The following is a 55,288-nucleotide window of genomic DNA, read 5'->3' as shown; positions in this document are numbered from 1 at the left end:
ACACAGGCGGGCGATCTGCTGGCGGTAACCGGGCAGCGGCTGGCCGGGATCGTCACCGCAAACGGCGGCGATGTCATGACCGGCCATCGCGCGCTGTCAGCCCGTCGCACCGCCGAAGGGCTGTGGGCAACCACCGTGCAGCCCGCCACCGCTGCCACGCACGAAGTGCTGTCGCGCCATATCGTCATCGCCACCGGCGGGCACATGCGCGCCGATCTGGTGCGCGCCGCGCCGATCGCGGGATCGACGCTGGGCGATCTGGCGGGTGATCGGCTGGTCATCGCCGATGCGGTGATGCGCGTCGGCGGGCTGGAAGCGATGGTCGAGCGGTTGCAGGGTGTGCGTGCGCCGCATATCGTCATTGTCGGCGGGTCGACCACTGCGCTGGCCACCGCGGTGCGCTTGCTCAAGGCGGACCCGGCGCTGCCGCTGGGGGCCGGGGCGATCACGGTGATGCACCGGCGGCCGCTGCGTCCGTTCTATTTTTCGCGCGAGGCTGCGCACGAAGACGGTTTTACCGATTTCACCGAGGCCGACATCTGCCCGGTCAGCGGGTTTGTCTATCGGTTGGCCGGGTTCCGGCTCGAATCGCGCGAACTGGTGCTGCGCGCGCTGGCGATCGGCGGGCGGGCGCCCGATCCGCGGTTGGCGCTGTTCCGCCTCGATCAGCACGATGACGGGGCCGCGCGCGCGCAGCTTGCCGGGGCCGATCTGGTGATCGGGGCAACCGGCTATCGCCCGCGTGCGCTGCCGCTGTTTGATGTCGATGGCACGCCGATCGCGCTGTCGTGCGAGGGAACCGGGCCGATGGTTGATCGCCATTGTCGCGTGCTCGCTGCCGACGGATCGGTGGTGCCGGGCGCGTTCGGCATTGGCCTGGCCGCCGGGTTCGTGCCGTGGGGCGCACTGGGCGGCGAGCCCAGCTTTCGCGGCAATGCCAACGGGTTGTGGCTGTGGCAGAACGATGTCGGCCAGATGATCGTCGACCAGGTGCTGGCCGACGAGGCCGGCGAACGGACCCGACAGGCCGCTGCATGACGACCGGGCCGGTGCCCCTGATCAGCGTCGTGATGGCGGCGTACAATGGCGCCGGCCTGATTGAGGACACGATTGCCAGCGTGCTGGCGCAGGATTGCGATGATTTCGAACTGATCGTGGTCGACGATGCCTCGACCGATGGCACGCTGGCGCGGCTGCGTGCGGTCACCGATCCGCGCGTCAGGGTGCTGGCCGCGCAGACCAATGGCGGGCCGGTGGTGGCGCGCAACATGGCCCATGCGGTTGCGCGCGGGCGCTATATCGTCGGGCTGGATCAGGATGATCTGTGCCATCCCGACCGTTTTTCGACCCAAGTCGCCTGGCTGGAAGCCCATCCGCAGGCGGTGCTGGTGGCCAGCGCTGTGGGGCTGCTGGAAAAGGGCCGCATCCGGCCCGCGCGCGCGCCGTTCGAAACCAGCCCGGTTCTGATCGACTGGCGGCTGCAATTCGGCAACCCGCTGGTGTGGTCATCGGTGATGATCCGTGCCGAGGCAGTGCGGCAACTGGCGGTGTTCGAACGGGTCGACCGGCTCTATGCCGAAGACTTCGATCTCTATCAGCGGCTGTCGGCGCTTGGCCCGCTGGGGCGCATCGACCGCCCGCTGGTGACTTATCGCATCCATCCCGGCGGCGCCTCGCGTCGTTATACGCAGACGATGGATCACAATGCGACCGGCGTGCTGGCCGAACGCTATGCGGATCTGTTTGGTGACGCGGCACACGAGGTGGCGCACCTGGCGCTGGTCCATTTCACCGGCGGTGTGGCGGTGCCCGATGCGGCCACGTTCGAACGGCTGGGGAAGGTGGTTCATGCCGTACACGACCGGTTCTGCGCGACGCGGCAACCGTCATTGGCCGATCAGGCGCTGATCCTGGGCGAATATTCCCGGCTGTGGTGGCGCGTGGCGGATGCCAGCGTGCGTGCGGGCGCGGTCTCGCCTGGCGCGATCAGGGCGGTCTGCCCCCCCGGATTGCAGCCACGCCACCCATCGCCGCGACGCGCGATCGGCTCGGGGCTGGTCGGCTCTGCGCGCGCGCTGTTGTCGCGTTGGCAGGCTTTGGCACGGTAGACGCGTGCGATGACCAACCCCGAACCTTCCCCCGAACCGGCCGCGATGGGGGTGCGCGGTGCGGCGGTCTGGGCCATGGCCGGACAATATTGCGGCTTTGCCGTGCAATTTGCCAGTTCGGTGATCATTTCCCGCTGGTTTCTCGGCCCGGCGCAGCTCGGGCTCTATTCGATCGCGATTGCCCTGGCGCTGGTCATGGCGGTGATCCAGGATTTCGGCATGGCACGCCACGTGGCGGCGCTGCCCCGGTTGACGCGCGAGGATCTGGCGCGGTGTGCGACGGTGTCGCTGCTGATGGCGGCGGGCATCGCCACGCTGATTGCCGCGATGGCCTGGCCCGCCGGACAGATCTATCACCAGCCGGGGCTTGTCCCGATCCTGCTGATCATCGCGGCGAGTTATCTGTTCAGCCCGCTGGCGGTGATGCCTTTGGCGGTGATGAGCCGGACCATGGGCTTTCACGGCCATTTCGCGGTCAATCTGGGTGGGGCGCTGGTGCAGGGCGCGGTCGCGGTGGCGCTGGCGGCGCTGGGTTGCGGGGCGGTGTCACTGGCCTGGGCAACGCTCGCCGGTGCCGCATCGCGCGGGCTGATCGCGCAGATCATGCGGCCGACTTTGCCCTGGCCGCTGCGGCTCGACGGGATCGCGCCGATCCTCGGTTCGGGATCACGGCTCAGCCTGATCACCGTGGTCGGCGCGCTGGGCAGCCGCATGCCCGACATGGTGGTGGGGCGGTTTCTGCCCTTGCACGCGGTTGGCCTGTTCAGTCGCGCGGTGGGTCTGTCGGACCAGTTTCGCATGCTGATCGCGGGCGCGGTGGGCCAGGTGTTCTTTCCCGCCTTTGCCCGCATCCGCGACCGGGGCGAACCGCTGGGCCCGGCTTATCTGCGCGTGGTGGCGGGCTATACCGCTGTGCTGTGGCCGGGCATGGCCGGGCTGGCCCTGGCGGCGCGCCCGATCGTGCGGTTGTTGTATGGCCCGGCCTGGGCCGGGGTGGCACCGGTGCTGGGCATGGTCGCGCTGCTTGAAGTGGTGCTGTGCGCTTTGCCGCTGCATCTCGACCTGCCGGTGCTGATGGGGCGTACCGGGCGGCTGGTGGTGCGCAATGTGATCGACACGGCGGCCTCGGTCATCCTGCTGGCGGCGGGGTGCCGCTGGGGGCTGAACGGGGCGGCCGCCTCGCGGCTGGTCTATGCGGTGGTGTGGGTGCTGCTCTATGCCCGGCTGATGGATGACGTGGTGCGGTTCGACCGGCGCGCGCTGATGCTGGTCTATGTCAAGAGCGCCGTGGCCAGCGCGGCGGCGCTGATGCCGCTGGCGCTGGTCTATGGCCTGTGGCTGGGGCCCGATGCAGTGGGTGTGGCGGCGCTGGGCGGGGCGACCATGCTGGGCGCCGCGCTGTGGCTGGGCTGCCTGTGGGCGACGCGCCATCCCGCGTTTGGCGATATCGTCGGATTGGTGCACCATGGGCTGACATTGCTGCGAAGACGGCCGTTGGGGCACTTGTCTGCCTGATCCATTGTGCTTAATCGTGCAAGGCGCACAATCGGTTGAGGAATCTGGACGGACATGGCGGCAGCGCCCGAAGCAGACCGTGAAATCAGCCTGGATCGTGCGCTCGAAGCCGTCGCCGGGGGCGACCGCACAGCCTTCGAACTGGTCTATCAGCGCACCAGTGTGAAGCTGTTTGGTGTTGCCTTGCGTATCTTGCCCGAACGGCAGGAGGCCGAAGAGGTGTTGCAAGAGGTCTATCTGACGGTGTGGCGGCGTGCCGGGGCGTTTGATCCGGCGCGCGGAACCGCGATGACCTGGCTGATCACGCTGGCGCGCAATCGTGCGCTCGACCGGCTGCGCCAGAGCCGTCGTCGGCCGTCCGATCCGATCGAACTGGCGGGCGAAGTGGCCGATCCCGAACCCGACGCCGAACAGCAGGCGATGGCCTCGGACGAAGCGGGGCGGATCGCCTGGTGTCTCGACCGGCTGGATGGCGATGATGCGCGGATGATCCGCACCGCGTTTTTCGAAGGCGCCAGCTATGCCGATCTGGCCACCCGCGCGGCGCGTCCGCTCGGTACGATCAAGAGCCGCATCCGCCGTGCCCTGATCCGGTTGAAGGAGTGCCTGGCATGAGCGCGTCGGACGAAGACGATCTGCTCGCCGCCGAACTGGCGCTGGGGCTGCTCGACGAAGCCGAGGCTGCCGCAGCGCACGACCGTTTGCGCCACGATGCCGCGTTTGCGCATGCCCATGCGCGCTGGCAGGCCTATGCGGCGGGGCTGGCGGCCGATCTGGGCGAGACCCCGCCGGCCCGCGTGTGGTCGGCGATCCTGGCGCAGTTGCCTGCCAACGACAATCTTGTCACCAGTATGCGGCTATGGCGCGCCGGTGCCATCGCGGCCAGCCTGCTGGTGCTGGCGCTGGGCATCAACGATTGGCAGCGCGCGCATTTCGCGCCGCCGCCGCCCGCACCGCTCCACGCCGCGCAACCGGCGCCGTTGGTGGCGGTGCTGTCGGGCAAGGCAGGGGTGGTCTCGGTCAATTTCGATCCGGCCAGTGGGCGCCTGGCTTCGGTCGTGTCGGGGGTCGATGCCGGGCCGCGCGCGGTCGAACTGTGGGTGATCCCTGCCGATGGCCGTCCGCGTTCGCTCGGGCTGTTGTCGCAGGCCCATCCCGGCTGGCGCCGCGCCCCGGGCAGGGCCTCGGCCGCGTTGCAGGCAGGGGTGACACTGGCGGTTTCGCTTGAACCGGCGGGCGGTTCGCCCACCGGGCTGCCGACCGGGCCGGTGATCCTGACGGGCAAGCTTGCTTCGGCCGGCTGACACTCCGGGGCAGCTTGCATCCGCAGGCCGGACCTGCGCGTATATGCAGGGGTAGAGGAGATCATCCATGTCGCTGACGTTCCGCCATTTCGCATCGCTTGCCGCGCTCGCTTCGCTGTCGGTTGCGGCAACCCCTGTCTTTGCCGCGCTGCCGCTCGGGGCCAGCGCGCCGCCGGTTTCGACGCCTGCGGTGATCGCGGGCAAGCCGTTTGAATTCCATCTGGCCGAGGCGCTGCGGCACGGGCCGGTGGTGCTCTATTTCTTCCCCGCCGCGTTCACCAGCGGCTGCACGATAGAGGCGCACGAGTTTTCGGACGCAACCGCCGCGTTCGCCGCACAGGGCGCGACGGTGATCGGGCTGGCGCATGATCCGATCGACAAGCTGAGCAAGTTTTCGGTCACCGAATGCCGCAACAAGTTTGCCGTGGGCGTGGCCAGCAGCGCCATCATCGACGCCTACAAAGTGAAGATGCCGATCCTGTCGATGTCAGACCGCACCAGTTTCGTGATCGCGCCCGACGGGCGGATCATCTTCGCCTACAGCGCGCTCAGCCCCAATGGCCATGTCGAAAAGACGCTGGCCGCGGTCCGCGCCTGGCGCGCCGCGCATCCGGTGCGGTAACTCAACCGCGCCGGGCGTAGCGCACTTCGGCGCCGCCCTTGATGAAGCTCAGGCCTGCCCAGGCCTGGGCCTCGTCGTACCACAGGTTCAATTGCACCGGGCCGGACAGCGCATAGCGACGCACGCGCAAAGGTTTGGAAGCGGCGGTTTCGACCATGCACATGCCCGCCGGCGTGACATGCGGGCGCAGCAGTTCGCCGTTCTGGGTGTTGATCCACGGCCCGTCGAGTTCGCGGTGGTTCCAGTGCGTGGCGGGCAGCGCATCGGCGGGCGCGACATAGGCGGGTTGGCCGCCGGGCTCGATCACCAGCCCGCGGCTGTCGCGGTGGCCTTCGATGCGATAGCGGGTGCCATTGTCGTTGGTCTGCGTGCTGATTTCCACCACATCACCCCCGGCCCAGCGTTCGTGGGCGTGATGGGTATAGTGATAGAGCGTGATCGGGCCGATCCTGAACGCGATATCGACGCTGACATCGACCACCAGCCCATCGGCAGAGGGGTGAAACACCAGATCGTGCGTGCCCAGTTGCCGCGATCCGCGCCACACGTCAAAGCCCAGTCGTCCTGACGGCGGCACCGGCAATGCCGCGCCCAGCGCCGGGACAGGCAGGGCCAGCGCCAGCGCGCCGCCCAGCACATCGCGCCGCGCGATCATTGCGGCTTTTCCAGCACATAGAGCCCGACGTCGATCTGCCCGGTGGCAAACCCCGCCTCGCAGTAGGACAAGTAATACGTCCACATGCGGCAGAACCGTTCGTCGAACCCGCCCGCCAGCATCGCCTCGCGCGCGGCGGTAAAGCGGTGGCGCCATTCGGCCAGCGTGGCGGCATAGGCGGGCGCAAACTGTTCCTGGTGCGTCATCTGCAAACCGGCGTCGGCCGATTGCTGCGCCAGGATTGTCCGGGTCGGCAGCATGCCGCCGGGAAAGACATAGTGCTGGATGAAATCGGGCGCCTGCCGGTAATGGTCATAGCGATCTTCGGCAATCGTGATCACTTGCAGCACGGCGCGGCCACCGGGTGCCAGCCGGTCGTGGATCTGGCGGAAATAAGTCGGCCACCAGGCTTCGCCCACGGCTTCGAGCATTTCGATCGAGACGATGCGGTCGAATGTGCCGGTCACTTCGCGATAGTCGCACAAGGCGAGGCCGACCCGGTCGGTCAGTCCGGCATGCGCCACGCGGTCGCGCGCGAAGGCCAGTTGTTCGCGCGACAGCGTGATCCCGGTTACCTCTGCCCCGGCCTGGGCCAGATGCATCGCCAGCGCGCCCCATCCGCAGCCGATCTCCAGCACCGAAGTGTCGGGCGCCAGGTGCAGCAAGTGCGCAATCCGGTCCAGCTTGTGCGCTTGCGCGGTTTCGAGCGACTGACCTTGGGCAAAGGCGATCGCCGACGAATAGGTCATGCTCTGGTCGAGCCAGGGGCGATAGAAATCGTTGCCCAGATCATAGTGGAATGCGATGTTGCGGCGGCTGCCGCGCAGCGAATTGCCGCGCAGCACGTGCACCATCCGTCGCAGCACGCGCACCGGCAGGCTGCCGTCCATTTCCGCATCGAGCTGCGCCAGATTGGCCGCACCCACCGCGATCAGCCGCACCAGATCGGTGCTCGACCAGTCCCCGGCGATATAGCCTTCGGCAAAGCCCAGATCGCCGCGCCACAGCAACCGGCGCAGCGCGCGCCAGCTATGCAGAGTGATCTGGCCTTGCGGTCCCGGTTCGCTGCCGGTGTGATGGATCACCTGACCGTCGGGCAGCACGAGGCTGAGGCTGCCCTTGTGCAGATGCGCCAGCCAGCGGCGCATCGTGCGCATGACCGGCCCCACCGTGCGACGCGGGGACAGTGGGACTGAGGATAGCGATGCAGACGAGTTCACGGACGAGTTGCCTCCGGACCAACAGGGGAAAAGGTGACCGGCGTTGCCGGGGCAACGCCGGGGTGGGCGTGCACCGGCACGCGTTTGAGCCACAGGCGCAGCGCTTCCCAGCCGATGCCGACGACCACCTTGATCGTCAGCAGCGGGTGGGTGACCAGCGCGCGGATCAGCGCGGCATCGGTCAGATCGCGCCGCTGTGCGCGATGCACCGCAAACAGCACCGGGCCGTCGGCGTCTTCGGCCGCGATCGCGATGGCCAGCGCGGCGCCGGGCGGCTGCACGCGAAAGCGATAGGTCATCGCCATCGGCAGGAACGGCGAGACATGGAATCGCTTGGTGGCAGCCTGCCGCACATCCCCGGCCGCATCGGGCGCGACCGGCAGCAGATAGCTGTGCCGTTCGCCAAAGGTGTTGTTCACTTCATAGATCAGCGCGCTGAGCGTGCCGGTGCGATCGTGGCAGAACCACACCGTCAGCGGATTGAAGGCAAAACCGGCGATGCGCGGCATCGTCAGGATGCGGATCGGTCCGCCATGGGGCAAACCGGCCTGCGCCAGCAAGGCCTCGGCCTGCGCGCGCAAGGGGCGGTGCGATCCATCGCCATGGTCGCGATCGTGAAACGCCACCAGATTGAAAGCCCCGCGCGAAAACAGCCGCAGCCGCGCGCTCAGGCCATCGATTTCGTCGAGATCGAGCAGCAGCGTGAACAGCCGATAGCGCAGCCGGTGCACACGCGGGCGCATGCGATGGTGCATGACATGCCCGACATAGAGCGCCGATCCCGCCATCACGCCGCCTGTGCGTGCGCCGCAGGCGTGGTCACATGGATGCGCCCGGATTCATCCGCCACGCGCCATGGGCGCCGCCCGCCGCCCAACGCCTCGGCCACCGCAAGCCCGGCTTGCAAACCGTCTTCGTGAAAGCCCGCACCGAAGTGCGCGCCGCAAAACCACGTCTGGCGGCGCCCCTGCAGGCTCCAGATGGCGCGTTGCGCGCGCTCTGCGGCCAGATCGAGCACCGGATGATCATAGACAAAGCGCCCGTGCACCAGCGCCGGATCGGGTTCATACAGCGGGTTGAGGGTGACGAACAACGGCAGATCGTCGGGCAGCCAGCCCTGCAACTTGTTCATCCAATATGTCACCGACAGCGATGTCTGATCGCCGCTGCCCTGCGCGGCATAGTTCCACGCCGACCACACCCGTTCGCGTTCGGGCATCTGCATCAGGTCGGAATGCAGCACCGCCAGATTGGACCGATAGGAAAAGCCGCCCAGCACGCGCCGTTCGTCGGCGTCGGCATCGCCCAGCATGGCCAGCGCGCGATGCGCGGGCGTGGCCACCACCACCGCGTCGAACCGCGACGGGCCGTGATCGGTGACCACTTCCACCCCGTGGGCCAGGCGGCGGATCTGGCGCACCGGAGTGCGGGTGTGGATGCGGTCGGCAAACGGGGCCGACAGCGCCTGGACATAGGCGCGGCTGCCACCTTCGACGGTGCGCCACGGCGGGCGCGCGCCCAGATTGAGCAAGCCGTGATTTTCACAAAAGCGCACGAAGGTGGCGGCAGGCTGGTCGGCAATCATCGCCACGGGGGTCGACCAGATCGCCGCCGCCATCGGATAGAGGTGATCGTCACGAAACGCGGCCCCCAGCCCGAGCCGGTCGAGATAGCCGCCTAGCGTCAGACCGGCCAAGCCCGGCAGATCGCGCGGCGCCTGGCGATAAAACCGCACCAGATCGGCCAGCATGCGCCAGAAACGCGGGCGCACCAGATTGCGCCGTTGCGCAAACAGCCCGCCCAGATCACCGCCCGCATATTCCAGCCGCCCGTCGTCGAGCGACACCGCAAAGCCCATGTCGGTTTGCCGTGTCGCCACGCCCAGATGGCCGAACAGTGCGGTCAGGTTGGGATAGGTCGCCTCGTTATAGACGATGAACCCGGTGTCGACCGGGTGCCCTGCCACGTCGCGCGTGTGGCTGTGCCCGCCGATGCGATTGTCGGCCTCGAACACCTGCACATCGTGGGTCGCGTTCAACAGCCAGGCCGCCGACAGCCCGGAAATGCCGCTGCCGATGATGGCCACGGTGCGGACAGGGGGGAATGCAGGTGTTGAACTGAAGGTCATCTGGTCGGGGTCCGCATGGTTGGGCATATGCCGGTTTCAATCAGGTACGATCCGATGCGCGTTGCGGATGCATGGCTGACCGGGTGCATCCGTTGTTTTCCCTCGAACGTAAGTGTGGCCATGACATCGCTGATGCTGATCGTGTACCTGTCCTTTGGGCTCTTTGCGGCGATGACGCTGGGCTGGTGGCTGGCGCGTCGACCCGGTCGATCGGGCATGATGGACGTGGTGTGGTCCTATGCCACGGCGGCCGCCGCCGCAGCGGGCGCGCTGGTGCCGTCAGCCGGTGCGGTGCCCCTGCGCCAGGCGCTGGTGGCGGGCCTGGCGCTGGCCTGGGGGTTGCGGCTGGGCACGCATATCTGGTGGCGCGGGCGCGGCGGGCACGATGATCCGCGCTATGCTGCGCTGCGCCGCGCATGGGGGCGGCACTGGGACTTGCGGCTGTTTCAGTTTGCCCAGATCCAGGCGGCCTGCGCGCTGGTGCTGGCGCTGGCGGTGGTGCTGGCCGCGCGCAATCGGGCGCCGCTGGGCCAATGGAGCGACTGGGCCGGGCTGGCACTGCTGGTGATCGCCGTGGTCGGCGAGGGCGTGGCCGATGCGCAACTGGCGGCGTTTCGCGCCGATCCGCGCAATCGCGGGGGTATCTGCCAGGCGGGGCTGTGGGGGCTGTCGCGCCATCCCAACTATTTCTTCGAATGGCTGGCCTGGCTGGCCTGGCCGGTGGTGGCGATCGGCCCGGCTGGCACACCCGGCTGGTCATGGCTGGCGCTGGCGGCGCCTGCGCTGATGTACCTGCTGCTGGTGCATGTGTCGGGCATTCCCCCGCTCGAAGCGCATATGTTGCGCAGCAGAGGCGCCGCCTTTGCCGATACCCAGCGGCGCATCCGCGCCTTCTGGCCTGTTCCCAAACCGCAGGACGCCCCCCATCGATGACCCTGGTTGACACCCTGATCCCCGCCGCCATCCGCGCGGTCGAAGCCACCCCACTGCCCGATCCGCTGACCCGCGCCGGCATCCGCTATCTGGTCGGCACGCGCTTGCGCAGTCTGGATGGTCTGCCCGATGCCTCGGCGCAGTTTGCGCGCGCGATGCACGCCTTTCCGATCGCCGAACACACCGATGCCGCCAATGCCCAGCATTACGAACTGCCGCCGCGTTTTTTCGAACTGACGCTGGGGGCGCGGCGCAAATATTCGTGCTGTCTCTATCCCACCGGCACCGAAACACTGGACCAGGCAGAGGATCTGGCGCTGGCCGAAACCGTCGCCCACGCCGGTCTGGCCGATGGGCAGACCATTCTCGAACTGGGCTGCGGCTGGGGTTCGCTCAGCCTCTATATGGCCGAGCGTCTGCCCGGCGCGACGATCACCGCGGTGTCCAATTCCGCCCCGCAGCGCCGCCATATCGAGGCAACGGCGCGTCGGCGCCGCCTGACCAACCTGACCGTGATCACCGCCGACATGAACGATTTCGTGCCGACCGGGCGGTTCGACCGCGTGGTTTCGGTCGAGATGTTCGAACATATGGCCAATTGGCAGGCCTTGCTGGCGCGGGTGCGCGACTGGCTGGCGCCCGACGGGCGGTTGTTCCTGCATGTGTTCACCCATCGCAGCCAACCTTATCGTTTTGACACCGCCGATCGCACCGACTGGATTGCGCAGCATTTCTTCACTGGCGGGATCATGCCCAGCCACGGGCTGATTGCGCAATTTCCCGACTTGTTCAGCGTGGAGGCAGACTGGCGCTGGTCGGGCACGCATTATGCCCGCACCGCGCGCCACTGGCTGGAACGGTTCGATGCCAATCGCGATGCGATCGATGCCGTGCTGGCCGATGTCTATGGCCGCGATGCCGCGCTGTGGCGCCGCCGCTGGCGCCTGTTCTATCTCGCCACCGAGGGCCTGTTCGGTCATGCCGGGGGCGCCGAGTGGGGGGTCAGTCACTATCGTCTGGCGCCCACCGGAGTGCGTTGACGGCGGGGCACCAAACTGCTCTGTTTTTCCGGGTGTTGCGCGGCTTGTCTGTGGGGGTCCGCCTCGATCCGGAGTGTGTGAATGGTGGCGCCTTTGCTGGTTCTGGCGGTTGTGGCGGCGCCCGTCGCGACCAGCCTTGCGCTGCCGACACCAACGCCGATCGCCCAGTCGGGATGGGTCACGCCGGGCGATTTTCCACAAGGGCTACCGGTCGCCAGCCGTGGCAGGCCACTGCGCTATATGCTCGATGTCGATGCAACCGGCGCGGTCATCGCGTGCCAGATCGTCGGATCGAGCGGGGTGGTGGCGATCGATCGCGCAACGTGCGCGCTGTTGCAGCAGCGCGCGCATTTCGTGCCCGCGCACGACAGTGGGGGCAAGGCCGTGCAGTCTTCGTTCCTTGGCACGATTGCGCCGCCGGTCATGGCCATCGCGCCTGCGCCAGGCGGGATCGGCGGACGATCGGCGCAAGGTCTGTTCGGCCATGCCAGTCCGGTCCGGACGACGGGACGCCTGTTGCCACTCGATCTGGGGCCGCCGCCCGGATCGCCGGGCCTGGCCCTGATCCTGCCGCCGCCACCGGTCGATGTGGCCGAAGACGCCGCCCCGCCAGCCGATCCCGCGGTGCGTTACGGCCAACTGCCCAACGGATTGCACTATGCAATCATGCGGCGGCAATCGGCGGTGACCGGGGTCGCCATCCGCATGCAGGTCGCGGCCGGCTCGCTCGATGAAACCGATCGCCAGCGCGGCTATGCCCACCTGATCGAGCATATGATTTTCCGGGGCACCGCGAACGTGCCCGATGGCCAGTTGACGCGGCGGCTGGAACAGATGGGAATGACCCTGGGGCGCGATACGGCGGCGTTCACGATGCCTGAAAGCACGCTGTTCGTGCTCGATTTTCCCAATTCGGCGGCGGCGCCGACGCACACCGGGCTGACGCTGCTGCGCGAAGCGGTCGATCGCGCGACGATTGCGCCCGATGCACTGGCGTCGGAACGCGGCGTCGTGCTGTCGGAACGGCGGGTGCGCGATGATCCCGAACAACGCTCGCAAACCGCGCGGCTGGCGTTTCTGCTGCCCGGACAGCCAGTGCCCGATCGCTGGGCAGTCGGCACGCTTGAAGGTATCAACGGCGCCACGGCGGCGTCCTTGCGCGCCTTTTACGAAGCGCATTATCGGCCCGAGAACGTCACTTTGGTGGTGGCGGGCAATATCGAATATGGCCAGGTCGAAGACGAGATCAGGGCGGCGTTCGGCGATTGGGTGGGCAAGGGGCCTGCCCCTGCCAAAGCCGATCAGGGTCATGTCCGTCCGCGTGGCGAGGATTTTTGCATCCACGTCGGCCCCGGCGCGCCCGATCAGGCAGAGGCCGACTGGGTGGCCGATTACGACCGCAGCCCCGACACGATGGCGCGCACGCGGCGGGTGATCGCCACGCTGGTGGCGGGCAGTGTGCTCAACACGCGGCTGACACGGCTGGGCGAGGACATGGCGGCTCCGTTCGTGAGCGCCAGTGTGCAGACGCATCCGCTGTTCCATTCGGCGCAAGTGACTTCGCTGCAGGCCGAGCCCAAGCCCGGCCAGACCAATGCCGCGATCGCTGCCGTGCTGGTCGAAGCGCGGCGGCTGGTGCGGTTCGACATCGGCAAACAGGAATTCGATACCGCCGTGGCCGGGCTGCGCCCGCGTCTGACCCGCATGGTCGACAGTGCCAACATCCGCGACACCGGCGATATCGCCAACCGGATCCTGGCCGATATCAATAGCGACACTGTGTTCACCAGCCCGGCGCAAGCCGCGGCGGATGCGCAGAAGATCCTCGACACGCTGACCCCGGCGACGGTCGAGGTCGCTGCCCGGCGCATGTTCGCAGGCGCCGGGCCGCTGGTCTATGTCAGCGCCGACACCGCGCCCGAAGGCGGCGAAGCGGCGTTGCGCGCGGCGGTCGATGCTGCCGATCGTCAGCCGTTGTCTGCCCCGCCTGCGCTGGTCACCACGGCGTGGCCTTATACCAGCTTCGGCGCGCCGGGGCAGGTGGTCGATCGCCAGACCATTGCCGATCTGGGCGTCACGGTAATCCGCTTTGCCAACGGCACGTCGATGACAGTCAAGCCGATCCCGGCGATGAAGGACCAGATCCTGGTCAACCTGAATTTCGGCAGGGGCCTGGCCGGACTGCCGGCCGCGCTCGAACGGTCATACTGGCAAGTGGTCAGCCCGGCCATGCCGCTGATCGCCGGGGGGCTGGGCAAAGTCGGGATGGCGGACATTGCCACGCTGTTTGCCGAACACCGCGTCACCATCGGCTATCTGGTGTCGGACAGCCGCTTCATGCTGACCGGTGAAACCAGCATCGCCGATCTTGGCAACCAGTTGCAATTGATGACCGCGTTTGTCGCCGATCCGGGATTTCGCCCGTCCGCCTTCGAAAAGGCGCGCGCGGTTGCGCAGAGCCAGCTTGGCCAGTTGGATGCCACCGCCAGCGTGACGATGCGGCGCGATCTGTCGGTGCTGCTGGCCGGTGGTGACCGGCGCTGGATGCCGGTGCCGACGCCCGGCGATGTGGCGAACAGCCGGGCGGATGATCTGCCCGCCATCCTGCGCCCGGCGCTGGCCGGGCCGATCAATGTCGTGCTGGTCGGCGATATCGATGTGGCGCGCGCGATTGCGCTGGGCCAGGCCACCATCGGCGCGCTGCCCCCGCGCACGACGCGCCCGGACGGCGCGATCGCGACATTTCCCGCCGCAACGGCAGACCCAGTGGTGGTGACCGACCATGGCAACGCCGACGATGCCGTGGCGGTGGCGGCGTGGCCGACGCCAGGCTTTTTTGCCGACAAGCGCGATTCGCGCGGGCTGCAAGTGCTGGCCGAAATTATCCGGCTGCGCCTGCAGGAGGGCCTGCGCGCGCATGACGGGCTGACTTATTCGCCCGGCGTGCACACCGCCCAATCGACGATCGATGACGCCTATGGCTTCATTGCCGCCGATGTCGAACTGACCCCGGACAAGGCGGCGCTGTTCTTCACCACGATCGGCGCGATCGTCGCCGACCTTGCCGCCCATCCGGTTATGCCTGACGAACTCGACCGCGCCCGCGCGCCGATGATCGACGACGCACAAAAGCGCCTGCGCATCACCACCTATTGGGCGTCGGAACTGGTCGGCGCCGATGCAGACCCACGCATTTTCGACACCATCCGCACGCGCCTGCCCGATCTTTACGCAATAAGCCCTGCTGATATCCAGCGCCTGGCGCAACGGTATCTCGTGCAGGCGCATCCCTATCGCGCCATCTTCCGCGCCGCCGACGCGCCCCGCCCCTGATTGCCACGGTGCCGGGGGCAGGGAAGGCCTGCACCCCCGCAGTCGTCACGACGTCCCGCAACGCACGTTTCGGGTCCGGGATCGTCGATCGATCATTGGTCTTTCTTGAACATGTCCTGGAAGATCAGCGGGCCCCAGGTGCGGTCGCGGGCGTGCACCGTCGCGCCGCCCTCGGCCAGTTTGCCCAGCGCGACCGGCGCGAACCCGAGCTGCTTTGACAGCGCCGCCACAGGGGCGATCGCGTCCGCGTCATCGCTCGACAGAAACACCACCCGGTGCCCGCCCGGGACAACCGGGTCGGTGGCCAAAGTGGCTGCAATCAGATGATTGAAGCCTTTGACGAGCGCAGCCCCGGCAAATGCCCGGGCGACAAATGCCGAGGACGGCAGGCCGTCGAGCGCTTCGGGCGGAACGCCATAGGTGTTCATCGCGTCGACGATCGTCTTGCCGCTCCAATCCGGCAGCGCGGCGGCAATCTTGGGATGTTCGCCGAACGGGACGGCCAGGAAAATGATGTCGGCCGCAACCGCCTCGGCCAGCGACCCGGCCAGGACGGTCGGGCCGATCGCCTGCGCCTGCGGCGCCAGCGCTTCGGGCGGCCGGTGGCTGGCGACGGTCACTGCGATATTTTTACGCGCGAAAGCGTGGGCGAGGGCCTGGCCGATCTTGCCAAAGCCGACAATGGCATAACGCATGATGCTTCTCCGATCTGTGGAATGGAATCCGGGGTGTTCAACGGCGCCGAGTTCGTATGTCGTGGCGCCGACAGCCTCGATATGGGCTCGTCCCGGTCGCGCGGTGAGTGCGCAAATGTGCATATCGATGGTGCAAAAACGATCCGCATAAGGGATTCGGGGCTGTGCCTGCCATGCAGATTCCGGTTTTCCGTGCTAGACTGCGCTGCGGTGGCCACAGCTTGCGGCGCGGGAATGCACCATGATCGACTGGGATGACGTTCGCCATTTTCTTGCTGTCACGCGCGGAGGCTCGGTGCGGGCTGCAGCCAAACGGCTTGGCGTGAATCATGCGACCGTGTTGCGTCGCGTGGCCCAGCTTGAAGACCGGCTAGGGGCGCAGATGTTCGAAAAGCGGCCTTCCGGATACCGTCTGACGGCTGCGGGTGAAGACGTCCTCGAATTCGCCAACCAGATGGAAGCGTCGTCGCACCAGCTTGAAGCGCGCGTGTTCGGGCGCGACCAGGGTGTGCGCGGGTTGCTGCGGGTGACGCTGCCGCCGTTCCTGGCGACACACTTGCTCATGCCCGATCTCGCCGAATTCGCGCGCATGCACCCGGACATCGAGATGGAGATCGCCTCGACCGGCGAGGTGGCCAATCTGACCAACCGCGAGGCGGATGTCGCGATCCGCATCGTCTCGGATCGCAAGACCTTGCCGCTCAATCTGCATGGGCTGAAGGGACCGGAATTGTTCGCAGGTGTTTATATCGCCCGCGATCGACTGGCCGCCTGGCGCACCGGCACGTCTGATGCCGTTCGCCCCATCGTCATCGGCGAACAGGGCGTTCCGGACTGGGCCGACGAAGGCGAAATCCGCGCCACAGGCGTGCCGTTCAGGACCCCGGACGCCGATGCGCAGATCGCGGCGGTCAGGCACGGGATCGGCATGACCAGACTGCCATGCTTCGTTGGCGATGCCGATCGCCTGCTGGCACGGGTGCCGGGCATCGATCTGAAGGCCCACGCAACGCTCTGGCTGCTAACGCAGGGCGAAACACGCAAGACCAAGCGCGTTAAGCTGTTTACCGAGTTCGTGTCACGCCGGCTTGCCGCCTGCACGCCGCTGTTTGCAGGCCTGGCTCCGCCACCCGACTGATGCCTGGCGGAGCCGGCCAATGACAAGGCCGCTGCGATTGCCGCACGCCTGCAACCCGCGCGTCTTGCGGGCGCGCGGGTTGCAGGCGTAACCGGGGCCGTCGGCGCACGGCTTGGCTGTCTTGGAGCCTGCTTATTTGGGCAGCGCGTCAAGGGCGTCCATCGTGCGGGTCGAATAGACCAGCGCGGCGCCCGCATTGACCGCGATGGCAACGCCAAGGGCTTCGGCGATTTCTTCGCGGGTGGCGCCTGCCTTGTTTGCCGCAGCGGTGTGGACGGTGATGCAACCATCGCAGCGCAGGCTGACAGCCACGGCCAGCGCGATCAGTTCGCGGGTCTTGTCGTCGAGATGGCCGGTATGGGTCCCCGCCTGGCTGAGCTGGGCATAGCCCTTGACGGTATCGGGGGTCAGCCTGGCCAGGCCGCCGACACCGGCGAGAACCTGCGAACGATAGGTATTCCAGTCGATCATGGACATGATGGTATTCCTTGCCTGGTGTTGAAAATGATCTTGGGAAATGATGCGCCTCAGCTGTCGAAGGCAGTGGCGATGGCCGTGTCGCGCCATGCGGCGATATCGGCCTGGACCTCGGCGATCTTGCTCTCCATGCGGTCGATGCAATCGGCGCCCAGTGGCAGGCGCAGCGGCGGCTCCGGCGCTTCGACGGCGGCGATGATCGCCTGCACGCCCTTGGCCGGATCGCCTGCCTGCTGCCCGTTGCGGAGCGAGACGTTGCGCCGGGTCTGGCCTGCGCTCTGGGCATAGGCGTCGATCGCGGTGGCGGCCTTGACAGCGGAATCGGCGGACAGGAATTCGGTACGGAAATAGCCCGGTTCGACGATGGTGACACCAATGCCAAACGGCTTTATTTCCTGTGCCAGCGCTTCCGAAAGGCCCTCGACCGCGAATTTCGACGCATTGTAAAGCCCGAAGCCGACCGACCCGGCAAACCCGCCCACCGACGAGAAGTTTACGATATGTCCGCTCCCGCGCGCCCGCATCGAGGGCAGGATGGCGCGGATCGTGTTGTGCGTGCCGATGACATTGGTGGCAAACACCGCCTCCGCCTCGGTGGCGGAAACCTCTTCGACCGCGCCGACCAGTCCATAGCCGGCGTTGTTGACCAGAACGTCGATCCCACCAGTGGTGACCACGGCTTCGTCCAGCACGGCGCGCGCCTGGTCGGCATCGCGCACATCCAGTTTGAACACGGTCAGCCGGTCGTGAAGGGTGGGGGCTCGCCCATCGCGGGTCGTGCCCACCACGGTGTGCCCGCGTGCCAGCAGTTCCTCGGCCATGATGCGGCCAAAACCGCGGGAAATGCCTGTGATGAACCAGTTTGCCATGATCGCTTCCTCTGTCTTGGTTGATGCGGTCATGATTACTGCGGCCCGGCGGAGCGATCCAATTGACCCTTCTGCGCTCTGTGATAACCTTGACTTATGAACGCCGTGGACATCCGCCACTTGCGCTATTTCGCCGCCGTGGCGAGCGAGCGGCATTTTGGCCGTGCAGCGGTCAGGCTGGCAATTACCCAGCCAGCGCTCAGCCAGCAGATCTCTGCGCTGGAGGCCATTCTGGGCGTGCAACTGTTGATCCGCGACCGGCGCAGCGTGACCATTACGCCTGCGGGCGAGGCGTTTCTGGCAGGTGCGCAGGACGTGCTTGGCCGGATGGATGCGCTGGTGGAAACCACGCGCCGGCTCGCCCGGCAAGGCGAGGAACAGATCACCATTGCCATGGTCGAGGCGACCAACCTGCCGTTCCTCCTGCCCGCGCTGGCCGATCTGCGGCGGCTCTATCCTGCGATCAAGGTGTTGCGGCGCGAAATGGTGTCGCCCCAGCAGGTGAGGGCGCTGCTGGCGGGCGAGATCGATATCGGCATGGGCGTTCTGCTGGGGCATGAAGATGCCACGAGCGGGATCGCCGCGCGTCCCCTGCTGGAGGGGCGCTGGCTGGTGGCGGTGCCGCGCGGCCATCCCCTGGCCGGGGCAGAGCGCCTGGTCCCGCGCGATCTCGCCCGCGAGCCGCTGATGATCTTTGCGCGCAGCATGAACCCGCCGCTTTACGATTCCGTGATCGACAGCTTCCGTCTTCATGGGGTCGAGCCTGACTTTGTGTATGAGACCTCGCAGCCGCAACTGGGGCTGACGATGGCGGAGGAAGCGGCCGGTTTGATGATCGGCGCGGACTATGTGTTCGGTGCCAGGCGGCAAAGATGCGCCTTTGTACCGCTGGAAGGGTTGCCCCAGCTTTCGGTGCATATCTTCTGGCGCAAGAACGAGACATCCGGGCTGATCCACGACCTGATCGAATGTCTGATCGAGCGGGCCGGTGAAATGCCGCGTCTGCCCGCCGGATAGCGGCTGCGTTCAGCCGGAACGATGCCGCCACCCGCTTGGTGGCCCGAGCGCGTCAGGCAATATCCACCACCAGTTTGCCCCGCACGTCACCTGCACTGATCGCGCGATAGGCCTCGCAAACGGTGTCCAGCGTAAAGCGGCGCGGATCGAGGATGGGAACCAGTTTGCCAGCCTCTGCCAACCCGGTGGCGGCGGCAAGAATTGCACCATGGTGGCGCCGGCCGCGCCCCGACAACAGCGGCGCCAGCGTAAAGACGCCCGAATAGCTGGCCCCCTTGAACGAAAGCGGCGCCAGCGCATGGGTGCCCCAGCCGAGGCAGCTTGCCACATGGCCGAACTGCCGCACCGCCAGGAATGAGGCATCGAGCGCCGGGCCGCCTGCGGTATCATAAACTTTGTCGAAGCCCTCGCCGCCGGTCAGCCGGGCAACGTAGGCTTCCACCGGTTCCGCGCGGTCGATGAAGGTGGCGCCCAGCAATTCGATCGTGGCGCGTTGGAGGCTCGATCCGGTGGCGTAAACTTTTGCGCCGCGCGCGGCCGCGATCTGCACCGCGATATGGCCGACGCCGCCCGCGCCGCCCTGCACCAGCACGATGTCTCCGGCCGTCACTGCCATGCGGTCGACCAGCCCTTCCCAGGCGGTGATGACGATCAACGGCAGCGCCGCCGCCTCGCGCATCGACAGATTGGCGGGCTTGATCGCCAGCAAATCGGCATCGACCACGGCCTGTTCGGCCAGTGTGCCCTGATGGCCGCCGACACCGCCGACCATGCCATAGACTTCATCACCGCGACGAAACCCGGTGACGCCTTCGCCCACCTCCTCCACGACACCCGCCATATCGAGGCCCAGGATAGCGGGCAGCGGATGTTTGGCATGGGCGGCCTGTCCCGCATGGATCTTGGTGTCGAGCGGGTTCACACCGCTGGCCACGATGCGAACCCGCACCTCGCCGGGGCCGGGCTGGGGCAGCGACACGGTGGCGATACGAAAAGCGGCGGCGTGCTGGTCTAGAATGGCGGCTTGCATGGGGGTGTCCTCGGTCTGGATCTGATGCAGCCATTGTCCCCCTTGCGATTCCCTGCGGCCATCCACGAGTTTGCACGGCCTCCATGCAGATTTGTACGGGCCCCTTCAGTTGGCCAGGCGCTCGATCACCAGATCGAGCAGTGCGCGCATCCGCGCCAGCCGCTTCATGTCCTTGTGATAACCGACGAACGTGTCGCGCCCCGGCGGCGTCTCGCCCAGATCGACGCGCATCAGCCCCGGCGTCGCATCGCCCAGCGGACAGGGCAACACCGCCAGCCCAGCCCCCTGCGCACACAGCTGCGCCTGCACCTCACGGCTGTTGCTGCGGAACCCGACACGCGCATGGGGCAGCACGCGCGCCAGCCAGCGTGCGTCGGGCATCTGCGAAAAGCCGATATCCATCGTCACCACCCGCACGCCCGCACCGATGGTGGCAGGATCGAAATCCCGCCGTGCATAGACTGCATAGGGCATGTGCAGCAGGCGCCGCGAGATCACTTCGGGCTCGTCGAAGGGCGTGATGCGGAACACCATGTCCGCCTCGCGCCGGGACAGACTGTAGAGCCGCGCATCGGTGAGCAGTTCGACGCAAATGCCGGGATGGCGAGCGCCGAATTCGGCCAGCACCGGCGCCAGCACATATGTCCCGAACCAGTCCGAACAGGAAAGCCGCAGCATCCCCTGCAATTGCGCCTCGCCGCCACTCAACGCACGCTCGAGGGCCAGGACTTCTTCCCCGATGCGCTCGGCATGGCCCAGCACGGCGCTGCCCTCGTCGGTCAGCACAAAACCCCCGGCGGTGCGCTGAAACAGAACGTGCCCCACCGCCTCTTCCAGCGCGCGCAGGCGCCGCCCCATGGTCGGCTGCGTCTGGCCAATCGCGCGGGCGGCGGCGGCCAGCGTGCCTTTGCGCGCGATCGCCAAGAATACCCTGAGATCGCTCCATTCCATAGCCGCCCCCGACATTCCCGCTACAACACAGCATCATCGATTTCACGCCGCCCGGCAATGGGCGGAGGCTTGCGCAAGGCTTCGCCAAGCCGCGAGTGATCGGATTGCCGCCGGCGAGAGCCGCTTTGGACAAATGTCGGCTTGTTTTCAATTCTTTGAATTAACGGTGAAAAATTCGGGGGTTGAACCCTGTGTGCACACGAATGTGCGCCGCCCTCTCACGCAGAGGCGAAAGACAACTTGATTCAACGGCTTGATGGGAAATTGGTCGGGGAGACAAGATTCGAACTTGCGACCCTCTGGTCCCAAACCAGATGCGCTACCAGGCTGCGCTACTCCCCGACTGTTCGATGCCCGTAGGTTTCCTGTGCTTTTTACGCAAGGGCCAATTTGCCTCGCGTGGGCGGAGGGAGTCCCTTGAATTATCAACCCGCCGTGTAGACATTGGCGCAAAGCAGCAAAAGGCATTGCGAACCTCATGACCGATCAGCGGCAATTGCACCTTGGCGCGTTCATGCGCCCGATTTCGATTCACACCGGCGCCTGGCGCTATCCCGGCGCGGTGGCCGATGCCAATTTCAACTTACCGCTGATCCGGCACCTGGTGCAGCGGCTGGAGGCGGCGAAGTTCGATGCCTTTTTCATGGCCGATCACCTGGCTGTGCTCAACATGCCGGTCGATGCGCTGAAACGCAGCCATACCGTCACCAGTTTCGAACCGTTCACCCTGCTTTCGGCGCTGGCGGGCGCGACCTCGCGCATCGGTCTGGTTGCCACTGCCAGCACGACCTATGACGAACCGTTCCATATCGCGCGGCGCTTTGCGTCGCTCGATCACCTGAGTGAAGGGCGTGCTGGGTGGAATGTGGTGACCACCGGCAATCCCGAAACCGCGCGCAATTTCGGGCAGGACGACCATCTCGAACATGCCACGCGCTATGCCCGCGCGCGCGAATTCTTCGACGTGGTGACGGGCCTGTGGGACAGCTTTGCCGATGATGCATTTGTGCGCGATCAGGCCAGCGGGATCTTTTTCGATCCCGACAAGCTGCATGTGCTGAACCATCAGGGCGATTTCCTGTCGGTGCGCGGGCCACTCAACATCGCGCGGCCGGTGCAGGGCTGGCCGGTGATCGTGCAGGCGGGTGCATCTGATGCGGGGCGGCAACTGGCCGCCGAAACCGCCGAAGTGATCTTTGGCGCGTCGGATTCGCTCGCCAGCGGGCAGGCGTTCTATGCCGATATCAAAGGCCGCATGGCCGCCATCGGGCGCGATGGCGATGCGTTGAAGATCCTGCCCGCCGCGTTCGTGGTGGTGGGCGAAACCGATGCCGAGGCGCAGGCCAAGCGCGCCCACCTCGACAGTCTGGTGCATTATGACAGCGGCATCCGCTCGCTGTCGATCGCGCTGGGCCACGATGTCTCGGGCTATGACCCCGATGGCCCTTTGCCTGACATTCCCGACAGCAATGCCAGCAAGTCGGCGCGCGACCGCTTTGTCGAGGCGGGGCGGCGGCCCGGTGTGACGATCCGCGATCTGGCCGCCAAGGCCGGGGCCCATGGGGGGCTGGCCTTTGTCGGTTCGCCCGCGACGATTGCCGATGGCATGGAACGCTGGCTGCACGAACGCGGATCCGACGGGTTCAACGTGATGTTTTCACACGCCCCCGGTGGTGTGGAGGAATTCTGCGACATGGTCGTGCCCGAACTGCAGCGGCGCGGCCTGTTTCGGCGCGACTATGCCGGGACGACACTGCGCGATCACCTCGGACTTCAACGCCCGGCCAACCGGTTCTTCGGCTAATCCCGTCGTCCCAGCAACAGGCCGATGGCCAGCGGCAGGACAAAGGCCAGCATGGGCCAGGGTTGCGCGCCCAGATCGACCAGCGCCGGGCCGGGGCAGATCCCGGCCAGGCCCCAGCCCAGGCCGAACAGCACCGATCCGCCGATCAGGCGCCGGTCGACACCCTGCGTCGGCAGCGAGGGCAGGATGCCGCCATCGAGCGCCTGCCCGCGCCTGCGCCCCAGCGCGAACAGCGGGGTTGCCACTGCCAGCGCGCCGATCATCACCAGCGCCAGTCGCGGGTCCCAGTGCCCGGTGCCGATTGCCCCGATGTCGAGGAAGCCCAGCACGCGTGCCGGGCTCGACATGCCCGAGATGACCAGCCCGGCGCCAAACACCAGCCCGGCCAGAAAAGCGTGGGTCCATTTCATGCCAGCACCTTGAATAGCGCAAGGGTGATCATTGCGGTGCCCATGAACACCGGCACGGCAACCAGCGACCGGCGCGACAGGCGTGCCAGCCCGCATATGCCGTGCCCGCTGGTGCAGCCATTGGCCATGCTGGTGCCGATCCCCACCAGCAGGCCCGCAATCGCCAGGCGCAGCAGCGGGATGGTGTCCAGACCCGCCACCACAGCGGGCCCGACCGTGATCCGCGCGACCATACCGGCAGCCACCAGCCCGGCGATAAACGCCAGCCGCCAGTCGCGATCGGGCCCGCGCAGCGCCACGCGCGCGATGCCCGCGATTCCGGCGATCCGGCCATGGACCAGCCACAGCAACCCGGCGACGAGCCCGATCAGCGCGCCCCCGGCCAGGGCCGGGATCAGATCTGGCAGTGTGATCAGAACTTTACCCCTACCGAGGCCCAGACCGATGTTTCGCCAAGGCCGATGTTCGCTTCACCGCGGCCAATGGCATCGGGGATCGAGCCACTACCATAGACATGGTTCTTGAGCGCGACCACGACAAATCCGGTCAATCCAGTCTATGCGCCGAAGCCCAGGTCGCGCCGCTGCGGTCGTCAGCCGTCCGCCGATCGCGCCATGTAACCGCGATCAGGTTGCGCGCGCGATCAGGTGGAAGAAGCTGCCGGTGGCGAGGCCACGTCGTGATCCGGTTGCGGGCACCGGGACGCCAGCGGCATCGGAGACGCGGGCCAATGCGGCGTCGGGCTGATGCACGATCGTGGCATAGTGGAATTCGTGCCCGCGCAGTCGCGCTCCGGCGCGCTGGCCGGGTATTGGCGCGGTGAGTTCGGCCAGCCGATAACCCAGGTGCAGGCGGCGCGTGGCAAACGAGGTTTCCAGCCCGAGCAGCCCGGCCATGGCGTGCCGCGTGCCAGCCGCATCGACCAGCCCGGCGCCCATCGCCATATAGCCCCCGCATTCGCCATGCACCGGCCGGGTTTGGGCAAATGTGCGCAGCCCGGCGTGAAATCCTGCGGCTGCGGCCAGCGTGCCTGCGTGCAGCTCGGGATAGCCGCCGGGCAACCAGCAGACATCGGCATGCCGGTCCGGGGCCGCGTCGGCCAGCGGCGAAAATGGCACGATCTCGGCGCCCGCGCGGCGCCAGCCTTCGACCAGATGCGGATAGACAAACGAAAACGCCGCATCGCGCGCCAGCGCGATGCGCTGGCCAGGGGGCACGATCGGCGTGGCGTTCGCGTGGTCGGCCAGCCCGCCGCGGGCGGCGGCGCGCACTTGGTCGAGATCGACATGATCGGCCACGAATGCTCCGATCGCGGCAAGCCGCGCCGCCAGTTCGGGTTGTTCCTCAGCCTGGACCAGCCCGAGGTGGCGTTCGGGCAGCACCACATCCGCGCGCCGGGGCAACGCGCCGAACACGGCTATGCCGGCGCGTTCCATCCCGGCGCGCACCAGCGCTGCGTGGTGCGCGCTGGCCACATTGTTGAGGATCACCCCCGCAATCGGCACATCGGGGGCAAACCGGGCAAAGCCCAGCGCGGTGGCGGCGGCGGATTGCGCCTGCGCCGAGACGTCCAGCACCAGCACCACCGGCCACCCGGTCAGGCTGGACAGCTCTGCACTGGTGCCGTTGCCCGCTTCGCCGGGGGTGGTCACGCCATCGAACAGGCCCATCGATCCTTCGGCCAGCATCAGGTCGGCATCGGCCTGCGCGCCGATCAACGCCGCGATCTGCGTGCGCGACATGGCCCAGCTATCCAGATTGAACGACGCGCGACCGGCGGCTGCGGTGTGAAAGGCAGGGTCGATATAGTCGGGCCCGTTCTTGAACGGTTGCACCATCACGCCCCGCGCACGCAACGCGGCCAGCAATCCCAGCGTGACCAGCGTCTTGCCCGCGCCCGACGATGGCGCGGCAACGATCAGTCCCGGCGCCGCAACCATGCTCACGCGTCCGGCGCGGGGATGCGGGCGAGGCTCTGCTTGCGGAAAATCGCCACGCGTTCGCGCCACGGCACGATGCCGTCGCTGGTGGTGGCATAGGCGCCTGCTCCGGTCAGGATTTCGGCGGCGTCGCGTTCGGTCAGGCGGCCATAGACATAGCTCCAGCTTCCGGGCTGGCTCAGTGCCACGGCACAGCCATGGTTGCACGCCGACAGGCATTCGACCGGCACCAGTTCGACACCCGGTGGCTGCGGCGCGGTGGCCAGCGCGGCATAGAGCCGCGCACCCGGCACTGGGCGGCCTTCCTCGACCGTTTCACCGGCCCGGCAGGTCGTGCAAACATACAATCGTGCGGTCATCGCCCTTGCTCCACTGATCCAGTCGGGATGCAAAGACGGCATGGCCAATCGGGCCGCGCGACGGACAGCTCCGGCGACGGCAGACAAGGCTGACCGGCCGCAGCGCACCCCGGCTGCTCCATTCAAATCGGCGCTGGCAGGTCTCCCGGCTCGCGGATTCAGGGTTTCCCCAGCGATCGCGCCGCCTTCCCGGGCCTGGGCCCAGTGGCATGGAGCGATCTTTCCGGTAACGGTCGCGGGGGCGGCTGCGCTTCGGATCGAACCTGGTTCGGATCGATCCTGTCGCATTCCCTCTTCGCCTTGCGCCAGACGGAGTCTGCCGCACGGAACCAGCGTGGTCTGGCTTGTTCCAGCAGGGCGGGGATGTCAAGCGATCGCGATCAGCGCAAGTCCCAGCGGTGCGTGGTGTTTTCCTGCCATCCGGCGCGGTGGAGCAGGGGGGTGTCGTCGGTGAATTCGGGGTGGCCCAGGCACAGATAGGCGGCGAATGCCCAGCCCGGCGGCACCGCGAAAATCTGTGCCATCACCGCGGGGTCGAGGATCGAAACCATGCCGGTCCCCAGATTTTCGGCGCGCGCCGCCAGCCACAGCGTGTGGATCGCCATCGCGGTCGAATCCGCCAGCGTGGAGGGCATGGTCATGCGGCCAAGCCGGTGGCCCTCGTCGGGGTCGGTGACGGTGAACACTGCCAGTTGCAGCGGCGCGGCATCGAGCCCGGCCAGTTTGAGCCGCAGATAGGCGTCGTGCTGCGCATCGGCATAGCGGTCGGCGGCCTGGGCGTTGCAACGCGCGAATTCCGCCCGTACTTGCGCGCGCAGATCGGTTGCTTCGACCCGGATCACGCGCCACGGACGCGCATTGCCGACCGATGGCGCCAGGTCCATCGCTGCCTCCAGCCGCGCGATCGTTTCGGGATCGATCGCGTCGCGGCGGAAATGGCGCACATCGCGCCGCCAGGTCAGGATACGGTGCAGCGTTGCGGCGTCGGCGGGGGTAAAATCCATCGGGTCAATCCGTCACCGCGGCGGCCAGCCGGGCCCATTCGGCCCGATCGCCGGGCAGGCCCAGCCGCAGCCAGTGCGCCGAATAGCCGAACCGGCGCGACCAGATCGCGTGGCGCGCCAGGCGCTCTTGCGCCGCTGCCGCATCGGGTGTGTGATAGAGCCGGAACAGCGCAGTCCCGCCGACCACCGACCAGCCCGCGCCGATCGCCAGCGCATCGAGGCGCGGTGCCTCTTGCGCCAGCCGTGCGATGGTCGCGGCGGTCCATGCCGCATCGGCCAGCGCCACGCATCCGATGGCGATCGCCGCGCCCGACACCGGCCACGGTCCGGCCAGCGCCGACAGATGCTCGATCAGCGGCGCGGCGCCCAGCGCAAACCCCAGCCGCACCCCGGCCAGGCCATAGAACTTGCCGAACGAGCGCAGCACCAGCAGCCCGTCGCGCCCGGCCTGGGGCGCCAGCGACAGATGCGGCACCGCATCGGCAAAGCTTTCATCGACCACCAGCAGCCCCACCTGGCCGACCAGTGCCAGCAGATCGGCGGGATCGTGATGGCGGCCATCGGGGTTGTTGGGATTGACCACCAGCGCCAGATCGGCGCCGACCAGCGCCGCCGGGTCGGCAACCTGTTCGACCCGCCAGCCCGCCGCGCGCAAGACCCTGCCATAGTCCTGATAGGTCGGGCCGAGCAGGCGAGCGATGCCGCGCGGGCGCAGATGGGGCAGCAACTGGATCGCGGCCTGCGCGCCAGGCAGGGCGACGATCGCCGCTGTGGTGGCATAGGCCTGCGCCGCCGCTTGGCCCAGCCCGGCTTTGGCCGCCGCGGTTGGCAGCATGGTCCAGGCCTCGGCCGGGATCGGCGGTATCGGATAGGCGCGGCGGTTTATGCCGGTGGACAGATCGATCCACCCATCGCCGCCATGACGCGCGCGCGCCACATCGATATTGCCGCCGTGTTGGTCGATCATGCGATCCATAGCGGCACCGCCCCTAGCATCAAGCCGACCCACAGCACCAGCATGGCGCGGCGATAGAGCGCCAGCCCCTGGATCAGCGTGGTCGGGTCGGGGTCGTGCGCCGCGCTGTTGAGCCAGGGTTCGTCGGCCACCCGATCGGCATAGATACGCGGGCCCGACAGCCGCACATTCAGCGCCCCGGCAAACGCCGCCTCGGGCCACCCGGCATTGGGCGAACGGTGATGGCGCGCATCGCGCGCCATCACCCGCAACGCGCGCAAGGGCGCCACCGACACCAGCGCAAACAGCACCCCGGTCAACCGTGCGGGCACCAGATTGGCCCCATCATCGATCCGCGCCGCCGCCCAGCCAAACGCCGCGTGGCGCACCGTGCGATGGCCGATCATCGAATCCATCGTGTTGATCGCCTTGTAGACGGCAATCCCCGGCAGGCCGAACACCATGCCCCACAGCACCGGCGCGACAATTCCGTCAGAGGCGTTTTCGGCCAGACTTTCGGCGGCGGCGCGCGCAATCCCAGCGCCATCCAGCCGATCGGGATCGCGCCCGACGATCATCGCCACCGCCCGCCGTGCGCCCGCCAGATCGCCCTCGATCAGCGGCCGGGCGACGGCGCGCACGTGTTCATCGAGCGAGCGCGTGGCCACCAGCGGCCATGCCAGCACGCCGCCCGCGACCACGCCGGGACAGACGCGCGTCAGCGCGGTCGCGAGCCCGGCGACGAGCGCGATCACCCCCAGCGCCAGCGCCACCCCGCCGCAACGGCGCCAGCCCGACCGGCCCCGGTTGAGCATGCGATCCCCCAGCGCGATCAGCCAGCCGAGCCAGGTGACCGGATGGCCGATCCACCGGAACAGCGCACCGGGCCAGCCGACCAGCGCATCGATCGCCATGGCCAGCGCCATCATCGCGCAATGATCGGCCAGCGCCATCATACGGTCCAGTTCACCACGCCGATCGACCAGCCATGACCGGGCACATGGGTCACGCACGTAAGCGACAAGGGCGCAACCGCAAAGGCCAGCCCCGCTGCGGGCGCGCCCAGCGCCAACGCCAACGCGGCGCGGATCGTGCCCGCATGGGCCACCACCGCAATCGGCCCGGCGCCCTCGACCAGCGCGGCCAATGCGGGCCGCACGCGGGCACACAGATCGGCAAAGCTTTCCCCGCCCGGCGGGCGCATCTGCGCCAACGCCTCACCGCTCAGCGCGCCCAGATCGGGGATTGCGGCGTAAGGCATGCCTTCCCATGCGCCAAAGTGCTGTTCCCACAGCCGCGCATCGCTGGGCGGCGCCGGCATGTCGGGCCACAGCGCGGTATACGTGTCGCGGCAGCGCTGCGCGGGGCTTGTCACACAGCGGGCCACTGGCCCGATGCGTGCGCGCAAGGCCGCCAGTGCCACCGTGTCGGTGCAATCGGCGGGCACGTCGCGGTGTCCGGCCATCCGTCCGTCGGCCAGTGCGGGGGCATGGCGGATCAGCCGCAGTTCGGTGGATTTCGCTTGCGCCACGGGCGCATATCTCCTTGTGCAGAGCACGCGCTTGTGGTGTCGCGGCGCGGATCGGGCAAGTCAAACTTCGACAGGGTGCCAGGCGATGGGTCAGGTGATTGTGGTGACCGGCGGTGCGCGCTCGGGCAAGAGCGCGATTGCCGAAGCACGCGTACTGTCGCTGGGCGCGCAGGCGATCTATATCGCCACCGCCGAAGCGCACGATGCCGAAATGGCCGAACGGATCGCCGCGCATCAGGCACGGCGGGGGCCGCAATGGCACACACGCCATGCCCCGCTGGCATTGACCGAGGCGTTGGTGGCAAGCGATGGGCAGGGGCCGCGTCTGGTCGACTGCCTGACCTTGTGGCTGACCAACCTGATGCTCGGTGGCCATGACTGGCAGGTCGAGGCCGCCGCGCTGGTCGCGTGCCTGCAAGCGCAAGGCGATCCGGTGGTGCTGGTCACCAACGAAGTGGGCAGCGGGATCGTGCCCGACAACGCGCTGGCCCGCGCCTTTCGCGATGCGGCGGGATGGCTTAACCAGCATGTCGCCGCCGTGGCCGATGAAGTGATCCTGGCGGTGGCCGGGCTGCCGCTGAAAGTGAAGTGATGGCAAGTGACGTGATGCTCAACCGGCTTGACGCAATTTCCGGGGTGCTGGCCAATCTGGCACCGTTCGATGCCGCCGCTGCGCAGGCGGCGCGCGACCGTCAGACGCAATTGACCAAACCACCCGGTTCGCTCGGGCGGCTGGAAGACCTGGCGGTGTTCATGGCCGGATGGCGCGGTACGGCGCGGCCCGTGATCGCGCGCGCGCAGGCGCTGGTGTTTGCGGGCAATCACGGCATCTGCGTCCATGGCGTCAGCGCCTTTCCCGCCGAAGTGACCGCGCAGATGGTCGCCAATTTTGCCGCCGGGGGCGCCGCGATCAACCAGTTGTGCGCGGCGAACGGCGCCGATCTGAATGTGGTGGCGCTCGATCTCGATCGGCCAACGGCGGATTTCACCGCGGGCCCGGCGATGACGGACGAGGAGTGTCTGGCGGCGATCAACGCCGGCGCGGCGGCGGTTGATCCAGCGGCGGATATCCTGATTCTGGGCGAAATGGGCATCGGCAATTCGACCGTCGCCGCCGCACTGGCGTTGGCGGTGTTTGGCGGCGATGCGGCGCAATGGGTGGGGCCCGGCACCGGCGCCGATGCCGCCGGGATCGCGCGCAAGGCCGATGTCGTGGCGCAAGGTGTGGCCCGCCATGGCGCACGGCGCGGGCTCGATCTGCTGGCGGCGCTGGGGGGGCGCGAACAGGCGGCGATCTGCGGCGCGGTGCTGGCGGCGCGGCAATCGCGCATTCCGGTTCTGCTCGATGGCTTTATCTGCACGGCGGCGGTCGCACCGCTGCACGCGCTGGCCCCGGCGACGCTGGATCATTGTCTGATCGGCCATGTCAGCGCCGAACCGGGGCATCGTCGTTTGGCCGCCGGACTGGGCAAACAGCCGCTGCTGGCGCTCGACATGCGGCTGGGCGAAGGGTCTGGCGCAGCGCTGGCGCTGGGCGTCGTCCGTTCTGCGCTGGCCTGCCACAACGGCATGGCGACCTTTGCCCAGGCTGGCGTGGCAACCGCGTGATCGGCGCGCGGCTGCACGAACTGCGGCTGGCCTTCATGCTGCTCAGCCGGGTGCCGATGGGGCGCTTGCGCGAACCGGTGCCCTCGATCGGCGCGGCGGCCTGGGCCTTTCCGCTGGTCGGGGTGATCGTCGGCGGGGCAAGCGCGGCGACGCTCGCGCTGGGCTTGATGGTGCATCTGTCGCCCATGGTGGCCAGCGGGCTGGCGTTGGCGGCGGGCGTGCTGGTGACCGGCGGGCTCCACGAAGACGGGCTGGCCGATCTGGCCGACGGCTTTGGCGGCGGGGCCGACCGCGCGCGCAAGCTGGCGATCATGCGCGACAGCCGGATCGGGACGTATGGCGTGCTGGCGCTGGTGCTGGTGGTCGGGTTGCGCTGGGCGGCGCTGGCGGATGTGGCGGCGGTGGCACCCGGTCGCGCGCTGGGCACGCTGGTGGCGATCGGCGTGGCCAGCCGTGCCGGTCTGGCCCCGGTGCTGTGGCGCATGCCCGCCGCGCGCGACGATGGTCTGGGCAAGGCGGCGTCGGGTGTCGGCGCGGTGTCGGCGGGCGTTTCGCTGACGCTGGGGCTTGGCGCGCTGCTGGTGCTGGCTGGCGCGGCGGGGCTGATCCTGGCGCTGCCGATCGCCGCCATGGTGGGCGCATTGGCATGGCTGGCGTGGCGCCAGATCGGCGGGCAGACCGGTGATGTGCTCGGCGCGATGCAGCAACTGGCCGAAGTTGGCGCGTGGATCGTTCTCAGCGGCTGGATGGGGGCGCGCTAGGGCCATGGCGGCGCTGATGTTGCAGGGCACGGGGTCGGATGTCGGCAAATCGGTGCTGGTGGCCGGGTTGTGCCGCGCGCTGGCCAATCGCGGGCTGTCGGTCCTGCCGTTCAAGCCGCAGAACATGTCGAACAACGCCGCCGTCACGCCTGAAGGCGGCGAAATCGGCCGCGCGCAGGCGCTGCAGGCGATCGCCGCGCGCGCGACGCTCCACACCGACATGAACCCGGTGCTGCTCAAGCCACAGGCCGATCGTACCAGCCAGTTGATCGTGCATGGCGCGGTGCGCGGCACGCTGGGCAGCGGCAATTACCGCGAGGCCCGTGCCGCGCTGCTGGACGATGTCATGGCCAGCTATTATCGGCTGGCCGCGCGCGCCGAGGTGGTGGTGGTTGAAGGCGCCGGATCACCCGCCGAGATCAACTTGCGCGCGGGCGACATTGCCAACATGGGTTTTGCCCGCGCCGCCGGGGTGCCGGTGGTGCTGGTCGGCGATATCGATCGCGGCGGGGTAATTGCCGCCGTGGTGGGCACCCGCGCGGTGCTCGATCCCGCCGATGCGGCGATGATCGGCGGGTTTATCATCAACAAGTTTCGTGGCGATCCCGCGCTGTTTGCCGATGGCTATCGCGCAATCGAACAGCGCAGCGGCTGGCGCGGGTTCGGGTTGGTGCCCTGGCTGGCGCAGACCGCGCGCCTGCCCAGCGAGGATGCGGTGGTGCTGGAAGCGGCGCGCAAGGTCATGCCCGATCGCGTGCTGGTGGCCTGCCCGATCCTGCCGCGCATCGCCAATTTCGACGATCTCGATCCTCTGCGGCTGGAACCTTCGGTCGAGGTCGTGATGGTGCCGCCCGGATCGCCGATCCCGGCAGAGGCGGCGCTGATCGTGTTGCCGGGATCCAAGGCGACGATTGCCGACATGGCGTTTGTGCGCGCGCAAGGGTGGGATATCGATATCCTGGCGCACCATCGGCGCGGCGGCATGGTGCTGGGCATTTGCGGCGGGTACCAGATGCTGGGCCGCACCATCGCCGATCCGCTGGGCATCGAGGGCACGCCGGGCACCGCGCCGGGGCTGGGGCTGCTCGATGTCGTGACCGAGCTGACCGCGCACAAGGCCCTGCTGGCGGTGCAAGGCCTGGCGCTCGATCAGGCCTTTGCCGGGTATGAAATGCACATGGGCGAAACCACCGGGCCCGATTGCGCCCGGCCCTTTGCGCACCTGACCGGGCGCGGCGCGGATGGCGCGATCAGCGCCGATGGCCGGGTGATGGGCACATATTGCCACGCCTTGCTGGCATCGACCCCGTTGCGCCGCGCGGTGCTGGCCCGCATGGGCGCGCGCAGCAGCGGGGCCGATTATGCGCATAGCGTCGATCAGGCGCTCGATTCGCTGGCCGATGCGCTGGAACAGCATCTTGACATCGATGGTCTGCTCGAACTGGCTGGAACGCGGCGCTAGGGACGCTCTGGTCAAGGTCAAACCCGACCGCGAACCCCGGCCGGGGTGGGGTCGGTTTAGCGAACGCTCGGGGGGTAGGTGCGCGCCAGGTATGCGACGATTGCGGGATAGTCGGCGTCGGGCACTTGCGCGCCGTTGGCGATCATGCGGTCGACCAGGCGGGCCCATTGTGCGGCGGTGCGGCGCTCACCGGTGACCAGCGCGGCAGAATGGCAGGCGGTGCAGGCGCGCTCGGTTTGGGGTTGGCCGGGGCCGGGCGCGAACGTGTCGGGCGAAGCGGGCGCCTGTGCGGCGCCACCCAGCGCGACGGCGGTCAGCAACAGCAAGGCGCGCCCGTTGATTTTCCGCATGGTCGGGGCTTTGGCAGTTTCGGCCATCAGCCGGCGATGTCCTTTTGCCGCAATGGCAGGGGGTGAAATGTCCCCGCCGCCTCGGCACAGATCCACTCACGAAAGGCCACCAGCGGGGGATAGTCGCGCCGCCCGGTCGGCCAGACCAGATAATAGCTGTCGTCGCTGTCGCTGGGCGCGGTGTCGATCGCGGTGACCAGCAGGCCCTGTGCCAATTCCTCGGCGATCAGGAATGTCGGCATCAGCGCCACGCCGGCCCCGGCAATGGCCAGTTGCGCGGCGGTGGCGAACTGGTCGATCTGCATCGCAGCGCCGGGCACATGATCGATGCCGTGCCGCGCAAACCAGCGCGGCCAGGCCTCGGCGCGCGAGGTCAGCCGGATCAGCGGCGCGCGCGTCAGGTCGGCAGCCTGGGCAAAACCGTGGTGCGCGCGCAAGGCCGGGCTGCACACCGGCAGCACGGTTTCGGGCATCAGCGGCATCAGTTCGCCGCCCGGCCAGTGCGGCCGTCCGAAATGGATCGCCAGATCGATCGTGTCGGATGCAAAATCGAACGGCGCCAGCCGTGTGGTCAGGCTCAGCGTGATGCCGGGGTGCAATTCGCCAAACCGGCCCAGTCGTGGCGCCAGCCAGCGCGTGCCGAAGGTGGGCAGCACCGCCAGATTGAGCACCCCGCCACCCGGATTGAGCCGACAGCCCAGCGTTGCCGCCGACAGGATCGCCAGCGCGCGGCGCACTTCGGCGGCATACGTCTGCCCCACCGGGGTCAGCCGCACGGTCTGTTTGTCGCGAAAGAACAGCGCCTGGCCCAGACTGTCCTCCAGCGCGCGGATCTGGCGGCTGATCGCGCTCTGGGTCAGCGACAGATCGCGCGCGGCGCGCGTAAAGCTGCCCAGGCGCGCCGCCGCCTCGAACGCCTGCAACGTGGCGGTGGCGGGCAGATTGCGCCGCGCCGATGCTGGGTCATTCCATTCGGGAATGATGTCAGGTCGATTCATCGCTTGATTGCGCCTGTGTTTGCCGCGATTGATGGCATTTGCGGTATGACCCTGATGATGCCGGGTCAAGCCATGGACAGGATGACAGTCATGACGGTGGCACACAATCTGGTCGATCCCGATACGATCCGGGCGCGGTTCTGCGCCGCGCTGTCGGCGATGTACCGGCGCGAGGTGCCGCTCTATGCCGATCTGCTGACGTTGGTCGATGCGGTCAACGCGCGCACCGGGCATGCCGATGCCGACGAACCCGAACGCCATGGCGCGATCCGCGTCGGCACGGCGGCGGAACTGGCAATGATGGCGCGCGCCTTTGCGGTGCTGGGCATGGAGCCGGTCGGCTATTACGATCTGGCGCCCGCCGGGGTGCCGGTGCATTCGACCGCGTTTCGCCCGGTCACCGATGCAGCGCTGGCGGCCAATCCGTTCCGCGTGTTCTGTTCGCTGTTGCGGCTCGACCTGATCGCCGATGCCGCCTTGCGCGAGGAAGTGGCCGCGATCCTGGCGCGTCGGCAGATCTTTCGCCCCGAGGCGATCGCGCTGATCACGCGGGCCGAAGCGCAGGGCGGGCTGGATGACGCCGATGCCGATGCGTTTGTCGCCGCGCTGCTCGAAACCTTTCGCTGGCATGCCGAGGCCACGGTCGACAGCGCGACCTATCGGCGGCTGTCGGACGCGCATCGGCTGATCGCCGATATCGTCGCGTTCAAGGGGCCGCATATCAACCACCTGACCCCGCGCACCCACGATATCGACGCGGCACAGGCGGCGATGGAAGCGGCGGGCATCGATGCCAAGGCGATGATCGAGGGGCCCCCGGCGCGGACCGTACCGGTCCTGCTGCGCCAGACCAGCTTTCGCGCATTGACCGAACCGGTGCGCTTCACCGACCAGACCGGCGACGAACAGGGCCGCCACACCGCGCGCTTTGGCGAGATCGAACAGCGCGGCGCGGCGCTGACCCGCAAGGGTCGCGCGCTCTATGATGCCTTGCTGGCGCAGGCGCTCGATGGTGATCGCGGCGTGCCTTATGCGCAACGGCTGGCCAGTGCCTTTGCCGCGTTCCCCGACGATCTGGCCACGCTGGTCGAACAGGGCCTGATCCATGTGCGCCGCCGGGGCGATGCGATCGAACCGATTGTCTATGAGGATTTCCTGCCGGTCAGTGCAGCGGGCATCTTCCAGTCGAACCTGGCGGGCGAGGCGCGCCACGACTATGCCGGGGCCTCGTCGCAGGCCGAATTCGAGGCCGCGCTGGGCCGTGCGGTGCGCGATCCGTTTGCGCTCTATGCCGCGATCGAGGCCGAGAGCATGGGCACACACGCCCCGGCTTGATTTCCCGCACAGGCCTGCCACAGTTGCCCAGGCGCAGTCAGCGGGTGCTTGATGGCGGGGGACTTCATGCGAGGCCAATTTTTTGCAACCACCGCACTTGTCGCGGCGGCGTTGTTTGGTGCGTCTGCACAGGGCCGCGAACCGCCCCGGCTGTTGCAGCATCCCAGCCTGTCGGCCGATGCGATCGCGTTCGACTATGCCGGGGCGATCTGGGTGGTCCCGCGTGGCGGCGGCGCGGCGCATGTGGTGGTGACCGGGCAGGGCGACAACAGTCGGCCAGTGTTTTCGCCCGATGGTTCGATGATCGCTTATACCGGGCGCTATGATGGCAATACCGATGTCTATGTCGTGCCCACCGCCGGGGGCACGCCGCGCCGTCTGACCTGGCACCCCGGCGCCGATGTCGCGCTGGGGTGGAGCGCCGATGGCAGCAACGTGCTGTTCCGGTCGCAACGCGACACCATCCGCGATCTCGACCGGTTCTATCTGATCCCGGTCGGCGGCGGCGATCCGCAACCCGTGCCGCTGCCTTCGGGCGAGGACGCCGCGCTCAGCCCCGATGGCAGCCATCTGGCCTATACCCCGTTCGGCCAGTGGCAACCGGCGTGGAAACGGTACAACGGCGGGCAGACCGCGCGCATCTGGATCGCCGATCTGAAAGACAGCGCGATTACCAAAGTGCCGCGCGACAATTCCAACGACCGCAATCCGATGTTCGTGGGCGAGGATGTCTATTTCCTGTCCGACCGCGAGGGGCCGGTCTCGCTCTATCGCTATGCCCCGCGCACCGGCGCGGTGACCCGGCTGATCGACAATGGCCACGGGTTCGACATGGCCTCGGCTGCGGCGGGGCCAGGCGCGATCGTGATCGACCATTTCGGCCGGATCGAGTTGTATGATCTGGCCAGTGGCACGCTGACGCGGCCTGCCATCACGCTGGGCGCGGAGGCACCGGCGCGGCGCGTGCATATCAAGACGCTGGACAAGGGCGACATTGCCAAGGCCGTGCTGACCGCGTCGGCCAAACGCGTGGTGATCGAGGCGCATGGCGAGATCCTGTCGATCCCTGTCGAAAAGGGCGATGCGCGCAACCTGACGCAGACCGCCGGGATTGCCGAACGCGACCCGGCGCCGTCGCCCGATGGCAAGCAAGTGGCGTATTTTTCCGATGAATCGGGCGAATATGCGCTGCATATCCGCGCAGAGAACGGCACCGGCGCGGTGCGCAAGATCGATCTGGGCAGCCCCGCCTCGTTTTTCTATGCGCCGGTGTGGTCACCCGATTCCAAACGGATCGTCTATCACGACAAACGGCTCAACTTGTGGCTGATCGATCTGACCGCGCACGAGCCAAAGCCGGTGAAGATCGCCACCGACCGTTACGACAGTCCCGATTTCAACCTCGATCCGGCGTGGTCGCCCGACAGCCGGTTCATCGCCTATACGCTGCAAGGGCCCAACCACCTCCACACCATCATGATCCACGCGGTCGACACCGGCACCTCGCGCGCGCTGACCGACGGGCTGAGCGATGCGGTGTCGCCCCGGTTCGATGCGGGCGGCGATGTGCTCTATTTCATTGCCGACACCAGCCGCGGGCTGGGCGCGGGCTGGCTCGACATGTCGAGCCTGGGCCGCGCCACCGACGGTGCGGTCTATGCCGCGGTGTTGCGCAAGGACGGGGTTTCGCCCTCTGCCCCCCAAAGCGACGAGGAAGGCGAAGGCGACAAGGCGGACAAGAAAGCCGCCGACAAGACCCCCGCCGCGCCCAAACCGGTGCAGATCGATTTCGACGGGCTGGACCAGCGGATTGTCGCGCTGGGCCTGCCGGTGGCGCATTATGTCACGCTGTTTCCCGCCGAAGCGGGCGCGGTACTGGCGGTCAGCGCACCGGTGGTGCAGACCGATCACGACATGACACAGGGCGGGGATGCGCCGGTTCCGGTCAGCGTGATCCGCTTCGATGCCAAGACGCGCAAGCCCGTCACGCTGATCGATGGGGCCGATGCGGATTCGCTGTCGGTGTCGGCCGATGGCAAGAAGATCCTGTTTGCACGCAAACGCGATCTGTTTCTGGCGCCGACCGATGCCCCGGCCAAGGCGGGCCCCGATGCGATGAAATTCGCCGCCGCGATCACCGTCGATCCGCCTGCCGAATGGCGCCAGATGTACCACGAAGTCTGGCGCATAGAGCGCGATTTCCTCTATGATCCCAAGGCGCAGGGGCTCGATCTGGCGCGCGCGGAAAAGCTCTATGCCGCGTTTCTGCCCGGCCTTGGCAGCCGCGCCGAACTGAACACGCTGTTCGAGGAAATGCTCGGCCATATCGGTGTCGGCCATACGTTCGTGCGCGGCGGTGAAGGGCCCGAACAGGCCAGCGTCGGGGTGGGGCTGCCAGGCGCCGATTTTGAATTGGTCGGCGGGCATTACCGGTTTCGCACGATCCTGACCGGCGAAAACTGGAACCCCGAATTGATCGCCCCGCTGACCCAGCCGGGTGCGCAAGTCCATGCGGGCGACTATCTGCTGGCGATCAATGGCCGCCCGGTCGATGCCGCCAACGAAGTCTACAAGGGCTTCGAAGGGCTGGCGGGCAAGCAGATCGTGCTGACGGTCGGGCCAAATGCCGATGGCAGCGGTGCGCGCGATGTGAAGATCGTGCCGCTGGCGCGCGATATCCCGCTGCGCCTGCACGGCTGGATGGAGGCCAACCGGCGCACGGTCGATGCGCTGTCGGGGGGCAAGCTGGCCTATGTCTATCTGCCCGACACCGCCAGCGGAGGGTTTGCCAACTTCAACCGCTATTACTTCGGCCAGGTCGGCAAACAGGGGGTGATCCTCGACGAACGGTTCAACCATGGCGGCGACATTGCCGATTTCATCGTCGACCAGTTGAAGCGCACCCCGCAGATGATCAATTCCACCCGCGAAGGCGAACCGGTGGTCGAGCCGGCGCAGGCGATTTTCGGCCCCAAAGTCATGCTGATCAACCAGATGTCGGGATCGGGCGGCGATGCCCTGCCGTGGCTGTTCCGCAAGGCGGGTGTCGGTACGCTGGTCGGGGTGCGCACCTGGGGCGGGCTGGTCGGCATCGGCGGCTATCCCGATCTGATTGACGGGGGCAGCGTGACCGCGCCGCGCTGGGCGATCTATGGCACCAAGGGCGAATGGGAAGTCGAGGATATCGGCATTCCGCCCGACGTGACCGTCGAACAGGACCCGGCCAAAATGCGGCAGGGCCACGATCCGCAACTGGAGGCGGCGGTGGCCGTGGCGCTCGACGCGCTGGCCAAATCACCCCCGCCGACATTCCGCCAGCCGCCCGCGCCCGATCGCCATCCGGTCCTGCCCGACAGCGCGGAATAGTGCGGTGACGAACGGCGGTGCCAGGCGGGGTAGCCGTTGTGTCAGGCCGCGTCGAGCGCCTGGGCCAGGTCGGCCAGAATGTCGTCGATATGTTCGATCCCGATCGACAGCCGGACATAGCCGGGGGTGACGCCGGTGGCGGCCTGTTCCTCGGGGTTCAATTGCGAATGGGTGGTCGATGCGGGGTGGATCGCCAGGCTGCGCGCATCGCCGATATTGGCGACGTGATAGAACAGCTTCAGGGCGTTGATGAACGCCTGTCCCGCCGCCAGTCCGCCGGTCAGTTCAAACCCGACCAGCCCGCCGGTGCCACGTGCCAGATATTTCGCTGCCAGTTCGCCCGCGCGCCCGGTGGCGAGCGCGGGGTGGATCACCAGGCGGACTTTGGGATGCGCCGACAGGTAATGCGCAACCTGGACGGCGTTGGCGCTGTGGCGTTCGATGCGCAGCGGCAGCGTTTCGATCCCCTGGATCAACTGGAACGCGTTGAACGGCGACAGCGCCGCGCCGATGTCGCGCAGCAGGATTACCCGCGCGCGGATGATATAGGCGATCGGCCCCAGCGGTTTGATATCGCGCGCCCAGACCGCCCCGTGATAGCTGTTGTCGGGGGTGTTGAGCAGCGGCTGGCGCTCGGGAAAGGCTTCCCAGTCGAAATTGCCGCCATCGACGATCACCCCGCCGATCGATGTGCCATGGCCGCCGATATATTTGGTGGCCGAATGCACCACGATCGCCGCGCCATGATCGAACGGGCGGATCAGCAGCGGCGCGGCGGTGTTGTCGACGATCAGCGGAATGCCGAATTCGCGCCCGATCGCGGTAACTTCGGCGATCGGAAAGGGGATCAATTTGGGATTGGGCAGCGATTCGGCATAATAGGCGCGGGTGCGGTCATCGGTCGCGCGGCGAAACGCCTGCGGGTCGGCCGGGTCGACAAAGCGCACTTCGATACCCAGGTCTTTCAACGTGTTGGCAAACAGGTTCCAGGTGCCGCCGTAGAGATCGGTTGAGGCAACGATATTGTCGCCTGCACGCGCCAGATTGAGCACGGCATAAGTCGACGCCGCCTGGCCCGAAGCCACCGCCAGCGCGGCGACCCCGCCTTCGAGCGCGGCGACCCGCTGTTCCAGCACGTCGGTCGTCGGATTGCCGATGCGCGTATAGATATTGCCCAGTTCTTTCAGCGCAAACAGGTTCGCCGCATGCTCGGTGTCGTGAAACTGGTAGGAGGTGGTCTGATAGATCGGCACCGCTACCGACCCGGTGGTCGGATCGGCACGCCAACCGGCGTGCAGCGCAATCGTTTCGGGACGGGCCCGGGCAAGATCGGTCATGGTTTCTTCGCATTCCTCTACATCGACAAACAGCGCGCCGTCGGTGGGAAGGATCCGGCACGGCGTTATGTCTATCGATGTGATTGAGAAATGCAAGGGGGGCTGTTTTGCGCGATACCCGGCTTGTGTCCGGCGGGGCACCGTCACGGTGCCACAGATTGGTCGCAAGGTCGCCCTAAACCGTCAGAAACAGCCCCGCCAGTGCCGCGCTCATCAGGTTGCTCAGCGCGCCTGCCACCAGCGCGCGCAGGCCCAGCCGCGCGATCACCGGGCGCTGGTTGGGGGCCAGTCCGCCCGCGACGGCCATCTGGATGGCGATCGAGCTGAAATTGGCAAAGCCGCACAGCGCAAAGGTGACGATCGCCACGGTCTGCGCGCTGAGGCCCTTGGCCGCGCCCAGGTCGATGAAGGCGACGAATTCGTTGAGCACGATCTTGGTGCCGAACATCGCGCCCGCCACTTGCGCCTCGTGCCAGTCGGGCGCACCCAGCAGGCGGAACACCGGGGCGAACACGGTGCCGATCACATCCTGAAAGGCCAGCCCCGGATAGCCGATCAGCCCGCCTGCCCAGCCAAACAGACCATTGGCCAGCGCCACCAGCGCGACAAATGCCAGCACCATCGCGCCCACCGCCACCGCCAGCCGCACGCCGGTCTGCGCACCTTGCGCTGCGGCCATGATCAGGTTGGCCGGGCGTTCTTCGGCGTGGTCGGCGATCACCGGCTCGTGCGGATCGTTGAGCGGCGCATCGCCGGCGATCTCGGGTGGGGCAGGCGGCTCATCGGGATAGATCAGCTTGGCCATCAGCACGCCGCCGGGCGCCGACATGAACGCGGCGGCGACCAGATAGTCGATGCGGATGCCCATTGCCGCATAGGCCGCCAGAATGGTGCCCGCGACGCCTGCCATGCCCACCGTCATCACCGCAAACATCTGCGCCGGGGCCAGGCCCGCCAGATAGGGGCGGATCACCAGCGGCGATTCGCTTTGCCCGACAAAAATGTTGGCCGCCGCGCACAGCGCCTCGACCCGGCTGATCCCGGTGATCTTTTCCAGCGCGCCGCCGATCCAGCGGATCACCTGCTGCATGATGCCGAGATAATAGAGAATCGAAATCAGCGCGGCAAAGAACACGATCGTCGGCAGCGCCGAAATGGCAAAGCTGTGTCCGCCGATTTCGGGTGCGGCCAGCGGCCCGAACAGGAACGTGACCCCCGCGCGGGCATAACCGAGCAGGCTTTCAACGCCGTGCGCCGCGCTTTCCAGCGCATATTTGCCCGGCGGAAACCGCAGTACGAGCGCGGCAAACCCGATCTGCAGCGCAAATGCGGGCACCACGATGCGCGCACGAATGGCGCGCCGGTCGTGCGACAGCGCCACGGCAATGGCGAGGATCAGCGCCATTCCGGCAAGGCTGGACAGGATATGCATGGTGCGCGCGGGTGCTCCGACGGGATCGATTGCGCCCTCGGGTAAAGGCAATTTGGCACCGGGTCAAAATCCGAGTTTCTGGCGATCGCATCACGAAATGCAAAAAAACCGGTTCCCACTTTTTTGCGCGATGCTTTAACGCCGCTTGATGGAAAACACCGCAAAGCCTGCCCTCGCTGTTCCGCCCTCGCTGTTCCTCTACGCGCTCGTCTATGGCGGCATGGCCGTGCTGGCGGGGGTGCTGGGGGCAAAACTGGCCGATGTCGGCACCTGGCCGCTGATCGGGCGGATGACGGTCGAAAGCGGGATTTTCGCGTTTCTGCTGCTGATCGTGCTGTCGAGCGCGGTCAGCGAACTGCACGGCGTGGCGGTGGCGCAGCGTATGGTGCGGTTCGGGTTTGTGCCGCTGATCCTGTCGATGATCCTGATCCGTACAGTGATCGATCTGGTGCCACCCGCGCCGATCTGGGCCAACCAGAGCCAGTTTGCGCTGATCCTGGGGCAGGGCGCGCGCATGCAGTTTGCCGGGCTGTGCTCGTATGGGCTGTCGCAGACGCTGAACGTCACGGTGTTTGCCCGGCTGGCAGGGCACGGCATGGGGCGCGTGCTGTTTGTGCGCGCGTGGCTGGCCAGCATGCTCAGCCAGATTGTCGATACGGTCATTTTCATCACGCTGTCGTTCTGGGGCGTGGCCGGGGCCGATGGTCATCCCCTGCCGCTGGGGGTGATGATGGGCAGCCAGATCATCGCCAAGCTGGTGCTGTCGACCGTGATGGTGCCGGTGCTGGTCTGGCTGGCGGTAAAGCTGGGCCGGCGGCTGGATCATTAGCGCAAATTCATTTCGCTTTCACACGCAAACGGGTAATGGCGCGGACCATCATGGCTACCAATATCGACACCCACGACGTCTATCGCCAGTCGATGCTCGACAAGGCGGAAACCCTGATCGAGGCGCTGCCTTATCTGCAGCGCTATGCGGGCAAGACGTTCGTGGTGAAATATGGCGGCCACGCAATGGGTGACCCCGCCGCGCAACAGGATTTTGCGCAGGACGTGGTGCTGATGAAGGCGATCGGCATCAACCCGGTGGTGGTGCATGGTGGCGGGCCGCAGATCGGCGCCATGCTGAAAAAGTTGGGCATCGAATCGCGCTTTGTCGATGGTTTGCGGGTAACCGATGCGGCCACCGCCGACATTGCCGAAATGGTGCTGTGCGGCCGGATCAACAAGGAACTGGTAAGCTGGATCGCCGCCGCCGGGGGCAAGGCGCTGGGCATTTCGGGCAAGGATGCCGGGCTGATCACTGCCACCAAAGTGGAAAAGACCATCATCGATCCCGAAAGCGGGGATCAGTTGTCGGTCGATCTGGGCTTTGTCGGCGAACCCTCGGCGATCGATCCCACCATCATCCACACCGCCAGCGCGGCGGGCATGATCCCGGTGATCGCGCCGATCGGGGTGGGTGAAGACGGCTGCACCTACAACATCAATGCCGATACGATGGCGGGCGCGATCGCGGCCACGCTGGGCGCCTCGCGCCTGTTCCTGCTGACCGATGTGCCGGGCGTGCTCGACAAGAACAAGTCGCTGCTGACCGACCTGACCCCGACCGATATCGCGCGGTTGGCCGAAGACGGCACGATCAGTGGGGGGATGATCCCCAAACTGGAAACCTGCGTCCACGCGGTCGAGGCCGGGTGCGAAGCGGCGGTTGTGCTTGATGGCCGCGTGCCGCATGCCATGTTGCTCGAAGTGTTCACCACGCGCGGGGCCGGTACGCTCATTCGCGCAGAGCCGAAGGAAGCCTGACGTGCTGCTCTATACCCTTCTGACGATGGTCAACTATCTGATCAGCGTGGTGAGCTGGGTGGTGATCATCCAGTTCGTGATCGGCATGCTGATCGCCTTCAACGTGATCAACACCCGCAACGATGCGGTGATGCAGATCTATCGCGGGCTCAGCGTGTTTCTGGAACCCCTGCTCGGGCCGATCCGCCGCGCCATGCCCAGCACCGGCGCGATCGACTTTTCGCCGATGGTGCTGATCGTCGGGCTGCGGCTGGTGTCGATCCTGTTGTCGGGCCTTGCCCAGTCGGGGTATTGAACAATGGCGGCAGACATTATCGACGGCAAAGCCTTCGCGCTCGATCTGCGCGGCCGGATTGCCACGCTGGCGGCCGATTTCACCGCGCGCACGGGGCGCAAGGCCGGGCTGGCGGTGGTGCTGGTGGGCGAAGACGCGGCCAGCCAGGTCTATGTCCGCTCCAAGGGCAAGGCGACGGTCGAGGCGGGCATGGCCAGCTTTGAACACCGCCTGCCGGTCGATGCCACCCAGGCCGAACTGCTTGCGCTCGTCGAGGCGCTCAACGCCGATCCGGCGGTGGACGGCATTCTGGTGCAATTGCCGCTGCCCACGCATCTCGACGAACAGACGGTGATTGCGACAATCAGCCCCGACAAGGATGTCGATGGCTTTCACGTCATCAACGCCGGTCGGCTGGCGGTCGGTCAGCCCGGCTATGTGCCGTGCACCCCGCTGGGGTGCCTGATGCTGCTCAAAGACCGGCTGGGCAGCCTGTCGGGGCTCAACGCGGTGGTGATCGGGCGCTCGAACATCGTCGGCAAGCCGATGGCGCAATTGCTGCTGGCCGAAAGTTGCACGGTGACGATCGCGCACAGCCGCACGCGCGATCTGGCCGAGGTGGTACGCCGCGCCGATATCGTGGTGGCCGCCGTGGGGCGGCCGGAAATGGTCAAGGGTAGCTGGATCAAGCCCGGTGCCACGGTGATCGATGTTGGTATCAACCGCGTCGCAGGGACCGAACCGGGCAAGACGCGGCTGGTCGGCGATGTCGATTTTGCCGAAGCGTCGGCCATTGCCGGGGCGATCACCCCGGTGCCCGGTGGCGTCGGGCCGATGACGATTGCCGTGCTGTTGCGCAATGCGCTGGTCGCCGCATTCCGCAACGCCGGGCTGGATCTGGCGGATGATGCCATCTGATCGGGCCATCGCTAGCCCCTCCCCTTCAGGGGCGGGGTTGTGGCGGGGCCTGTCCGTTTGGCTCGGTGCGTGGGGAGGGGCCCCACCCCCGATACCTCCCCTGAAGGAGAGGGGAGTCTTGCGGTTTTTTGCAGTGCTTGCCGCGCTGGCCGCGTTGCCGGGCGTCGCGCTTGCGCGCCAGGGCCTGACCCCGCTGGGCAATCCCGGCGAACTGGTCGCAGCGGAAAGCGCACTGGCGCACCGCGTGCACGACAAGGGCGCCAATGCCGCGCTGGTCGCCATGGCGCTCGACAGCGCCGAACTGATCGATCCGGTGCGCACCCCGGCGCGGACCTGGCTCAAGACCCATGATGCCGCCGCATGGTTCGTCGATCGCCAGGTGGCCAATGTCTGGGCTTCGTGCGACGGCACCTTCGGGGTCAGCACGGGGCTGTGGCAGGGCGGCTGGTTCGCATTGGTGTGGCAGCGCCAGAAAAAGCTCGATTTCAAATGGCTGCTGGCCGATGCCGCGCCGTTGGCGGCAAAGCCGCCCGCGCCCGACTGGATCACCGGCAAAGTGGCCGATTGCCCGGCGCGTGATACGCCGATGCCCGGCCCGCCACCGGCGCCCGCCGGGGCAGACAGCCGCGACGGGCGCTCGGTCGACGGATCACTGGTCTGGCGCAGCACCGTGATGCCCGATGGATCGCGCGCGCTGCGGGTGTGGATCTGGCAGGCCGGGGCGATGCAGGTCGTGCTCGACCGTGCAACGGCGGCAGGGCCGCGCTGAATGCTGGTGCAATTGTTCCTGTCGGCCTTCATCACGCTGTTTGTGGTGATCGATCCGCCCGGCTGCGCGCCGATCTATGCGGGACTGGTCGCCGATGCGACGCAGCGTCAGGCGACGGGCATGGCGCTGCGCGCGGCGGTGATCGCGGCGGGCATTCTGGTCGGCTTTGCGCTGTTTGGCGCACAATTGCTGGCGGCGATGCATATCGAACTCGACAGTTTTCGCATCGCGGGCGGGATCATGCTGTTTCTGCTGGCGCTCGACATGGTGCTCGATCGCAACACCGAACGCCGCAGCGAACGCGCCGAGGCGGTCAAGGCCTCACGCCCGGTGGTGAAGGATGTTGCGGTGTTTCCGATGGCCATGCCGATCCTTGCGGGCCCCGGCTCGATCGCCTCGATCATGCTGCTGACCGCCCGCGCGCATGGCGCCACCGAAATGGCGGTGATCCTGGCCGCGCTGGCGATGGTGATGGTCATGGCATTTGCCGCGATGGTCGCCGCCCGCCCGATCATCCGCCTGCTCGGCGCGCAGATCGAGGCGGTGGTTACGCGCCTGCTGGGTGTGTTGCTGGCCGCGCTCGCCGCGCAATTCGTGATCGACGGGATCAAGGGCCAGTTGTTCTGAGGTTCATTGCAACGTCACTTGTCCGTCGTCGCGATCACGTCGTCCAAAAAACTGCATCAACTGGATCAGCAGTTCACACCGCGCGGCCAGCGTGTGCGCCTCCAGCAGCGCCTGTTTGGCGGCCAGGTCGAACGGCGCGATCTGGGCGACGCCGTTGATCAGCGCGGCATCGTCCAGCTTGCCCACCGAATCCCAATCCACCGCATAGCCTTGCGCGGTGGCAAAGCTGCGCGCCTCGCGCTCGAACCCGGCGCGCTCGATCGCGCTCAGGGCCTGGGTCTCGGGCTCGTCGATCAGCTCTGCTTCGACCTGCCGGAACGGGGTGGTCACATCGAGTTCGCGCAGCACGCGAAACCGCGCAATGCCGGTCAGCACGATGTTGTAGCGCCCATCGTCCAGCGCTTCGACATCGGCAATCTTGCCCACACAGCCGACACGGAACAGCGGCGCGCCTTCGCCCATCGCCTGCGGCTGGATCATCGCGATGCGCTGATCGCGCGCCAGCGCATCGGACACCATGGCGCGATAGCGCGGCTCGAAAATGCGCAATGGCAATTGCAGGCCGGGGAACAGCAAGGCCCCGGCCAGCGGAAAGATCGATAGCCGCTCGATCGCCATCGGGGTTACCCGAACAGCACGGTTGACAGCTTGCGCCGTGTCGCCGCCACCCAGGGGTCTTCCAGCCCGATCGCTTCAAAGATCTGCAACAGCCGGGTGCGCGCGGCACCTTCGTTCCAGGTGCGGTCCCTGGCCACCAGCGCCAGCAGGATGGCCGCTGCGCCATCGCGATCGCCCGCGGCATAGAGCCCGTTGGCCAGCGCCAGCCCGGCCGCCATGTCTTCGGGATCGGCGGCGACAGCAGCGCGCAGGGCGACCAGCTCATCGGCTTCGGGGGCATCTTCGGCCAGCGCCAGCGCGGCGCGGGCCTGTGCCAGCGCGGGATCATCGGCCAGCTTGGGATCAAGTTCGGCCAGCGCGGCGGCGGCCTCGTCCTTGTGCCCCGCCGCCAGCAGCGCGCGGATCAGCCCGCCGTGCGCGGCGGCGCTGTCGGGCGCCAGTTCGATGATCTGCGCAAACACCGCGACCGCCTGTTCGGCATCGCCAGAGGCCAGCACGTCTTCGCCCATTGCCAGCATCGGCGGCAGGTCGAGCGGCGGTTCGTCGCCCGGCTGCACCGGCACTTGCGCCAGAATCTGGTCGAGCACCTGCTTCAACTGCGATTCGCTGCGGGCGTTGGTCAGATCGGCAACCGGTTGTCCCTGGAACATCGCATAGACCGTGGGGATCGACCGGATCTGGAACTGCGCGGCAATGAACTGGTCTTCATCGACATTGATCTTGGCCAGCACCACGCCCTTGTCGGCATAGTCTGCGGCGACTTTTTCCAGCAGCGGGGTCAAGGCCTTGCACGGCCCGCACCATTCCGCCCAGAAGTCGAGAATCACAAGCTTGGTCATCGATGGCTCGACCACCGTCTTGCGGAACCGGTCTACGGCTTTCTGTTCGTCGAGCGAGAGGCCAAGGCTTGCCACGTGTGTCTCCAGGCGAATGGGGGCGGGATCGGGGCGGATCCGCATTTGGTCTGAGCGCACCATGTGGGATGACGGGGCCATTCGACAAGTGGCAATGGTACCAGTGGGCGCACAACCACGCCGCAAACCGGCGCCGACGCATGATTGTGCAAAGAAAGTGCATTTGGGGGGTTGCGCGGTCGCACCATCGCCGTTATTTGCCCGCCTCACCCCAGCCGAACGGCGCATTTCCAAGGGAATTGCACAGGTTCGGCGCAACGCACGAGCGGGCGTAGCTCAGGGGTAGAGCACAACCTTGCCAAGGTTGGGGTCGAGGGTTCGAATCCCTTCGCCCGCTCCAGTTACATCCTTGATTTGATTGAGGAATGTGAGAGTCGGCAGGGTTTCCCTGTTCGACGGGTGGCACGCAGTTGGCACGCAGATCGTGCTAGGCACAGGCAACTCGATGCTCAGGTCTGCGAAATAGGCGTCTATCGCGGCGCTTCCGTGGCCCAGGTAATCTGGAGCGAAGTGCGCGTAAGTTTCTGTCACTCCAGGCCTTCTATGACCCAGGAAGCCTTCGACCTCCCATGCAGGCACGCCGCGTCGCCTCAGCTCCACCGCCATGGTATGACGCAGGCTGTATGGAACTATGTCCTCGGACAGTCCTGCCTCCTTCACGATCAGCTTGAACGTCTTTTTGACGGTCTTGATCGGCTTGCCGCGCCACATAACGAAACGCGGCACTGCCTGTGCCTGCATAAACGGCAGCAGCGTGTTTGTGATTGGTACGATCGGCCTACGCTTTTTGGTCTGCGGACGGCCCTTGGGGTTGAGGTCGATCACTCGGTCGGTGAGTCCGACTTGATCAGGTCGCAGGTCGAACACAGCATCGGGTCGAGCCAAAGTGTTCAGCATGATGATGCAAAAGACATAGACGTGAGGCCACGCCTGGGCTGCGATCAGCAGGCGGCGCATCTCGTCGGGGTCAAGCCTGCGCCTTTCCTGCGCATCGCTCCGGTCTTGAATGTCGCGAATGAAGGGCGCTGACACGATCTCCTGGTTCTTCCAGGCAAAGTTCACAGCCGCGCGACCAACGGATAGCAAGCGCGAGACGTTGGAGTTCCTGTACCCCCTTGCCTTGAGCCACTCGATGAACTTCTTCTGTCGGGGGACAGTCAGCCCGGCGATGGTTGTGTCACCCCAAAACTCAGTCCACAGCAACAACGCGAAGCGGGCAGTGTCCTTGGATGGCAGGTTGCACGCATGCTGATGCCAATAGCGCACGAGCACCTTTGCCAGGGTGATCTCGTCGATCTTTGCATGCCGTATTTCGGCGTACTTCGTGACATACTCGGCGAGCTTCAGCTGGGCTTGCCGAAAATCTTCTGTGCCAAGAGAACGTCGGCGTGTTTGTCGGGTTTCGGTTTCGTACCAGGTTGCGTACCAGGTTCCTGAGCCTGGCCGTTGGGTAAGCCAGTGGTCGCCGATTGCAAAGCGTTCGTCTTGCATGAAGATGTGCCCACCTTTTCAATATAACCGTTGATGTGTTCTGACGTGTATTGTGCCTTACCTGCTATCATGCAGGAGCCAATCTTCCCGTTTTTGCGTAGTCGTTGTACGGTGAATACGGATACGCCGAAGAAATTCGCGACTTGATGTTCCGTGAAGAGAAACTTTACCTCAGGTAGGCTTTTTATTGATTGGATCGCTACCATCTGTAGAAAGGATTTCTTGTTATTTTTCTGCTCAGGCAGCAGATCGACTGTTGCTGATGACATCTCATCAACTCCTTGGTCCTGTTGGCTTGGGCGGAGGCATACGACCGACTAGCGCCGTGATCTGCGCTATTCGAGCAAGGCCACGTCAGGTTTTTGACGGGGGTGCGGAATCGTGTTGGTTCCGATCGAAGGAATCCTCGTGCATCGCCATCTTGAGATGGAAGTTGATCTCGCCGTTCAAAGACCGGCTGTTGGCGCGGGCGCTATCGAGGAGTCTTGCCCGCACATCCTCAGACAGGCGGACCTTGACATCGTGTTGCTTCAATTCTGCCTCCATGGGTCATAAGTACCCCATTATGGGTAGTCTTGATTCGACTTGATGTCCACCCCTTAGTGGGGCATTGCTGCCCCATGATCGACATTTCCCCTGACATGAAACTGCGGCTGCCGATGGACCTGCGCCGGGCTGTTGAAGGTGCCGCCAAGGCCAACAGGCGCTCCCTGAATGCAGAGATCACTGCGAGGCTAGAGTACAGCTTCCTGCTCGAAGCTGTCGCTGACCCAGCTTCACACGGCAGCAATGGTGATGCGGGCTGGCAGCAGGCTGTGCGCGCTCAGGGCCAAGAGATCGAGGCCCTGCGTGCAGAGGTGCGCGCGCTGAGCATGCAGATCAACGCCAAGGCGGCCATCTAAAATGAGTCGTTTGCCTCCTTGCAGCGCGAGGTGGTATGGCTCATATAGGGAACGGAGACACCGCCATGCCCCGCTATGACCCTCGGGCCATTGCCAATGAGTTCATAAAGCTCAATGGCAACAGGCCGTTCAATCAGATGTGGTTGCAGAAGCTCGTGTATATCGCGAACGGGTGGAACCTCGCGATCAACCGGGAGCCGCTGACTGGTGCCAGGGTTGAGGCCTGGGATGGTGGCCCTGTGTATCGCACGATCTGGAACCATCTGCGCGACTTCGGGAGCGATAGGAAGACCCGGCTGCTGTGTGACAACGAAGGTCAACCCTTTGAGGCTGATCTGGCTCCCGGTGAGACCAGCGTGATCCAACACGTATGGGATCGCTATGGCTCCTTCACCGGGTCGGAATTGTCTCGGATGACGCACCAAGAGGGCACGCCCTGGAGCAATGCGTACTTCGGTAAAGGCCAGAACGCCCCCCTGAGCGAAGCTGACATCCAGCAGCATTTCATCGAGCTTGCCCTTGCCGGACGCTCCTGACCTACCAGAGATCACGGTTGGGGACATCGACAGGGCACCAACCACCCCCGTCCATCTCCCGAGTGACGTAACAGTCAGCTCCGAACAGCTCCGCCTGGCACTCAGTAGGCTTGGCGACGAGAACGCAGAACTCAAGGAGCAGCTCGACGCGCTGCGCAAAAGTGTTCGCACTATTGAAACGCTCGACAGCCTAATCAAGCCGATGGCAAATCGGGCATTTGTGTTCATGTGCGTCTATTGCGGGGTGGTCGCACTCCTTGTTACGTTCCATGGCTTCAAGTTGCGCAACTTCAACCTTCCAGACAGCGTGCTTCAGTTCCTTGTCGGCAGTACGGCAACTACTGTTATTGGCCTTGTCGGCATGGTGCTAACAGGCATCTTTGTTGGTGCACGCAAGAACGGCTGAGACTGGCCACTAGTACGCCCTGAGGAATGCACTGACAGTCAACCCAGTATTGCCGTCTCATGCAACCTCCCTGGCCTTCCGGCCTCGCTTTGCCTTGGGCGCAACGGCACGCTGAGCGCGGATACGGGCCAGGAGCGCGCTGGCGGGCTCGTCAGCGGGGTCCTGGGGGACCAGTTCACCCCGGAACGCCTTAGCGAGGGTTGCCGCTTCCAGCCGATCGAGCAGGGCGCGGGCGCGCATGGCCTCAGCTTCCAGCCGATCGGCACGGGAGAAAGCTACCGACAGCAACCGAGACATTTCTGCTTGCTCTCCGGCGGGCGGCAACGGGATACCCAACGCCTTGAGCTTTGAGCCGTTCACGTTCGCCTGCCCCACTTGTTGGCTGGCAACTTGATCGACCCAAGCGCGCCCGAACGGCGAGTTCAGATAGCGGACAAACAGGTCCGGCAGGATTGCCGAACACCGCAGCCGGATGAGGTAGGAGGCGTAGGACGCAGGTCCACCATGCCCCTCGAAGACTGCGCTCTTGCCGACAAGCTCGTAGCTGTTGGTCCGGTTGAACAGCACGTCGCCCGGTTCGAGATACAGGTCGGGGAACTCGCTGTGATCGTGTGGCAGGTACTTCAGACTTCCCCAGTCCAGTTCGCCCCGTTGGATATTGCCCATGCGAAGGACCGGCACGCCTTCGTTGTCGTCGTCCGTCTTGGCGGAAGTGCCATACTGAACAACGCCGAGCACCTCGTCTACCGACACCCATCGCCAGTGCGCCGGGATACCCACCTCGGGCTGCCAGTCGATCTCGGCGGCGGGCTTGCGTCGCGGTTGACCTGTTGTCGCCTCGTATGCGCGCGCAAGATCAGCAGGGGTGGCCGTGACATCGTCGGGATGGCCGTTATGCCACTGAGCGGTCAGTTCACCCCGAAACGCCGAAATGACGGACGATTGCCGTAGATGTTCCGCCAGCACGGAGACCCGATCCAGTTCGGCGCGGGCTCGGGCCAAGGCGGCGGTCAGGGTATCCAACTTCGCGACAACGCGGTGTTGTTCGGCTGTTGGGGGAAGTGGGATGCTGTGCCGCTCCAGGTGGTCCCGAGGCACACGCCTCTGCCCAACCGCACCACTCATGTGCATCTCGGCTTCCGCACGGAAAGAGGGTTGCCGCAGGAACCGCCATAGGTAGTCGGCAGATACGCCTTCTGCGGGGCGAAACACGTAAAACTCGGTCGAGCCACACGCCATGCCATTAGACAGGTTGCGGGCGATCGCTGCCTTGCCATTCTCCATACATGGCGTGATCTTGGCAAAGATCACATCACCGTCAGCAAAGTGTGTGTAACCAGCCCATACTTCGGCCAGCGGTCGCTCGGAGGCTGAGGTAATCGCACCAAGATGCTCGTCTACCGCAGGCATCGGTACGAACGAAATCTGTCGCTCCCTGTCGGTGTCGGCGGGGTGCTTAGGATTGATGGTAGCTATCAAACCGATCGTGGCCTCGACCCACCCCTGCGGTAGTATCACTCTGCTGCCTCCAGTTCGGCATCAAGAGTCACACCCTCACCGAGTTCATCCACCAGCGCGCGCACCTCCACCAGTGCAGCCAAAAGATGGGCCTCTATCGCCGAGGCAATGTCCTCCGGAGTATCCAGCCCGTCCTCGGGATCACCGCTGGTGTCCTTGAGCCAGGTGATGTCGAGGTTGTCGTTGCGCGCGGCGATCTGGTCGCGCGTGAAGCAGCGGAAGCGACCTTCTTCGCCCTGATCCTTGCGTGGGGCTTCGCCGAACGGATCATCACCGAATGCGGCAATGAAGTCGGCGAGATCGGACGCCTTGAAGGGGCTAGTCTTGCCGTAGGTCGGCACGTTCGACCGGGCATCATAAATCCAAACGGCCTTGGTCGCGTCTGTCGTGGGGGCTTCGTCGTTGGCGCGAGTATAGAAGATGACGTTGGTCTTGACCCCCTGCGCATAGAACAAGCCGATCGGCAGGCGCAGGATGGTGTGCAGGTTGCACCTGTTCATCAGCATCTGGCGCAGCGCCTTGCCTCTGCCGTCGTCGAACAGCACGTTGTCGGGCACCAGCACCGCCGCACGACCGCCCAGACGCAGAGCGCGGATGCAGTGTTCCACGAACGGCAACTGATAGGACGACACGCGGTCGGTGATGGTCAGATCGTCGCGCGTCGGTGGACCACCAGCGGGGCCGAACGGTGGGTTGGTCAGGATCAGGTCGGCATTCTTGAACTTCGGGGCCTGGCCAGCGGGTGACAGCGAGTCCGCAAGGTCGAGATTATTGGGGTCGATGCCGTGCAAGTGCAGGTTCATCTGTAACAGCCGATAGGTGTCAGGCACGTTTTCCAGTCCGCGCAGGGCATCTTGAAGCTGGAACACTTTCAGTCGGTTCGACAGCTCAAAGTAGTCGTCCGTCCGAGCCTTCATGTATTGATTGGCCGCGATCAGGAAGCCACCTGTGCCCGCTGCTGGGTCCTGAATGATCTCGCCCGGCTGGGGCTGCATCAGGCCGACCATGGCCTCGATCAGCACGCGCGGAGTGAAATACTGGCCCGCACCCCGCTTGGTCTCTTCCGCCATGCGCTGGAGCAGCCCTTCATAGGCATCGCCGAAGGCGTCACGCTCTTCGCTGAACCAGTGCAGGCCGTCGATCGCGTCGATGAGCTGGCGCAGGTTCGCAGGCGTGCGGATGACGGTGGCGGCGTTCTGAAAGATGGCGACAATCGAGCGGTCGCCTACCTTGGTCGCATCGCCAAGGTCGATCAGCATCCGCTTGTAGAGCTGAAGCACATCCGTCTCGCTGGACCTCTTCAACGCCGACCAGCGGTATTGCTCGGGAATGCGGGTCTCGTCTTTTTGCTCGGACGCCATCTTGAGGAACAGCAGGTAAGTTAGCTCGGTAACGTACTGCTGATAGGTCACGCCATCCTTGCGGAGCAGGGCGCACAACCGCCAGAGCTTGTTCACGAGATCGCCAGAGGGGTTCATTTCAGACTTTCACTATGCGGCCCTGCCGCTGTCCCAGATCGCTGCGTTGAGGTCTTTGAGCACGTCCCCTAGCCGATGATCGAACACCAGGTCGACCGTTTCAAAGCCACCGTGTTGCGCAAACAGTGGATCGGCCAGGATTTCGGGGTCACCAACCGGCTGGTCCTTCAGGACGCGGGTGATGCGTTGCAGCCACTGCCGCTGCTTGGTGGTCCAGTCACGGCTGGCGATGATGGTATTGACGCCGTTTTCGACGCGGGTTGCATAGGGCACCAGTGGGTCGCCCAGCGCGGCCTGGCGAATGAAGCCGATGATGTGCGCGGCGATGTCGGCGTTGCGCGTGCTGCCATAGGCGCGGCGCAGACTGGCTTCAGAAAAGCCCTCCTTGTCGAGCAATACCGCCAGTTCCTTCAGCTCCTTGCGGGTCAGCTCACGCGGGCGCTGGGTCGCGGCGATCATGGCGGGCACGGCGTTCATGTTGCTCCGCACGAAGGTCTCGAAGCTCTCGATGTAATCGGCGGGGCTGGCTGCCGTGCCGAAATCGTCCTCGACCGACAGCAGCTCGTCGTCATGTTCGGATATGAAAACGCCTGTGCCCTTTGTCGCGCTTCCGGCCTTGTCGAGGATGGCCGCGAGCTGCGGGTGCTGTGAGAACAGCGCCAGGGTATCGGCTGGGGGTTTGCCGATGAGCTGATCGGGCAGCCTGGTGAGGTCACCCAGCACCTGTTCCAGCGTGGCGCGCATGTCGCCTGTAACATGCTTCAACCGCTGGCGCAGCTTCACGACGATCTGGTCGCGCACGTAAGTGCGGTCCTCTTCCGGCGCGCGCTCCAGGTCTTGCAGCAGCGTGGCGAAGCTGAGGCTGGGGTTCACCACCACCGGACGCATGTCGGTGAATTCTTGCAGGTTGGCGTAGATGTCCACGGCGTCGAAGATGCGGAAGTATTCCTTGCCGATCTCGTCGCAGCGGCGCGTCGCGCGCCCGATCATCTGGTCATACAGAATGCGGCTGTTGACCCGGCGCACGAACACCAAGTTGGTGATGGCGGGCACGTCGATGCCGGTGGTGAGCAGATCGACGGTCACGACATACTTGGGGCGCGGGTCATTCTTGAACACCTTGATCCGGTCGAGCGGCTTATCGACTGAGCCGGTGATCTTCTCGACCAGATCGTGCGCCTGGGGCCCGTATTCCTCGGTCAGGGCGTTGATCAGTTCCTCGACCAGGATGTCGGCATGATCGTCACGCGCCGCGAAAATCAGAGTCTTGCCGGGTTCGGTGGGCGGACATTCGAGCGCGATGGCGTCGGCCACAGCCCGGTTGAAGGGGTGCGTGTAGAC

56 protein-coding genes, 2 tRNA genes, 1 pseudogene and 1 riboswitch (2 of these 60 only partly in view) are annotated in these 55,288 nt (G+C 66.3%); of the genes and pseudogenes, 28 read left to right on the top strand and 31 right to left on the bottom strand.

All coding sequences use genetic code 11. The annotated features are described in order from the left end of the window. The 6 genes from AQZ49_RS14700 to AQZ49_RS14675 form a co-directional block, all read left to right on the top strand. Nucleotides 1–1,038 carry the end of a DegT/DnrJ/EryC1/StrS family aminotransferase gene (locus AQZ49_RS14700; protein WP_231739249.1) on the top strand. Its footprint begins 1,410 nt before the window's first position, so only the last 1,038 of its 2,448 coding nucleotides appear in the window; its start codon lies off the left edge, out of view; it ends in the stop codon at nt 1,036–1,038. Continuing rightward, entirely contained in the window at nt 1,035–2,108 is a 1,074-nt protein-coding gene (locus AQZ49_RS14695; RefSeq protein WP_067616990.1) for a glycosyltransferase family 2 protein, read from the top strand. The genes AQZ49_RS14700 and AQZ49_RS14695 overlap by 4 nt, the downstream gene beginning before the upstream one ends. Before the next feature lie 9 nt (nt 2,109–2,117). Beyond that, nucleotides 2,118–3,623: an oligosaccharide flippase family protein gene (locus AQZ49_RS14690; protein ID WP_067616987.1), complete on the top strand. Its 1,506-nt coding sequence runs from the start codon at nt 2,118–2,120 to the stop codon at nt 3,621–3,623. Nucleotides 3,624–3,677: 54 nt separating this feature from the next. Continuing rightward, complete coding sequence (locus AQZ49_RS14685) at nt 3,678–4,238, top strand: sigma-70 family RNA polymerase sigma factor (protein ID WP_067616984.1); 561 nt, start codon at nt 3,678–3,680, stop codon at nt 4,236–4,238. Next, complete coding sequence (locus AQZ49_RS14680; protein WP_067616982.1) at nt 4,235–4,927, top strand: anti-sigma factor; 693 nt, start codon at nt 4,235–4,237, stop codon at nt 4,925–4,927. Before AQZ49_RS14685 ends, AQZ49_RS14680 begins: the two co-directional genes overlap by 4 nt. A gap of 67 nt (nt 4,928–4,994) precedes the next feature. Then, on the top strand, nt 4,995–5,549 hold the full coding sequence (locus AQZ49_RS14675) for a peroxiredoxin (protein WP_067616979.1): 555 nt from the start codon (nt 4,995–4,997) through the stop codon (nt 5,547–5,549). Between the two features lies 1 nt (nt 5,550). Here AQZ49_RS14675 and AQZ49_RS14670 read toward each other — a convergent pair whose 3' ends face one another. The 4 genes from AQZ49_RS14670 to AQZ49_RS14655 are packed head-to-tail and all read right to left on the bottom strand — an operon-like array spanning nt 5,551 to nt 9,552. After that, the gene (locus AQZ49_RS14670) at nt 5,551–6,204 is read right to left on the bottom strand and encodes a DUF6134 family protein (protein WP_067616976.1); all 654 of its coding nucleotides are present in this window, start codon (nt 6,202–6,204) and stop codon (nt 5,551–5,553) included. After that, on the bottom strand, nt 6,201–7,361 hold the full coding sequence (locus AQZ49_RS14665) for an SAM-dependent methyltransferase (protein WP_082701803.1): 1,161 nt from the start codon (nt 7,359–7,361) through the stop codon (nt 6,201–6,203). The genes AQZ49_RS14670 and AQZ49_RS14665 overlap by 4 nt, the downstream gene beginning before the upstream one ends. A gap of 59 nt (nt 7,362–7,420) precedes the next feature. Then, a complete protein-coding gene (locus tag AQZ49_RS14660; RefSeq protein WP_067616970.1) occupies nt 7,421–8,212 on the bottom strand; it encodes a DUF1365 domain-containing protein in 792 nt (263 codons plus the stop codon). Then, a complete protein-coding gene (locus tag AQZ49_RS14655) occupies nt 8,212–9,552 on the bottom strand; it encodes an NAD(P)/FAD-dependent oxidoreductase (RefSeq protein ID WP_067617199.1) in 1,341 nt (446 codons plus the stop codon). The genes AQZ49_RS14660 and AQZ49_RS14655 overlap by 1 nt, the downstream gene beginning before the upstream one ends. Nucleotides 9,553–9,606: 54 nt before the next feature. On the opposite strand from AQZ49_RS14655, the gene AQZ49_RS14650 reads away from it, so the two are divergent. The 3 genes from AQZ49_RS14650 to AQZ49_RS14640 all read left to right on the top strand — a co-directional run bounded on the left by AQZ49_RS14650 (nt 9,607) and on the right by AQZ49_RS14640 (nt 14,858). After that, on the top strand, nt 9,607–10,485 hold the full coding sequence (locus AQZ49_RS14650) for a DUF1295 domain-containing protein (protein WP_231739248.1): 879 nt from the start codon (nt 9,607–9,609) through the stop codon (nt 10,483–10,485). Beyond that, the gene (locus tag AQZ49_RS14645; RefSeq protein WP_067616965.1) at nt 10,482–11,525 is read left to right on the top strand and encodes an SAM-dependent methyltransferase; all 1,044 of its coding nucleotides are present in this window, start codon (nt 10,482–10,484) and stop codon (nt 11,523–11,525) included. Before AQZ49_RS14650 ends, AQZ49_RS14645 begins: the two co-directional genes overlap by 4 nt. Nucleotides 11,526–11,606: 81 nt before the next feature. Continuing rightward, a complete protein-coding gene (locus AQZ49_RS14640) occupies nt 11,607–14,858 on the top strand; it encodes an insulinase family protein (RefSeq protein WP_067616962.1) in 3,252 nt (1,083 codons plus the stop codon). Between the two features lie 92 nt (nt 14,859–14,950). On the opposite strand, the gene AQZ49_RS14635 is transcribed toward AQZ49_RS14640, so the two are convergent. After that, the gene (locus AQZ49_RS14635) at nt 14,951–15,553 is read right to left on the bottom strand and encodes an NADPH-dependent F420 reductase (RefSeq protein ID WP_067616957.1); all 603 of its coding nucleotides are present in this window, start codon (nt 15,551–15,553) and stop codon (nt 14,951–14,953) included. A gap of 241 nt (nt 15,554–15,794) precedes the next feature. Between AQZ49_RS14635 and AQZ49_RS14630 the strand changes: the two genes are divergently transcribed. Continuing rightward, nucleotides 15,795–16,691, top strand: a complete 897-nt coding sequence (locus AQZ49_RS14630) for a LysR family transcriptional regulator (RefSeq protein ID WP_067616954.1) — start codon at nt 15,795–15,797, stop codon at nt 16,689–16,691. 132 nt (nt 16,692–16,823) lie between these two features. On the opposite strand, the gene AQZ49_RS14625 is transcribed toward AQZ49_RS14630, so the two are convergent. Both AQZ49_RS14625 and AQZ49_RS14620 read right to left on the bottom strand, forming a co-directional pair. Further along, entirely contained in the window at nt 16,824–17,168 is a 345-nt protein-coding gene (locus AQZ49_RS14625; RefSeq protein WP_067616952.1) for a carboxymuconolactone decarboxylase family protein, read from the bottom strand. A gap of 50 nt (nt 17,169–17,218) precedes the next feature. Next, a complete protein-coding gene (locus AQZ49_RS14620; RefSeq protein ID WP_197411059.1) occupies nt 17,219–18,070 on the bottom strand; it encodes an SDR family NAD(P)-dependent oxidoreductase in 852 nt (283 codons plus the stop codon). 63 nt (nt 18,071–18,133) lie between these two features. On the opposite strand from AQZ49_RS14620, the gene AQZ49_RS14615 reads away from it, so the two are divergent. Further along, nucleotides 18,134–19,054, top strand: a complete 921-nt coding sequence (locus AQZ49_RS14615) for a LysR family transcriptional regulator (protein WP_067616949.1) — start codon at nt 18,134–18,136, stop codon at nt 19,052–19,054. Between the two features lie 52 nt (nt 19,055–19,106). Here the strand turns inward: AQZ49_RS14615 and AQZ49_RS14610 are convergent, their stop codons facing one another. The 3 genes from AQZ49_RS14610 to AQZ49_RS14600 form a co-directional block, all read right to left on the bottom strand. Next, the gene (locus AQZ49_RS14610) at nt 19,107–20,084 is read right to left on the bottom strand and encodes a zinc-dependent alcohol dehydrogenase family protein (RefSeq protein ID WP_067617192.1); all 978 of its coding nucleotides are present in this window, start codon (nt 20,082–20,084) and stop codon (nt 19,107–19,109) included. A 105-nt stretch (nt 20,085–20,189) separates the two neighbouring features. Next, nucleotides 20,190–21,035, bottom strand: a complete 846-nt coding sequence (locus AQZ49_RS14605; protein WP_067616947.1) for a LysR family transcriptional regulator — start codon at nt 21,033–21,035, stop codon at nt 20,190–20,192. 265 nt (nt 21,036–21,300) lie between these two features. Beyond that, nucleotides 21,301–21,377: transfer RNA gene (locus AQZ49_RS14600), tRNA-Pro, on the bottom strand. Nucleotides 21,378–21,513: 136 nt separating this feature from the next. On the opposite strand from AQZ49_RS14600, the gene AQZ49_RS14595 reads away from it, so the two are divergent. Beyond that, entirely contained in the window at nt 21,514–22,839 is a 1,326-nt protein-coding gene (locus AQZ49_RS14595; protein WP_067616944.1) for an LLM class flavin-dependent oxidoreductase, read from the top strand. On the opposite strand, the gene AQZ49_RS14590 is transcribed toward AQZ49_RS14595, so the two are convergent. The 9 genes from AQZ49_RS14590 to AQZ49_RS14555 all read right to left on the bottom strand — a co-directional run bounded on the left by AQZ49_RS14590 (nt 22,836) and on the right by AQZ49_RS14555 (nt 29,038). Beyond that, nucleotides 22,836–23,249 carry a DUF6691 family protein gene (locus tag AQZ49_RS14590; protein WP_067616939.1) on the bottom strand — a complete coding sequence of 138 codons (414 nt, stop codon included), beginning with the start codon at nt 23,247–23,249 and terminating at the stop codon, nt 22,836–22,838. The genes AQZ49_RS14595 and AQZ49_RS14590 overlap by 4 nt on opposite strands. Continuing rightward, the gene (locus tag AQZ49_RS14585; protein WP_369819140.1) at nt 23,246–23,635 is read right to left on the bottom strand and encodes a YeeE/YedE family protein; all 390 of its coding nucleotides are present in this window, start codon (nt 23,633–23,635) and stop codon (nt 23,246–23,248) included. Before AQZ49_RS14585 ends, AQZ49_RS14590 begins: the two co-directional genes overlap by 4 nt. 26 nt (nt 23,636–23,661) lie before the next feature. Beyond that, complete coding sequence (locus AQZ49_RS22370) at nt 23,662–23,799, bottom strand: hypothetical protein (protein ID WP_197411058.1); 138 nt, start codon at nt 23,797–23,799, stop codon at nt 23,662–23,664. 76 nt (nt 23,800–23,875) lie between these two features. Further along, nucleotides 23,876–25,189: a cobyrinic acid a,c-diamide synthase CobB gene (locus tag AQZ49_RS14580; protein ID WP_067616934.1), complete on the bottom strand. Its 1,314-nt coding sequence runs from the start codon at nt 25,187–25,189 to the stop codon at nt 23,876–23,878. Between the two features lie 2 nt (nt 25,190–25,191). Beyond that, nucleotides 25,192–25,548, bottom strand: coding sequence for a DUF1636 family protein (locus AQZ49_RS14575; RefSeq protein WP_067616924.1), 357 nt, complete (start codon nt 25,546–25,548; stop codon nt 25,192–25,194). 117 nt (nt 25,549–25,665) lie between these two features. Further along, a riboswitch (cobalamin riboswitch) is annotated at nt 25,666–25,897 on the bottom strand. A 31-nt stretch (nt 25,898–25,928) separates the two neighbouring features. Further along, complete coding sequence (gene bluB, locus AQZ49_RS14570) at nt 25,929–26,552, bottom strand: 5,6-dimethylbenzimidazole synthase (RefSeq protein ID WP_067616915.1); 624 nt, start codon at nt 26,550–26,552, stop codon at nt 25,929–25,931. A 4-nt stretch (nt 26,553–26,556) separates the two neighbouring features. Continuing rightward, nucleotides 26,557–27,519 carry a threonine-phosphate decarboxylase CobD gene (cobD, locus tag AQZ49_RS14565; RefSeq protein ID WP_197411057.1) on the bottom strand — a complete coding sequence of 321 codons (963 nt, stop codon included), beginning with the start codon at nt 27,517–27,519 and terminating at the stop codon, nt 26,557–26,559. Continuing rightward, complete coding sequence (cbiB, locus tag AQZ49_RS14560; protein ID WP_197411069.1) at nt 27,516–28,460, bottom strand: adenosylcobinamide-phosphate synthase CbiB; 945 nt, start codon at nt 28,458–28,460, stop codon at nt 27,516–27,518. Before cbiB ends, cobD begins: the two co-directional genes overlap by 4 nt. Then, nucleotides 28,460–29,038, bottom strand: coding sequence for a histidine phosphatase family protein (locus AQZ49_RS14555; protein ID WP_067616912.1), 579 nt, complete (start codon nt 29,036–29,038; stop codon nt 28,460–28,462). Before AQZ49_RS14555 ends, cbiB begins: the two co-directional genes overlap by 1 nt. Nucleotides 29,039–29,123: 85 nt before the next feature. Here AQZ49_RS14555 and cobU point away from each other — a divergent pair, with 85 nt between their 5' ends. The 4 genes from cobU to AQZ49_RS14535 are packed head-to-tail and all read left to right on the top strand — an operon-like array spanning nt 29,124 to nt 32,869. Beyond that, nucleotides 29,124–29,630, top strand: coding sequence for a bifunctional adenosylcobinamide kinase/adenosylcobinamide-phosphate guanylyltransferase (cobU, locus tag AQZ49_RS14550; protein WP_067616911.1), 507 nt, complete (start codon nt 29,124–29,126; stop codon nt 29,628–29,630). Further along, a complete protein-coding gene (gene cobT / locus AQZ49_RS14545; RefSeq protein WP_067616910.1) occupies nt 29,630–30,646 on the top strand; it encodes a nicotinate-nucleotide--dimethylbenzimidazole phosphoribosyltransferase in 1,017 nt (338 codons plus the stop codon). Before cobU ends, cobT begins: the two co-directional genes overlap by 1 nt. Continuing rightward, complete coding sequence (locus tag AQZ49_RS14540) at nt 30,643–31,407, top strand: adenosylcobinamide-GDP ribazoletransferase (RefSeq protein ID WP_197411056.1); 765 nt, start codon at nt 30,643–30,645, stop codon at nt 31,405–31,407. The genes cobT and AQZ49_RS14540 overlap by 4 nt, the downstream gene beginning before the upstream one ends. 4 nt (nt 31,408–31,411) lie before the next feature. Continuing rightward, entirely contained in the window at nt 31,412–32,869 is a 1,458-nt protein-coding gene (locus AQZ49_RS14535) for a cobyric acid synthase (protein ID WP_067616908.1), read from the top strand. Nucleotides 32,870–32,925: 56 nt separating this feature from the next. On the opposite strand, the gene AQZ49_RS14530 is transcribed toward AQZ49_RS14535, so the two are convergent. Continuing rightward, on the bottom strand, nt 32,926–33,246 hold the full coding sequence (locus tag AQZ49_RS14530) for a hypothetical protein (protein ID WP_067616905.1): 321 nt from the start codon (nt 33,244–33,246) through the stop codon (nt 32,926–32,928). After that, on the bottom strand, nt 33,246–34,217 hold the full coding sequence (locus AQZ49_RS14525) for a LysR substrate-binding domain-containing protein (RefSeq protein ID WP_067616896.1): 972 nt from the start codon (nt 34,215–34,217) through the stop codon (nt 33,246–33,248). The genes AQZ49_RS14530 and AQZ49_RS14525 overlap by 1 nt, the downstream gene beginning before the upstream one ends. Before the next feature lie 90 nt (nt 34,218–34,307). Between AQZ49_RS14525 and AQZ49_RS14520 the strand changes: the two genes are divergently transcribed. Both AQZ49_RS14520 and AQZ49_RS14515 read left to right on the top strand, forming a co-directional pair. Further along, a complete protein-coding gene (locus AQZ49_RS14520) occupies nt 34,308–35,552 on the top strand; it encodes a VOC family protein (protein ID WP_067617180.1) in 1,245 nt (414 codons plus the stop codon). Nucleotides 35,553–35,618: 66 nt separating this feature from the next. Then, on the top strand, nt 35,619–38,918 hold the full coding sequence (locus AQZ49_RS14515) for a S41 family peptidase (protein ID WP_197411055.1): 3,300 nt from the start codon (nt 35,619–35,621) through the stop codon (nt 38,916–38,918). Between the two features lie 41 nt (nt 38,919–38,959). Here AQZ49_RS14515 and AQZ49_RS14510 read toward each other — a convergent pair whose 3' ends face one another. Continuing rightward, on the bottom strand, nt 38,960–40,255 hold the full coding sequence (locus AQZ49_RS14510; RefSeq protein WP_067616885.1) for an O-acetylhomoserine aminocarboxypropyltransferase/cysteine synthase family protein: 1,296 nt from the start codon (nt 40,253–40,255) through the stop codon (nt 38,960–38,962). A 175-nt stretch (nt 40,256–40,430) separates the two neighbouring features. Continuing rightward, nucleotides 40,431–41,687, bottom strand: coding sequence for a NupC/NupG family nucleoside CNT transporter (locus tag AQZ49_RS14505; protein ID WP_067616884.1), 1,257 nt, complete (start codon nt 41,685–41,687; stop codon nt 40,431–40,433). Nucleotides 41,688–41,835: 148 nt separating this feature from the next. Here AQZ49_RS14505 and AQZ49_RS14500 point away from each other — a divergent pair, with 148 nt between their 5' ends. The 6 genes from AQZ49_RS14500 to AQZ49_RS14475 all read left to right on the top strand — a co-directional run bounded on the left by AQZ49_RS14500 (nt 41,836) and on the right by AQZ49_RS14475 (nt 46,084). Continuing rightward, complete coding sequence (locus AQZ49_RS14500; RefSeq protein WP_067616881.1) at nt 41,836–42,516, top strand: queuosine precursor transporter; 681 nt, start codon at nt 41,836–41,838, stop codon at nt 42,514–42,516. A gap of 50 nt (nt 42,517–42,566) precedes the next feature. Beyond that, complete coding sequence (gene argB, locus AQZ49_RS14495) at nt 42,567–43,496, top strand: acetylglutamate kinase (protein ID WP_197411067.1); 930 nt, start codon at nt 42,567–42,569, stop codon at nt 43,494–43,496. A 1-nt stretch (nt 43,497) separates the two neighbouring features. Continuing rightward, entirely contained in the window at nt 43,498–43,791 is a 294-nt protein-coding gene (locus tag AQZ49_RS14490; protein ID WP_067616874.1) for a YggT family protein, read from the top strand. A 3-nt stretch (nt 43,792–43,794) separates the two neighbouring features. Beyond that, nucleotides 43,795–44,688: a bifunctional methylenetetrahydrofolate dehydrogenase/methenyltetrahydrofolate cyclohydrolase FolD gene (folD, locus tag AQZ49_RS14485; RefSeq protein WP_067616871.1), complete on the top strand. Its 894-nt coding sequence runs from the start codon at nt 43,795–43,797 to the stop codon at nt 44,686–44,688. 118 nt (nt 44,689–44,806) lie between these two features. Then, nucleotides 44,807–45,457 (top strand): hypothetical protein, encoded by a 651-nt coding sequence (locus tag AQZ49_RS14480; RefSeq protein ID WP_156428318.1) that lies wholly within the window; start codon nt 44,807–44,809, stop codon nt 45,455–45,457. A gap of 3 nt (nt 45,458–45,460) precedes the next feature. Further along, nucleotides 45,461–46,084 carry a MarC family protein gene (locus AQZ49_RS14475; RefSeq protein WP_067617177.1) on the top strand — a complete coding sequence of 208 codons (624 nt, stop codon included), beginning with the start codon at nt 45,461–45,463 and terminating at the stop codon, nt 46,082–46,084. 3 nt (nt 46,085–46,087) lie between these two features. On the opposite strand, the gene AQZ49_RS14470 is transcribed toward AQZ49_RS14475, so the two are convergent. Continuing rightward, the gene (locus AQZ49_RS14470) at nt 46,088–46,702 is read right to left on the bottom strand and encodes an LON peptidase substrate-binding domain-containing protein (protein WP_067616868.1); all 615 of its coding nucleotides are present in this window, start codon (nt 46,700–46,702) and stop codon (nt 46,088–46,090) included. A 5-nt stretch (nt 46,703–46,707) separates the two neighbouring features. Continuing rightward, nucleotides 46,708–47,616: a tetratricopeptide repeat protein gene (locus tag AQZ49_RS14465; RefSeq protein WP_082701812.1), complete on the bottom strand. Its 909-nt coding sequence runs from the start codon at nt 47,614–47,616 to the stop codon at nt 46,708–46,710. 265 nt (nt 47,617–47,881) lie between these two features. Between AQZ49_RS14465 and AQZ49_RS14460 the strand changes: the two genes are divergently transcribed. Continuing rightward, a tRNA-Gly gene (locus AQZ49_RS14460) sits at nt 47,882–47,956 on the top strand. A gap of 224 nt (nt 47,957–48,180) precedes the next feature. Here AQZ49_RS14460 and AQZ49_RS23025 read toward each other — a convergent pair. The 3 genes and pseudogenes from AQZ49_RS23025 to AQZ49_RS14445 all read right to left on the bottom strand — a co-directional run. Then, a pseudogene (locus AQZ49_RS23025) lies at nt 48,181–48,573 on the bottom strand (tyrosine-type recombinase/integrase); the annotation flags it as partial. A gap of 386 nt (nt 48,574–48,959) precedes the next feature. After that, nucleotides 48,960–49,376, bottom strand: a complete 417-nt coding sequence (locus AQZ49_RS22860; RefSeq protein WP_231739246.1) for a helix-turn-helix domain-containing protein — start codon at nt 49,374–49,376, stop codon at nt 48,960–48,962. A gap of 85 nt (nt 49,377–49,461) precedes the next feature. Further along, a complete protein-coding gene (locus AQZ49_RS14445) occupies nt 49,462–49,653 on the bottom strand; it encodes an Arc family DNA-binding protein (protein WP_067616852.1) in 192 nt (63 codons plus the stop codon). Between the two features lie 74 nt (nt 49,654–49,727). Between AQZ49_RS14445 and AQZ49_RS14440 the strand changes: the two genes are divergently transcribed. From AQZ49_RS14440 to AQZ49_RS14430, 3 genes are all read left to right on the top strand, one after another. After that, nucleotides 49,728–50,009 (top strand): Arc family DNA-binding protein, encoded by a 282-nt coding sequence (locus tag AQZ49_RS14440; RefSeq protein WP_067616849.1) that lies wholly within the window; start codon nt 49,728–49,730, stop codon nt 50,007–50,009. Between the two features lie 65 nt (nt 50,010–50,074). Next, nucleotides 50,075–50,545 (top strand): Panacea domain-containing protein, encoded by a 471-nt coding sequence (locus AQZ49_RS14435; protein ID WP_197411054.1) that lies wholly within the window; start codon nt 50,075–50,077, stop codon nt 50,543–50,545. Then, nucleotides 50,529–50,951, top strand: coding sequence for a hypothetical protein (locus AQZ49_RS14430; protein WP_231739245.1), 423 nt, complete (start codon nt 50,529–50,531; stop codon nt 50,949–50,951). The genes AQZ49_RS14435 and AQZ49_RS14430 overlap by 17 nt, the downstream gene beginning before the upstream one ends. Nucleotides 50,952–51,008: 57 nt before the next feature. Here AQZ49_RS14430 and AQZ49_RS22595 read toward each other — a convergent pair whose 3' ends face one another. The 3 genes in view from AQZ49_RS22595 to hsdR are tightly spaced (at most 12 nt apart) and all read right to left on the bottom strand, a layout consistent with a single transcriptional unit that may run on beyond the window. Beyond that, the gene (locus tag AQZ49_RS22595; RefSeq protein WP_067616845.1) at nt 51,009–52,469 is read right to left on the bottom strand and encodes a restriction endonuclease subunit S; all 1,461 of its coding nucleotides are present in this window, start codon (nt 52,467–52,469) and stop codon (nt 51,009–51,011) included. Further along, nucleotides 52,466–53,947: an HsdM family class I SAM-dependent methyltransferase gene (locus AQZ49_RS14420; protein WP_067616844.1), complete on the bottom strand. Its 1,482-nt coding sequence runs from the start codon at nt 53,945–53,947 to the stop codon at nt 52,466–52,468. The genes AQZ49_RS22595 and AQZ49_RS14420 overlap by 4 nt, the downstream gene beginning before the upstream one ends. Nucleotides 53,948–53,959: 12 nt before the next feature. Beyond that, a protein-coding gene (gene hsdR / locus AQZ49_RS14415; RefSeq protein WP_197411053.1) for a type I restriction-modification system endonuclease crosses the window boundary here: on the bottom strand, nt 53,960–55,288 show its 3' portion. 2,088 nt of this gene lie beyond the right edge of the window; 1,329 of the gene's 3,417 nt are visible here — the last part of the coding sequence; the start codon falls outside the window, past its right edge; the stop codon is at nt 53,960–53,962.

Source organism: Novosphingobium sp. FSW06-99, assembly GCF_001519065.1.
Taxonomy (GTDB): Bacteria; Pseudomonadota; Alphaproteobacteria; order Sphingomonadales; family Sphingomonadaceae; genus Novosphingobium.
Note: the sequence above shows the minus strand (reverse complement) of the source record. Positions and strands in the feature narration are given on the sequence as shown.

Bases quoted from the DNA above. Each gene is read 5' to 3' on its own strand.
- AQZ49_RS14695 (WP_067616990.1), top strand. From the start codon at position 1,035: ATGACGACCGGGCCGGTGCCCCTGATCAGCGTCGTGATGGCGGCGTAC.
- AQZ49_RS14690 (WP_067616987.1), top strand. From the start codon at position 2,118: ATGACCAACCCCGAACCTTCCCCCGAACCGGCCGCGATGGGGGTGCGC.
- AQZ49_RS14685 (WP_067616984.1), top strand. From the start codon at position 3,678: ATGGCGGCAGCGCCCGAAGCAGACCGTGAAATCAGCCTGGATCGTGCG.
- AQZ49_RS14680 (WP_067616982.1), top strand. From the start codon at position 4,235: ATGAGCGCGTCGGACGAAGACGATCTGCTCGCCGCCGAACTGGCGCTG.
- AQZ49_RS14675 (WP_067616979.1), top strand. From the start codon at position 4,995: ATGTCGCTGACGTTCCGCCATTTCGCATCGCTTGCCGCGCTCGCTTCG.
- AQZ49_RS14670 (WP_067616976.1), bottom strand. From the start codon at position 6,204: ATGATCGCGCGGCGCGATGTGCTGGGCGGCGCGCTGGCGCTGGCCCTG.
- AQZ49_RS14665 (WP_082701803.1), bottom strand. From the start codon at position 7,361: ATGCGCACGATGCGCCGCTGGCTGGCGCATCTGCACAAGGGCAGCCTC.
- AQZ49_RS14660 (WP_067616970.1), bottom strand. From the start codon at position 8,212: ATGGCGGGATCGGCGCTCTATGTCGGGCATGTCATGCACCATCGCATG.
- AQZ49_RS14655 (WP_067617199.1), bottom strand. From the start codon at position 9,552: ATGACCTTCAGTTCAACACCTGCATTCCCCCCTGTCCGCACCGTGGCC.
- AQZ49_RS14650 (WP_231739248.1), top strand. From the start codon at position 9,607: ATGCGCGTTGCGGATGCATGGCTGACCGGGTGCATCCGTTGTTTTCCC.
- AQZ49_RS14645 (WP_067616965.1), top strand. From the start codon at position 10,482: ATGACCCTGGTTGACACCCTGATCCCCGCCGCCATCCGCGCGGTCGAA.
- AQZ49_RS14640 (WP_067616962.1), top strand. From the start codon at position 11,607: ATGGTGGCGCCTTTGCTGGTTCTGGCGGTTGTGGCGGCGCCCGTCGCG.
- AQZ49_RS14635 (WP_067616957.1), bottom strand. From the start codon at position 15,553: ATGCGTTATGCCATTGTCGGCTTTGGCAAGATCGGCCAGGCCCTCGCC.
- AQZ49_RS14630 (WP_067616954.1), top strand. From the start codon at position 15,795: ATGATCGACTGGGATGACGTTCGCCATTTTCTTGCTGTCACGCGCGGA.
- AQZ49_RS14625 (WP_067616952.1), bottom strand. From the start codon at position 17,168: ATGTCCATGATCGACTGGAATACCTATCGTTCGCAGGTTCTCGCCGGT.
- AQZ49_RS14620 (WP_197411059.1), bottom strand. From the start codon at position 18,070: ATGACCGCATCAACCAAGACAGAGGAAGCGATCATGGCAAACTGGTTC.
- AQZ49_RS14615 (WP_067616949.1), top strand. From the start codon at position 18,134: ATGAACGCCGTGGACATCCGCCACTTGCGCTATTTCGCCGCCGTGGCG.
- AQZ49_RS14610 (WP_067617192.1), bottom strand. From the start codon at position 20,084: ATGCAAGCCGCCATTCTAGACCAGCACGCCGCCGCTTTTCGTATCGCC.
- AQZ49_RS14605 (WP_067616947.1), bottom strand. From the start codon at position 21,035: ATGGAATGGAGCGATCTCAGGGTATTCTTGGCGATCGCGCGCAAAGGC.
- AQZ49_RS14595 (WP_067616944.1), top strand. From the start codon at position 21,514: ATGACCGATCAGCGGCAATTGCACCTTGGCGCGTTCATGCGCCCGATT.
- AQZ49_RS14590 (WP_067616939.1), bottom strand. From the start codon at position 23,249: ATGAAATGGACCCACGCTTTTCTGGCCGGGCTGGTGTTTGGCGCCGGG.
- AQZ49_RS14580 (WP_067616934.1), bottom strand. From the start codon at position 25,189: ATGGTTGCGGCGCCGGGACTGATCGTTGCCGCGCCATCGTCGGGCGCG.
- AQZ49_RS14575 (WP_067616924.1), bottom strand. From the start codon at position 25,548: ATGACCGCACGATTGTATGTTTGCACGACCTGCCGGGCCGGTGAAACG.
- bluB (WP_067616915.1), bottom strand. From the start codon at position 26,552: ATGGATTTTACCCCCGCCGACGCCGCAACGCTGCACCGTATCCTGACC.
- cobD (WP_197411057.1), bottom strand. From the start codon at position 27,519: ATGATCGACCAACACGGCGGCAATATCGATGTGGCGCGCGCGCGTCAT.
- cbiB (WP_197411069.1), bottom strand. From the start codon at position 28,460: ATGGCGCTGGCCGATCATTGCGCGATGATGGCGCTGGCCATGGCGATC.
- cobU (WP_067616911.1), top strand. From the start codon at position 29,124: ATGGGTCAGGTGATTGTGGTGACCGGCGGTGCGCGCTCGGGCAAGAGC.
- cobT (WP_067616910.1), top strand. From the start codon at position 29,630: ATGGCAAGTGACGTGATGCTCAACCGGCTTGACGCAATTTCCGGGGTG.
- AQZ49_RS14535 (WP_067616908.1), top strand. From the start codon at position 31,412: ATGGCGGCGCTGATGTTGCAGGGCACGGGGTCGGATGTCGGCAAATCG.
- AQZ49_RS14530 (WP_067616905.1), bottom strand. From the start codon at position 33,246: ATGGCCGAAACTGCCAAAGCCCCGACCATGCGGAAAATCAACGGGCGC.
- AQZ49_RS14525 (WP_067616896.1), bottom strand. From the start codon at position 34,217: ATGAATCGACCTGACATCATTCCCGAATGGAATGACCCAGCATCGGCG.
- AQZ49_RS14520 (WP_067617180.1), top strand. From the start codon at position 34,308: ATGACGGTGGCACACAATCTGGTCGATCCCGATACGATCCGGGCGCGG.
- AQZ49_RS14515 (WP_197411055.1), top strand. From the start codon at position 35,619: ATGCGAGGCCAATTTTTTGCAACCACCGCACTTGTCGCGGCGGCGTTG.
- AQZ49_RS14510 (WP_067616885.1), bottom strand. From the start codon at position 40,255: ATGACCGATCTTGCCCGGGCCCGTCCCGAAACGATTGCGCTGCACGCC.
- AQZ49_RS14505 (WP_067616884.1), bottom strand. From the start codon at position 41,687: ATGCATATCCTGTCCAGCCTTGCCGGAATGGCGCTGATCCTCGCCATT.
- AQZ49_RS14500 (WP_067616881.1), top strand. From the start codon at position 41,836: ATGGAAAACACCGCAAAGCCTGCCCTCGCTGTTCCGCCCTCGCTGTTC.
- argB (WP_197411067.1), top strand. From the start codon at position 42,567: ATGGCTACCAATATCGACACCCACGACGTCTATCGCCAGTCGATGCTC.
- folD (WP_067616871.1), top strand. From the start codon at position 43,795: ATGGCGGCAGACATTATCGACGGCAAAGCCTTCGCGCTCGATCTGCGC.
- AQZ49_RS14470 (WP_067616868.1), bottom strand. From the start codon at position 46,702: ATGGCGATCGAGCGGCTATCGATCTTTCCGCTGGCCGGGGCCTTGCTG.
- AQZ49_RS22860 (WP_231739246.1), bottom strand. From the start codon at position 49,376: ATGTCATCAGCAACAGTCGATCTGCTGCCTGAGCAGAAAAATAACAAG.
- AQZ49_RS14445 (WP_067616852.1), bottom strand. From the start codon at position 49,653: ATGGAGGCAGAATTGAAGCAACACGATGTCAAGGTCCGCCTGTCTGAG.
- AQZ49_RS14440 (WP_067616849.1), top strand. From the start codon at position 49,728: ATGATCGACATTTCCCCTGACATGAAACTGCGGCTGCCGATGGACCTG.
- AQZ49_RS14435 (WP_197411054.1), top strand. From the start codon at position 50,075: ATGCCCCGCTATGACCCTCGGGCCATTGCCAATGAGTTCATAAAGCTC.
- AQZ49_RS14420 (WP_067616844.1), bottom strand. From the start codon at position 53,947: ATGAACCCCTCTGGCGATCTCGTGAACAAGCTCTGGCGGTTGTGCGCC.